The sequence below is a fragment of the Streptomyces sp. NPDC058646 genome (assembly GCF_042716875.1).
In the GTDB taxonomy this organism is placed as follows: domain Bacteria; phylum Actinomycetota; class Actinomycetes; order Streptomycetales; family Streptomycetaceae; genus Streptomyces.
On record NZ_JBHXRK010000002.1, the window covers coordinates 1 to 55015 of the forward strand.

54 protein-coding genes and 2 pseudogenes (1 of these 56 cut by a window edge) are annotated in these 55015 nt (G+C 73.2%); 28 read left to right on the plus strand and 28 right to left on the minus strand.

Annotated elements, in window-relative coordinates:
* Positions 1-143: 143 nt before the first annotated feature.
* Together ACFWUZ_RS03485 and ACFWUZ_RS03490 are read right to left on the minus strand one after the other, a co-directional pair.
* Complete coding sequence (locus ACFWUZ_RS03485) at positions 144-401, minus strand: hypothetical protein (RefSeq protein ID WP_384366362.1); 258 nt, start codon at positions 399-401, stop codon at positions 144-146.
* A gap of 43 nt (positions 402-444) precedes the next feature.
* Positions 445-1461 carry a DMT family transporter gene (locus ACFWUZ_RS03490; RefSeq protein ID WP_384366365.1) on the minus strand — a complete coding sequence of 339 codons (1017 nt, stop codon included), beginning with the start codon at positions 1459-1461 and terminating at the stop codon, positions 445-447.
* Positions 1462-1535: 74 nt separating this feature from the next.
* Between ACFWUZ_RS03490 and ACFWUZ_RS03495 the strand changes: the two genes are divergently transcribed.
* From ACFWUZ_RS03495 to ACFWUZ_RS03505, 3 genes and pseudogenes are all read left to right on the plus strand, one after another.
* Positions 1536-2435, plus strand: coding sequence for a LysR substrate-binding domain-containing protein (locus ACFWUZ_RS03495; protein ID WP_384366368.1), 900 nt, complete (start codon positions 1536-1538; stop codon positions 2433-2435).
* A 417-nt stretch (positions 2436-2852) separates the two neighbouring features.
* A pseudogene (locus ACFWUZ_RS03500) lies at positions 2853-3291 on the plus strand (transposase); the annotation flags it as partial.
* 281 nt (positions 3292-3572) lie between these two features.
* Positions 3573-4778, plus strand: a complete 1206-nt coding sequence (locus ACFWUZ_RS03505) for an IS110 family transposase (protein ID WP_384366371.1) — start codon at positions 3573-3575, stop codon at positions 4776-4778.
* Positions 4779-4822: 44 nt separating this feature from the next.
* Here the strand turns inward: ACFWUZ_RS03505 and ACFWUZ_RS03510 are convergent, their stop codons facing one another.
* The 3 genes from ACFWUZ_RS03510 to ACFWUZ_RS03520 form a co-directional block, all read right to left on the minus strand.
* Positions 4823-5347 carry a hypothetical protein gene (locus ACFWUZ_RS03510; protein WP_384366373.1) on the minus strand — a complete coding sequence of 175 codons (525 nt, stop codon included), beginning with the start codon at positions 5345-5347 and terminating at the stop codon, positions 4823-4825.
* A 136-nt stretch (positions 5348-5483) separates the two neighbouring features.
* Positions 5484-6431: an RNA-binding protein gene (locus ACFWUZ_RS03515; protein ID WP_384366376.1), complete on the minus strand. Its 948-nt coding sequence runs from the start codon at positions 6429-6431 to the stop codon at positions 5484-5486.
* A gap of 342 nt (positions 6432-6773) precedes the next feature.
* Complete coding sequence (locus tag ACFWUZ_RS03520; RefSeq protein WP_384367232.1) at positions 6774-7199, minus strand: pyridoxamine 5'-phosphate oxidase family protein; 426 nt, start codon at positions 7197-7199, stop codon at positions 6774-6776.
* Positions 7200-7359: 160 nt separating this feature from the next.
* On the opposite strand from ACFWUZ_RS03520, the gene ACFWUZ_RS03525 reads away from it, so the two are divergent.
* From ACFWUZ_RS03525 to ACFWUZ_RS03560, 8 genes are all read left to right on the plus strand, one after another.
* A complete protein-coding gene (locus ACFWUZ_RS03525) occupies positions 7360-7974 on the plus strand; it encodes a cysteine hydrolase (protein ID WP_384366378.1) in 615 nt (204 codons plus the stop codon).
* Positions 7975-8040: 66 nt separating this feature from the next.
* The gene (locus ACFWUZ_RS03530; RefSeq protein WP_384366381.1) at positions 8041-8880 is read left to right on the plus strand and encodes a HipA family kinase; all 840 of its coding nucleotides are present in this window, start codon (positions 8041-8043) and stop codon (positions 8878-8880) included.
* Positions 8877-9260 carry a DUF3037 domain-containing protein gene (locus ACFWUZ_RS03535; protein WP_384366384.1) on the plus strand — a complete coding sequence of 128 codons (384 nt, stop codon included), beginning with the start codon at positions 8877-8879 and terminating at the stop codon, positions 9258-9260. Before ACFWUZ_RS03530 ends, ACFWUZ_RS03535 begins: the two co-directional genes overlap by 4 nt.
* A gap of 129 nt (positions 9261-9389) precedes the next feature.
* On the plus strand, positions 9390-10151 hold the full coding sequence (fabG, locus tag ACFWUZ_RS03540) for a 3-oxoacyl-ACP reductase FabG (RefSeq protein ID WP_384366387.1): 762 nt from the start codon (positions 9390-9392) through the stop codon (positions 10149-10151).
* 28 nt (positions 10152-10179) lie between these two features.
* Complete coding sequence (locus tag ACFWUZ_RS03545) at positions 10180-10941, plus strand: SDR family oxidoreductase (RefSeq protein ID WP_384366390.1); 762 nt, start codon at positions 10180-10182, stop codon at positions 10939-10941.
* A 152-nt stretch (positions 10942-11093) separates the two neighbouring features.
* Positions 11094-12677 carry an ABC transporter substrate-binding protein gene (locus tag ACFWUZ_RS03550; protein WP_384366393.1) on the plus strand — a complete coding sequence of 528 codons (1584 nt, stop codon included), beginning with the start codon at positions 11094-11096 and terminating at the stop codon, positions 12675-12677.
* 114 nt (positions 12678-12791) lie between these two features.
* Positions 12792-13460 carry a uracil-DNA glycosylase gene (locus tag ACFWUZ_RS03555; protein WP_384367235.1) on the plus strand — a complete coding sequence of 223 codons (669 nt, stop codon included), beginning with the start codon at positions 12792-12794 and terminating at the stop codon, positions 13458-13460.
* 95 nt (positions 13461-13555) lie between these two features.
* Complete coding sequence (locus ACFWUZ_RS03560) at positions 13556-14065, plus strand: hypothetical protein (protein WP_384367238.1); 510 nt, start codon at positions 13556-13558, stop codon at positions 14063-14065.
* A 48-nt stretch (positions 14066-14113) separates the two neighbouring features.
* Here ACFWUZ_RS03560 and ACFWUZ_RS03565 read toward each other — a convergent pair whose 3' ends face one another.
* The gene (locus tag ACFWUZ_RS03565) at positions 14114-14488 is read right to left on the minus strand and encodes a hypothetical protein (protein ID WP_384366396.1); all 375 of its coding nucleotides are present in this window, start codon (positions 14486-14488) and stop codon (positions 14114-14116) included.
* Between the two features lie 297 nt (positions 14489-14785).
* Positions 14786-15307, minus strand: a complete 522-nt coding sequence (locus ACFWUZ_RS03570; protein ID WP_384366399.1) for a DinB family protein — start codon at positions 15305-15307, stop codon at positions 14786-14788.
* 96 nt (positions 15308-15403) lie between these two features.
* Here ACFWUZ_RS03570 and ACFWUZ_RS03575 point away from each other — a divergent pair, with 96 nt between their 5' ends.
* Complete coding sequence (locus ACFWUZ_RS03575; RefSeq protein ID WP_384366402.1) at positions 15404-16309, plus strand: Gfo/Idh/MocA family protein; 906 nt, start codon at positions 15404-15406, stop codon at positions 16307-16309.
* Here ACFWUZ_RS03575 and lnt read toward each other — a convergent pair.
* From lnt to ACFWUZ_RS03600, 5 genes are all read right to left on the minus strand, one after another.
* A complete protein-coding gene (gene lnt / locus ACFWUZ_RS03580; protein WP_384366405.1) occupies positions 16233-17807 on the minus strand; it encodes an apolipoprotein N-acyltransferase in 1575 nt (524 codons plus the stop codon). The genes ACFWUZ_RS03575 and lnt overlap by 77 nt on opposite strands.
* Before the next feature lie 48 nt (positions 17808-17855).
* A complete protein-coding gene (locus ACFWUZ_RS03585) occupies positions 17856-18380 on the minus strand; it encodes a nuclear transport factor 2 family protein (RefSeq protein WP_384366408.1) in 525 nt (174 codons plus the stop codon).
* A gap of 81 nt (positions 18381-18461) precedes the next feature.
* Positions 18462-18638 carry a hypothetical protein gene (locus ACFWUZ_RS03590; protein WP_384366411.1) on the minus strand — a complete coding sequence of 59 codons (177 nt, stop codon included), beginning with the start codon at positions 18636-18638 and terminating at the stop codon, positions 18462-18464.
* Between the two features lie 115 nt (positions 18639-18753).
* Positions 18754-19632 (minus strand): undecaprenyl-diphosphate phosphatase, encoded by an 879-nt coding sequence (locus tag ACFWUZ_RS03595; RefSeq protein ID WP_384366414.1) that lies wholly within the window; start codon positions 19630-19632, stop codon positions 18754-18756.
* 48 nt (positions 19633-19680) lie between these two features.
* Complete coding sequence (locus ACFWUZ_RS03600) at positions 19681-20409, minus strand: TVP38/TMEM64 family protein (protein ID WP_384366417.1); 729 nt, start codon at positions 20407-20409, stop codon at positions 19681-19683.
* Between the two features lie 410 nt (positions 20410-20819).
* Between ACFWUZ_RS03600 and tuf the strand changes: the two genes are divergently transcribed.
* From tuf to ACFWUZ_RS03615, 3 genes are all read left to right on the plus strand, one after another.
* Complete coding sequence (gene tuf, locus ACFWUZ_RS03605) at positions 20820-22004, plus strand: elongation factor Tu (RefSeq protein ID WP_384366420.1); 1185 nt, start codon at positions 20820-20822, stop codon at positions 22002-22004.
* 90 nt (positions 22005-22094) lie between these two features.
* On the plus strand, positions 22095-22940 hold the full coding sequence (locus tag ACFWUZ_RS03610; RefSeq protein WP_384366423.1) for a patatin-like phospholipase family protein: 846 nt from the start codon (positions 22095-22097) through the stop codon (positions 22938-22940).
* Positions 22941-23055: 115 nt separating this feature from the next.
* The gene (locus ACFWUZ_RS03615; RefSeq protein WP_384367241.1) at positions 23056-23847 is read left to right on the plus strand and encodes a spermidine synthase; all 792 of its coding nucleotides are present in this window, start codon (positions 23056-23058) and stop codon (positions 23845-23847) included.
* A 42-nt stretch (positions 23848-23889) separates the two neighbouring features.
* On the opposite strand, the gene ACFWUZ_RS03620 is transcribed toward ACFWUZ_RS03615, so the two are convergent.
* Positions 23890-25302, minus strand: a complete 1413-nt coding sequence (locus tag ACFWUZ_RS03620) for an MFS transporter (RefSeq protein ID WP_384366426.1) — start codon at positions 25300-25302, stop codon at positions 23890-23892.
* A gap of 72 nt (positions 25303-25374) precedes the next feature.
* Positions 25375-26418: a hypothetical protein gene (locus ACFWUZ_RS03625; protein WP_384366429.1), complete on the minus strand. Its 1044-nt coding sequence runs from the start codon at positions 26416-26418 to the stop codon at positions 25375-25377.
* Between the two features lie 96 nt (positions 26419-26514).
* Between ACFWUZ_RS03625 and ACFWUZ_RS03630 the strand changes: the two genes are divergently transcribed.
* The 4 genes from ACFWUZ_RS03630 to ACFWUZ_RS03645 all read left to right on the plus strand — a co-directional run bounded on the left by ACFWUZ_RS03630 (position 26515) and on the right by ACFWUZ_RS03645 (position 30762).
* The gene (locus ACFWUZ_RS03630) at positions 26515-26967 is read left to right on the plus strand and encodes a DUF4442 domain-containing protein (RefSeq protein ID WP_360870016.1); all 453 of its coding nucleotides are present in this window, start codon (positions 26515-26517) and stop codon (positions 26965-26967) included.
* 224 nt (positions 26968-27191) lie between these two features.
* Complete coding sequence (locus tag ACFWUZ_RS03635) at positions 27192-27392, plus strand: DUF2191 domain-containing protein (RefSeq protein WP_384366432.1); 201 nt, start codon at positions 27192-27194, stop codon at positions 27390-27392.
* Positions 27393-27506: 114 nt separating this feature from the next.
* The gene (locus ACFWUZ_RS03640) at positions 27507-30029 is read left to right on the plus strand and encodes a beta-glucosidase (RefSeq protein ID WP_384366435.1); all 2523 of its coding nucleotides are present in this window, start codon (positions 27507-27509) and stop codon (positions 30027-30029) included.
* Between the two features lie 58 nt (positions 30030-30087).
* Positions 30088-30762: a DedA family protein gene (locus tag ACFWUZ_RS03645; protein ID WP_384366438.1), complete on the plus strand. Its 675-nt coding sequence runs from the start codon at positions 30088-30090 to the stop codon at positions 30760-30762.
* Positions 30763-30840: 78 nt separating this feature from the next.
* On the opposite strand, the gene ACFWUZ_RS03650 is transcribed toward ACFWUZ_RS03645, so the two are convergent.
* Positions 30841-31386, minus strand: a complete 546-nt coding sequence (locus ACFWUZ_RS03650; RefSeq protein ID WP_384366441.1) for a gamma carbonic anhydrase family protein — start codon at positions 31384-31386, stop codon at positions 30841-30843.
* A 151-nt stretch (positions 31387-31537) separates the two neighbouring features.
* On the opposite strand from ACFWUZ_RS03650, the gene ACFWUZ_RS03655 reads away from it, so the two are divergent.
* A complete protein-coding gene (locus ACFWUZ_RS03655; protein ID WP_384366444.1) occupies positions 31538-32293 on the plus strand; it encodes an acyltransferase in 756 nt (251 codons plus the stop codon).
* On the opposite strand, the pseudogene ACFWUZ_RS03660 reads toward ACFWUZ_RS03655, so the two are convergent.
* Both ACFWUZ_RS03660 and ACFWUZ_RS03665 read right to left on the minus strand, forming a co-directional pair.
* Positions 32290-32888: pseudogene (locus ACFWUZ_RS03660) on the minus strand (EamA family transporter); the annotation flags it as partial. The gene ACFWUZ_RS03655 and the pseudogene ACFWUZ_RS03660 overlap by 4 nt on opposite strands.
* Positions 32889-32921: 33 nt before the next feature.
* Positions 32922-33377, minus strand: coding sequence for a CoA-binding protein (locus ACFWUZ_RS03665; protein WP_384366447.1), 456 nt, complete (start codon positions 33375-33377; stop codon positions 32922-32924).
* A 108-nt stretch (positions 33378-33485) separates the two neighbouring features.
* Between ACFWUZ_RS03665 and ACFWUZ_RS03670 the strand changes: the two genes are divergently transcribed.
* The 3 genes from ACFWUZ_RS03670 to ACFWUZ_RS03680 all read left to right on the plus strand — a co-directional run bounded on the left by ACFWUZ_RS03670 (position 33486) and on the right by ACFWUZ_RS03680 (position 38377).
* Positions 33486-34112: a YigZ family protein gene (locus ACFWUZ_RS03670; RefSeq protein WP_384366450.1), complete on the plus strand. Its 627-nt coding sequence runs from the start codon at positions 33486-33488 to the stop codon at positions 34110-34112.
* Between the two features lie 84 nt (positions 34113-34196).
* Positions 34197-35369, plus strand: a complete 1173-nt coding sequence (locus ACFWUZ_RS03675) for an exonuclease SbcCD subunit D (RefSeq protein ID WP_384366453.1) — start codon at positions 34197-34199, stop codon at positions 35367-35369.
* Positions 35366-38377, plus strand: a complete 3012-nt coding sequence (locus ACFWUZ_RS03680; protein ID WP_384366456.1) for an AAA family ATPase — start codon at positions 35366-35368, stop codon at positions 38375-38377. The genes ACFWUZ_RS03675 and ACFWUZ_RS03680 overlap by 4 nt, the downstream gene beginning before the upstream one ends.
* Here ACFWUZ_RS03680 and ACFWUZ_RS03685 read toward each other — a convergent pair.
* Positions 38367-38813, minus strand: coding sequence for an Lrp/AsnC family transcriptional regulator (locus ACFWUZ_RS03685; protein ID WP_384366459.1), 447 nt, complete (start codon positions 38811-38813; stop codon positions 38367-38369). The genes ACFWUZ_RS03680 and ACFWUZ_RS03685 overlap by 11 nt on opposite strands.
* A gap of 94 nt (positions 38814-38907) precedes the next feature.
* On the opposite strand from ACFWUZ_RS03685, the gene ACFWUZ_RS03690 reads away from it, so the two are divergent.
* Entirely contained in the window at positions 38908-39450 is a 543-nt protein-coding gene (locus tag ACFWUZ_RS03690; protein ID WP_384366462.1) for a rhodanese-like domain-containing protein, read from the plus strand.
* Positions 39451-39560: 110 nt separating this feature from the next.
* Here the strand turns inward: ACFWUZ_RS03690 and ACFWUZ_RS03695 are convergent, their stop codons facing one another.
* From ACFWUZ_RS03695 to ACFWUZ_RS03710, 4 genes are all read right to left on the minus strand, one after another.
* Entirely contained in the window at positions 39561-41267 is a 1707-nt protein-coding gene (locus ACFWUZ_RS03695; protein WP_384366465.1) for a DUF885 domain-containing protein, read from the minus strand.
* A gap of 150 nt (positions 41268-41417) precedes the next feature.
* Positions 41418-42875: a GNAT family N-acetyltransferase gene (locus tag ACFWUZ_RS03700; RefSeq protein WP_384366468.1), complete on the minus strand. Its 1458-nt coding sequence runs from the start codon at positions 42873-42875 to the stop codon at positions 41418-41420.
* Between the two features lie 210 nt (positions 42876-43085).
* Complete coding sequence (locus ACFWUZ_RS03705) at positions 43086-44654, minus strand: alkaline phosphatase D family protein (protein ID WP_384366471.1); 1569 nt, start codon at positions 44652-44654, stop codon at positions 43086-43088.
* Positions 44655-44820: 166 nt separating this feature from the next.
* Entirely contained in the window at positions 44821-45672 is an 852-nt protein-coding gene (locus ACFWUZ_RS03710; protein ID WP_384366474.1) for an alpha/beta fold hydrolase, read from the minus strand.
* 288 nt (positions 45673-45960) lie between these two features.
* On the opposite strand from ACFWUZ_RS03710, the gene ACFWUZ_RS03715 reads away from it, so the two are divergent.
* On the plus strand, positions 45961-46731 hold the full coding sequence (locus tag ACFWUZ_RS03715) for a GntR family transcriptional regulator (RefSeq protein ID WP_384366477.1): 771 nt from the start codon (positions 45961-45963) through the stop codon (positions 46729-46731).
* 121 nt (positions 46732-46852) lie between these two features.
* On the opposite strand, the gene ACFWUZ_RS03720 is transcribed toward ACFWUZ_RS03715, so the two are convergent.
* The 3 genes from ACFWUZ_RS03720 to ACFWUZ_RS03730 all read right to left on the minus strand — a co-directional run bounded on the left by ACFWUZ_RS03720 (position 46853) and on the right by ACFWUZ_RS03730 (position 49943).
* Entirely contained in the window at positions 46853-48010 is a 1158-nt protein-coding gene (locus ACFWUZ_RS03720) for an ROK family transcriptional regulator (protein WP_384366479.1), read from the minus strand.
* A gap of 99 nt (positions 48011-48109) precedes the next feature.
* Positions 48110-48760 carry a response regulator gene (locus ACFWUZ_RS03725; RefSeq protein ID WP_384366482.1) on the minus strand — a complete coding sequence of 217 codons (651 nt, stop codon included), beginning with the start codon at positions 48758-48760 and terminating at the stop codon, positions 48110-48112.
* Positions 48761-48764: 4 nt separating this feature from the next.
* Positions 48765-49943: a sensor histidine kinase gene (locus tag ACFWUZ_RS03730; RefSeq protein WP_384366485.1), complete on the minus strand. Its 1179-nt coding sequence runs from the start codon at positions 49941-49943 to the stop codon at positions 48765-48767.
* Between the two features lie 108 nt (positions 49944-50051).
* On the opposite strand from ACFWUZ_RS03730, the gene ACFWUZ_RS03735 reads away from it, so the two are divergent.
* The 3 genes from ACFWUZ_RS03735 to ACFWUZ_RS03745 are packed head-to-tail and all read left to right on the plus strand — an operon-like array spanning position 50052 to position 52224.
* The gene (locus ACFWUZ_RS03735) at positions 50052-50966 is read left to right on the plus strand and encodes an ABC transporter ATP-binding protein (RefSeq protein WP_384366488.1); all 915 of its coding nucleotides are present in this window, start codon (positions 50052-50054) and stop codon (positions 50964-50966) included.
* Positions 50967-50996: 30 nt separating this feature from the next.
* Positions 50997-51746 carry an ABC transporter permease gene (locus ACFWUZ_RS03740; RefSeq protein ID WP_384366491.1) on the plus strand — a complete coding sequence of 250 codons (750 nt, stop codon included), beginning with the start codon at positions 50997-50999 and terminating at the stop codon, positions 51744-51746.
* Positions 51747-51786: 40 nt separating this feature from the next.
* The gene (locus tag ACFWUZ_RS03745; RefSeq protein ID WP_384366494.1) at positions 51787-52224 is read left to right on the plus strand and encodes a hypothetical protein; all 438 of its coding nucleotides are present in this window, start codon (positions 51787-51789) and stop codon (positions 52222-52224) included.
* Positions 52225-52309: 85 nt separating this feature from the next.
* Here ACFWUZ_RS03745 and mug read toward each other — a convergent pair whose 3' ends face one another.
* The 3 genes from mug to ACFWUZ_RS03760 all read right to left on the minus strand — a co-directional run.
* Positions 52310-52858: a G/U mismatch-specific DNA glycosylase gene (gene mug, locus ACFWUZ_RS03750; RefSeq protein WP_384367244.1), complete on the minus strand. Its 549-nt coding sequence runs from the start codon at positions 52856-52858 to the stop codon at positions 52310-52312.
* Positions 52855-54288 (minus strand): adenylosuccinate lyase, encoded by a 1434-nt coding sequence (gene purB, locus ACFWUZ_RS03755; RefSeq protein ID WP_384366497.1) that lies wholly within the window; start codon positions 54286-54288, stop codon positions 52855-52857. The genes mug and purB overlap by 4 nt, the downstream gene beginning before the upstream one ends.
* A gap of 71 nt (positions 54289-54359) precedes the next feature.
* A protein-coding gene (locus ACFWUZ_RS03760; RefSeq protein WP_384366500.1) for an SGNH/GDSL hydrolase family protein crosses the window boundary here: on the minus strand, positions 54360-55015 show its 3' portion. Its footprint extends 136 nt past the window's final position; only the last 656 of its 792 coding nucleotides appear in the window; its start codon lies off the right edge, out of view — the gene reads right to left on this strand; it ends in the stop codon at positions 54360-54362.

Consider the following 55015-nt stretch of genomic DNA (forward strand, 5'->3'; position numbering starts at 1 on the left):
GTCTGCGGGTTCGGGGGGGGGGCGGGGGGCGGGGGGGGGGGGGGGGCCGGGGGGGGGGGGGGGGGGGGGGGGGGGGGGGGCCCCCGGTTCGGGGGGGGGGGGGGGGGGGGGGGCCGCGGGTGCCCCGCAGCCCCGCCCCGCCGTCAGGTGAGTGCTGCCAGGCCCGCCAGGGCGAGGACGGAACCGGCCAGGGCCATCGCCGTGCCGAGGAACCGGTACAGGCCGGCCGAGAGCTGCCGCTGCGGCGGGCCGAGTTCGCCGCGGGCCTGCATCCGCATCTCCGCGTTGCGGTTGCCCCAGCGGGCCAGTGAGGCGGCCGAGCCCCGCACGTTCAGAGCGAGCCAGCCGCCGGGTACGGCGCCGGCCAGGCCCAGAGTCAGCAAGAAGATGCCGATGTCCATGTGATGCCCCCCAAGTGGATGATCGCCCGGAAGATAGCAGGCGTCAGGCGGGGCTGCGTCGGCCGGTACGGGTCCGGCCGGTGCGGGTCCGGGTGAGGCGGGTCTGGGTGAGCGCGGCGCCCGCCAGGATGACGGCCGCGCCGACCGGCGTGTTCCAGTGCAGCTGTTCGCCGAGGACCAGGACGCCCGCCGCGGTGGCGATGACCGGGATGAAGTAGGTGACCATCTGTGCGGTGGTCGGCCCGACCTCCGTCACCAGGCCGTACTGCATCTGCAGGGCCATGCCCGTGCCGAGGGCGCCCAGCGCGACGACCGACAGCGTGGGCCAGAGCGGGAACGAGGCCGGGGCCGAGGTGAACAGGGCGCTGACGAGGGCGAGCTGGAGCGTGGAGACCAGGAGCTGGGCCCCGGTCAGCGCCACCGGCGAGCCGGGCGTGGCCGCCAGCGTGCGGCGGACGTAGATCCAGCCGATGGGGTAGCAGAGGGCGGCCAGCAGGGCGAGCGCCGTGCCCTTGGGGTCGACCCCGGAGAAGCCCTGCCAGGCACCGAGGACGATCAGTACGCCGAGGAAGCCCAGACCCAGTCCCGCGAACCGGCGGCGCGTCGGGCGGTCCTCCGAGAGGGCGACCATCGACAGGACCATGCCCCACAGCGGGGAGGTGGCGTTGCAGATGCCGGCCAGGCTCGAGGGGATGCTCAGCTCCGCGTAGGCGAAGAGGGAGAAGGGCAGGGAGTTCAGCAGGAGCGCCGCCACCGTGAGGTGGCCCCAGGTGCGCAGCCCCCGGGGGAGCGGTTCGCGGCGTACCAGCAGCACGCCGAGCAGGGCGAGCGCCCCGAACAGGACCCGGCCCAGCGCCACCTGGAAGGGAGCGTACGCCTCCGTACCCACTTTGATCAGCAGGAAGCTGAAGCCCCAGATCACCGAGAGGACCGCGAAGCGGACGCGCCAGTCCAGGCAGCGGCCCCGGCGGAGGGACGGCCGGCCCGTCGTGCGGGAGGCCGGGCCGGAGGGTGCGGTGCTGGTCGGGAGGGTCGGCCGGGGCGTGCTGGGTGCGCTCATGCCTCCTACAGTGATCGACTCCACTTCGTAGGGCAAGTGAGACTTCGTAGGGGTGACGGCGTAGCATCGCTTACATGTTGAACCTGGAGCGCCTGCGTACCCTGGACGCCCTCGCCCGCCACGGCTCCGTCAGCGGCGCGGCCGACGGGCTCCACGTCACCACCTCCGCGGTGTCCCAGCAGATGGCCAAGCTGGAACGCGAGGTCGGCCAGCCGCTCGTCGCCCGGCACGGGCGCGGGATCCGGCTGACGGACGCGGGCCGCCTGCTCGCCGACCACGCGGCCCGCATCATCTCCCAGGTCGAACTCGCCCAGGCCGACGTCGAGGCCCAGCGGGGGTGCGCCGTCGGCGAGCTGCGGATCGGCGCCTTCCCGACCGCCATGCGCGGACTGCTGCCGAAGGCCCTGGCCGCCCTGCGCGCCGACCATCCGGAGCTGCGGGCCCTGGTGCGGGAGCAGGAGCCGCAGGTGAGCATGGCCGCCGTCGTGCGCGGGGACCTCGACCTGGCCCTGGCGATCGACTGGCACAACAAGCGGATGCCGGTGCCGGCCGAACTCACCCGTACGCACCTCCTGGACGACTCCGTCGACATCGCGGTCCCGGCCGGCCACCGGCTGGCCGGCCGCAGCGAGATCTCCCTCGCCGAGTTCGGCGGCGACGACTGGATCTCCTGGAACGAGGGCCAGTTCTGCCACGAGTGGCTCGTCTACACCCTGCGCGGCACGGGGATCGAGCCGCGGATCGCCCACATCGCCGAGGAGCACCACACCCAGCTGGCCTTCGTGGAGGCCGGGCTCGGGGTGTGCGTGACGCCGAGGCTGGGGCGCGGGCCGGTGCCGGACGGGGTCCGGCTCCTGCCCGTCTGCGAATCCGTACGCCGCCACGTGTACGCCGTCTGGCGGGCGGACGCCGACCGGCGGCCCTCCGTCCGGGCCGCCGTCGAGGCCCTGCAGCGGGCGGCCTTCACCGCCTGAGAGGGCGTTTTCTCCCAATGTTTCATCCCAAGGTGGGGGGTGCCGGATTAATCGGCGGTGTGCCCACGCAGGTGCAGATCAACGTGCCCAGCTGGTGGGCTGCGGTAGGTGCAGATGTGGTTCGTGCGACGCTGTTCGCATGTTTCGATGGCGACTACTGGGAGCGCTGGATAGCACCGATGCTGGCCTTCCTGGCTGCTGACGCTTCGGATCAGCTGGTCTGGGCCCGCGAGCACGGGGTGAAGACCGTAGCCGTCGCCAGGGAGGTCGAGTTCGGCCTCCACCTGGCTAAGGGCATGGCTGACCGGGGATGGCTCGAACCGGAAGCCCTGCAGGACCTCCAGGCTATCGGTCGGCTCGTCGGCGAGGCGGAAGGCCGTGGTCACGTCGGCCTGTGGCCCGACGCACTGGCAGCAGATGCCACCTGGGGCGAGGCGCGGACTTTGGCTCGCCGGATCCTCGTCGCCGGACGAGTTGTGGGTGCTGTTTCGGCGGGTGGTACCGCCGACGGAGGTCGTACGTCCACAGGGTGGCGGCCGGCGGCAGACCGTCCACCGACGATTCGCCGGTGGAGCCGGGCCCGGGTCCGGGCCCGGCTCCACCGCGTCGTCCTCGATGAACTCGGCGCCTGTGGGGAACTGGACCGGTCGCGGTGCGCGATCGATGCGGTCAGCCTGCGGGCTGCAAAGGGGGGCCTCTGACGGGACCGGATCCGACCGGCCGTGGCAAGCCGGGATCGAAAATCCACTTGATCACCGACCGGAACGGACTGCCGCTCCCGCTCGGCATCTCGGGCGCGAACACGCACGACAGCCTCGGTCCGGAACCGCTCGTGCGGGGCATCCCGCCGACCCGGGGCCACCTACGGCGCTCCTTACCGTGTTGGCGGGTTCATTCCGGTCCTTCCTTACCGTGTTGGCGGGTTCATTCCGGTCCTTCGTACGATCGGGAGACCCAGGGGCCTGGGTGTGGCTTTACAGCGCTCATGCCGTGGTTGTGGCTTTGACTGATTGGCCGCCCAGTGCCCCGCGACGACACGGCCACTCATTGGGATAAGCGAACAGAGATCGCTTCGTAAGGACACGTCGGCGTGGTCGTCTGCAGGGACCAGTCAACCGGACGACGAGGGAGGCTCGGGTGCCCGAGCTCTGGGCGGGGACAGATGCCGGCAAGGCCGCGCATCACTGCACGGTGATCGACACGGACGGGACGAAGGTGCTCTCGCGCCGGGTGCCCAACAACGAGCCCGAGCTCCTGGAGCTGATAGGCGATGTCCTCGCACTCGCCGAGGGCAGCCCGGTGACCTGGGCCGTCGACCTGAACGCCGGCGGCGGGGCTCTGCTCATCGCTCTCCTGGCCAACCACGACCAGCGGCTCCTCTATATCCCTGGCCGAACCGTCCACCACGCCTCCCGTGGCTACCGAGGCGACGGCAAGACCGATGCGAAGGACGCCTACGTCATCGCCGACCAGGCACGGATGCGCCGGGACCTGCAGCCCTTGCAGGAGTGGGACGAGATCGCGGTGGACTTGAAAATCCTCACCGCCCGCCGCTACGACCTCGCCGCCGACCGCACCCGCGCCATCAACCGGCTGCGAGCCCAGCTCCTGGAGTACTTCCCGGCGCTGGAGCGGTCCTTCGACTACGCCGCCTCCAAAGCCGCACTCATCCTCCTGACCGGCTACCAGACCCCGGCCGGCCTGCGCCGGATCGGCCCGAGCCGGCTCGCGACCTGGCTGAAGAACCGCAAAGTCCGTGCCGCCCAGGCGATGGCCGAGGCGGCAGTCGCTGCGGCACAGGCCCAGCACACCTCCGTGGCCGGGGAGAACACAGCCGCAACCGTGGTGAACACCCTGGCCAGGGCGGTGCTGGCTCTGGACGACGAGATCGCTGACATCGACGCGAAGATCGCGGCTCGTTTCGGAGAGCACCGTCACGCGGAAGTTGTCCTCAGCATGCCGGGCATGGGCCCGTTGCTCGGGGCCGAGTTCATCGCCTGCACCGGCGGTGACATGGACGCCTTCGGCAGTGCGGGCCGGCTTGCCGGGGTCGCCGGCCTCGCACCGGTCCCACGGGACTCCGGTCGCATCAGCGGCAACATGCGCCGACCCCACCGCTACCACCGCCGACTCCTACGCGTCTTCTACCTCTCCGCCCAGATCGCTGCCCGCTTCTGCCCCACCTCGAGGACTTTCTACGACCGCAAACGAGCCGAGGGCAAGAACCACAAGCAGGCGATCCTCGCCCTCGCCCGCCGCCGCCTCGACGTTCTCTGGGCCCTCATCCGCGACCAGCGAACCTTCGACGTCCTACCACCTCAGCGCGGTCTCGCCGTGGGCTGATCCCTGTTGCCTGGGACGGTGGCTACTTGCTGTTGCGGTGCGTCTCAGTTTCTGATGAGAGGCTCGTAGGGGTGGCCCTCCGGCGTGAAGATGAGGACGAAATCCTCTCCCATCCGAACAGCTACCTCCCGCAACCGGGCCAAGACATCTGCCTGGGCCGGCAGGTCGAGGCCCAGAGCTGCCGCGGCACGGTCTCTCCGGGCCACGAGATCCGGCATGTCATCCAGGTACTCGGCCGCGAGCTCGCGACTCTCCTCGTCCGTGAACGCCTCGCAGTCGCGCCACCACGGGGCGACCAGCAGCAGCCGCAGGAGCTCGGGCAGGCCGATCGCAACCAGAGCCGCACCTCCTTCGGAGTCGGCATAGAGGATGGGACGATCCTCGCCCCCTTCACCGCAGAAGAAGTACGTGCCCCCGGCGCCGTCGCCGGCGAAACCCTCGAGCGCGGCGCCCGAGGCAAGGTGGACTTCTTCGACATGGTCACCTCGGTCGAGGTCGAAGTCACCCGGCCAAGCGAGAAAACGGGCAGCTTCGCCCTGCTCACGGACGGCAGCGATCAACGATTCCATGGGCCGCACCTTACGGCTCGCGGGGTTGACAAGAATCATTGGGAATCAGTCACATTCCTGTGACTGAGCCCGACACCTGGCCCGATAGGACAACTTCAATGCACAGCAGCAGCTGGCCACCCGGTGTGGAACCGGGTCACCACCGGGCTCGCAGCACGCCGTCGCTGTCGGGCAGGGCGGCGCGGAGCAGCGGGTGGCGTTCGTCGAGGTACCGGGGCAGGGCGCAGGCCGCGCGCGCGTCGGCCACCAGGGCGGCGAGCTGCTGGTACTCGGTGTCGTCGAGGATCGCGTGTCTGATCATCCCGTCCTGCGCCTCCCAGACGAACTCCACGGAGTCCTCCTCGGGCAGCGCGGCGAGGACCGCGCCGACGTCTGGGGTCAGGTCGGGCCAGACGGTCAGCAGAGCTCGTGGCCCGAGACCGGCGCGCACCGCGTCGAGGTTCTCCGGCGTGAGGCGGTGCCAGCGTGCGGCGTTGCCGACGTAGGTCTCCTCCAAGAGCACCGTCGGCCGTGAGGCCAGCTGCATGTGGACGCGCGCCCAGAAGTCCTCGCCGGCGGCCTCCGTCACTTCCCGTTCCTCAAGTTCCGCCGCGTAGGGCGAGGCTGCCAGCGGTTCCGGGAAGAGGCCGAGCTTCCGTGTACGGGCCACGGCTTCCGTGCAGGGCCGGTCGCTGCCCACGTACACGTACTGGTCCCATCCGACGTGCACGGTGAACACGTCCCCCGCCCCCAGCCGACACCCGGCGCCCTGTTCTCGGAGCATCGCCCGGACCAGTTCCAGAGCCACGGGAAGGGAGACCTCGGCCCCGTCGTGAAAGCCGGTGAGGTCGGGAGGGAAGAGCCCGCTCAGGCCGTGTCCCACGGGCGGCTCCACGCCGAGGTGGACGAAGCCGGTCACCGAGGGCTCACGGATCTCCAGCCGGTCGATGCCCGAGGCCTCCGCGAAGGCTGCGATCGCCGCCAGGTACGCCGCTTCCACCGGACCGTGATCGCTGTCCGTGTCCTCGGCACCGGTGTAGTGCCCACGCTCGTCGCGGTCGGCAGGGTCGTACTTGGTGATGCGGTGGACAAAGGACGGCGGCACGATACTCCCTCGGCGGTCAGAAGGGGTGCCAGCGTAGTTCCCCGGTCCCCAAAGCCTGATCGCAGTGACCGAGAAGCTACCCAGCGGGCCATCCATCGTCCTCGGAGGCCAAGTAACACGCTCAAGGGCCAACTGGCGCGCTCAGTCACACGGGTGTGACTGAGCACCTTCGCCGGCCTCACGTTCCTGGGACGGGATGGTCGAGCCCTTCGTAGGGTTGGGCCGCCCGGGGGCGCCGGGGGTGGCTTTTCCAACGACGTCCGGGCCACTGTCCTCGCCATCTGTGCCACCTCCTCCCCGACACCTGGGCAGCGCCCCTGAACGGACCAAAGGCCCTGCCGGTCAGAGCTTGCGGAAGTCCCAGGAGACGATCGCATCCGGCGTGAGACGGATCCAGGCGTGCCGTCCGTCGTGCGGCATCTCCGCGATGCCGAAGTTCTTGACGGGGAAGAGCCGTTCGGGCTCCGCCAGTTCCGGGCAGGGCTCGCCGGTGCGGGGGGCCTCGCCGACGAAGACGGCGGTGCCGGACAGTTCCACCCCGCGCAGCTCGTCGTAGGACTCGCCCGAGTCCACGACCACCGAGATCCGCGGGTCCCTGCACAGGTCGGACCAGCGGCGGCTGCGCGTGATCGAGTACAGCCACAGCGAGACGCCGTCCCAGGCGAACCAGAGCGCGCCCACGTGCGGCCGCCCGTCCGGTGAGACGGTCGCCACCCGGCAGGTCCTCTGTTCGCGCAGGAAGACGTCGACCTCGGCGCGGGTCATCATGATCCGCCGACCGCGCCGCTGCCCCCGAACCGCCGGTGTCCCCCCGTCCGCCGGCCCCGTACGGTCCACGCGTGTGTCGTCCATCGGCCCTGCACCCCTTCACATCTGACTGTGTGTCAGGAATCATGGGGGCTCTTCCGTCGCCACGCCAGGGGGAGCCATGCCGGATCTCGATCCCGCCACCACCGCGCTGCTCACCGTCGAGTGCCAGAACGGCGTCGTCGGCGAGGAGAGCGCGCTCCCGGAGCTCGCCAGGGAGGCGCGGGACTCCGGGACCCTCGGCCGGATCGCCGCCCTGGCCGACGCCGCTCGCGGGGCCGGCGTACAGGTGCTGCACGCGGTCGCGGAGCGGCGGCCGGACGGGCTCGGGGCCAGCACCAACGCCCGCCTGTTCCGGGCAGCGGGCAGGCTGCCCGTGCGGCAGCTGACCGGGAGCCGGGCGGTGGAGGTCGCCGCCCCCATCACGGTGGCGGAGACGGACCTGGTCGTCCGCAGGCTGCACGGCCTGTCCCCGATGGCCGGCACCGACCTGGACGCCCTGCTGCGCAACCTCGGCGTCCGCACCCTCGTCGTCACCGGGGTCTCCTCCAACATCGCCGTCCCGAACACCGTCTTCGACGCCGTGAACCTCGGCTACCAGGTCGTCGTCCCGGCCGACGCCATCGCCGGGGTGCCCGCCGCCTGCACCGCCGAGGTGATCCGCAACTCCCTGGCCCTGGTGGCCACCATCACGACGGCCGGAGCCCTCCTCGAACAGTGGACCGCCGCGCGCTGACCGTATGGCAGGGGGCTCCGGGAAAACCTTGGATCGTGGAGCGGGTTTGCCGGATAGCCTGGGAAAATGCTCACAGAAGTGATCGCGACCCGCTACGTCACGCCCCTGCGTGAGGGCGGCTCGCTCCCGGGGATCGTCGAGGCCGACGACCTCGGTACCTACGTCATGAAGTTCACCGGAGCCGGCCAGGGCCGCAAGACCCTCGTCGCCGAGGTCATCTGCGGCCGCCTGGCCCAGCGGCTGGGCCTGCGGGTGCCGCGGCTGGTGCAGATGCAGCTCGACCCCGTCATCGGGCTCGGCGAGCCCGACCAGGAGGTCCAGGAGCTGCTGAAGGCCAGCGGCGGGCTCAATCTCGGCATGGACTACCTGCCCGGCTCGATCGGCTTCGACCCGCTCGCGTACCGGGTGGACCCCGTCGAGGCGGGGCGCGTCGTCTGGTTCGACGCCCTGATCAACAATGTCGACCGGTCGTGGCGCAACCCCAACATGCTGGTCTGGCACGGGGACGTCTGGCTGATCGACCACGGCGCCACCATGATCTGGCACCACAACTGGCCCACCGCCGCGGCCGCGGCCGCCAAGCCGTACAACGCCTCCGACCACGTCCTCGCCCCCGTGGGGCCGGACGTCGAAGCCGCGGCCGCCGCGCTCGCGCCGCTGGTCACCGAGGAGCTGCTCACCGAGGTGACGGCCGACGTCCCCGACGAATGGCTCGTCGACGAACCCGGCTTCGACTCCACCGACGCGCTGCGCCGGGCCTACGTGGACGTGCTGCTGCCGCGCGCGGCCACGATCCACGAGAGGATCTCGACGGAGGCCGAGGTGAGGCCGAACTCCGGACCGCCCGGCTGGCTCGCCGACCGCCTCGCCCCCCAGCCCCACCGGAAGAAGAGCGACAGCGAGTGATCAAGCGGGACGTGTTCGAGTACGCGCTGGTGCGCGTGGTGCCCCGGATGGAACGCGGGGAGTGTTTCAACGCGGGCGTGATCGTCTACTGCCGGGCGCATTCCTACGTCGCCGCCCGCATCCACCTCGACGAGGCCAAGCTCCTCGCCCTGGACCCCGGGGCCGACGTGGCCGGGGTACGGGCCGCCCTGCGCGGGGTCGAGGGCGTGTGCGGCGGCGGAGAGCAGGCGGGCCAGGCGGCGGGCGACGACGCGGGCCGCCGGTTCCGCTGGCTGATCGCCCCGCGCAGCACGGTGGTCCAGCCGGGCCCCGTGCACACCGGCCTGACCGCCGACCCGGCGGCGGAGGTCGAACGGCTGCTGGACCTGCTCGTCCGCTGACAGGGCGGTGCGGCGCCGGACGGTCACCGTTGACACCGGGTGCCAGGGCTCCTAGCGTCTCCTCAGCTGAAGCTACTAAGCGGTTGCTCACCTTTGGGCGACCGTCTCTCAAGGGCGAGGAGATCCAGCATGTCCACCACCGAGCAGCGCGTCGCGATCGTGACCGGGGCGGCCCGGGGCATCGGCGCGGCCACCGCCGTGCGCCTGGCCGCCGAGGGCCGCGCGGTCGCCGTACTCGACCTCGACGAGGCCGCCTGCAAGGACACCGTGGAGGCGATCACGGCGGCCGGCGGCAAGGCCCTGGCGGTCGGCTGCGACGTCTCCGACGGGGCGCAGGTGGAGGCGGCCGTCGCACGCGTCGCGAGCGAGCTGGGCGCTCCGACCATCCTGGTCAACAACGCGGGCGTGCTCCGCGACAACCTGCTGTTCAAGATGAGCGAGACCGACTGGGACACGGTCATGAACGTGCACCTGCGCGGCGCCTTCCTGATGGCGAAGGCCTGTCAGAAGTACATGGTGGAGGCCTCGTTCGGCCGCATCGTGAACCTCTCCAGCAGCTCGGCGCTCGGCAACCGCGGCCAGGCCAACTACTCCGCCGCCAAGGCGGGACTGCAGGGCTTCACCAAGACCCTGGCCATCGAGCTCGGCAAGTTCGGCGTCACCGCCAACGCCGTCGCCCCCGGCTTCATCGCCACCGAGATGACCGCCCAGACGGCCGCCCGCGTCGGCATGGGCTTCGAGGACTTCCAGGCAGCCGCCGCCACCCAGATCCCCGTCCAGCGCGTCGGCCGCCCGGACGACATCGCCAACGCCATCGCCTTCTTCACGGGCGATGCCGCGGGCTTCGTCTCCGGCCAGGTCATGTACGTGGCCGGCGGCCCCCTCAACTGACCGGCTCACGAGAGACAGGGCGTACGGCATGACGTACAACGGCATCGACAGCGGCAAGGTCGCACTGATCACCGGGGCGAGCCGGGGCATCGGCTACGGGATCGCCGAGGCGCTGGTCGCCCGCGGCGACCGGGTCTGCATCACCGGGCGCAACGAGGAGACCCTCAAGGAGGCCGTCGAGAGCCTCGGCGCGGACCGGGTGATCGGGGTGGCCGGGAAGGCGCACGACGAGGCCCACCAGGCCGTCGCCGTGGAACGCGCGATGGAGGCCTTCGGCCGGGTCGACTTCCTCGTGAACAACGCGGGCACCAACCCGGTCTTCGGCCCGATTGCGGACCTGGACCTGAATGTGGCGCGCAAGGTCTTCGAGACGAACGTGGTCTCCGCACTCGGATTCGCCCAGCGGACCTGGCACGCCTGGCAGAAGGAGAACGGCGGCGCGATCGTGAACATCGCGTCCATCGCCGGGGTCTCCGCCTCTCCGTTCATCGGCGCGTACGGGATCAGCAAGGCCGCCATGGTCAACCTGACCCTGCAGCTCGCCCACGAGATGGCCCCCGGGGTCCGGGTCAACGCCATCGCCCCGGCCGTGGTCAAGACGAAGTTCGCGCAGGCGCTCTACGAGGGCCGGGAGGAGGAGGCCGCGGCCGCCTATCCGCTCGGCCGGCTCGGGGTCCCGGAGGACATCGGCGGAGCCGCCGCGTTCCTCACCTCCGCGCAAGCGGAATGGATCACCGGGCAAACTCTCGTCGTCGACGGGGGAATGTTCCTCAATGCCGGAGTGCACTGACCGATAATCGGACGCATTTCCTTGCAAAACTGAGGCAAATGCATCACGAATATGCACGGAACCGGTCAAGTGCCCCACGAAACCATCGCATTGGATTCGTGGGGCACTGCGGTAGGGTCTGCCGCACCCCTGGCTGATCGAGGAGCGTGCACGTGTTCAACCGGACCAGATGCCTGCAGATCACTGCGGCCCTTGCGTCCATATCCCTGCTCGCCGGATGCGGCCTGCTCTCGGGGGACGGCGACGACGACACCAAGCGGATCGTCGTGGGCACCACGAGCGCGCCGAGCACCCTCGATCCGGCGGCGGCGTGGGACGGCTCCTGGGAGCTGTACCGGAACGTCTACCAGACCCTGCTGGCCTTCCCCACGGGCTCCACCAAGCCCCAGCCGGACGCCGCCCAGAGCTGCGAATTCACGGACGCCGCGAACCAGGCGTACCGGTGCACCCTCCGCAAGGGCCTGAAGTTCTCCAACGGGGAGCCGCTCGACTCCAAGGCCGTGAAGCACTCCCTGGACCGGATCAGGACCATCGGCTCCAAGGTCGGCCCGAAGGACCTCTTCGGCAGCCTGGACAAGATCGAGGCGCCGGACGCGCAGACGGTCGTCTTCCACCTGAAGACCCCCGACGCCACCTTCCCCTACGTCCTCGGATCGCCCGCCGCCTCCCTGGTCGCACCCAAGGACTACCCCGCGGACAAGGTGCGCGAGGACAGCAAGGTCACCGGCTCCGGCCCGTACGTCCTCGACTCGTACAAGGAAGGGGCCGAGTCGGTCCTCAGCCGGAACGACGGCTACACGGGCTTCGCCAACCCCCGCAACAACGGCGTGACGATCCGCTACTTCACCGAATCCACGAAGATGGTCTCCGCGCTCAAGGCCAAGGAGATCGACGCCACCTACCGAGGCCTCTCCGCCCCGGAGATCAGGGACCTCCAGAGCCCCGAGTCGCACACGCAGGGCGTCCAGGTCGTCGAGAACGTCGGCGCCGAGATCCGCTACCTGGTCTTCAACCCGAAGGACCCGGCGGTCAACAAGCTCCCGGTCCGCCAGGCGATCGCCCAGATCGTCGACCGCGGTGCGCTCGTCTCCAAGGTCTACCAGGGCACCGCCGAGCCGCTCTACTCCATGGTCCCCAAGGGGGTCGTCGGCCACAAGACGCCGTACTACGACCAGTACGGCCACGCCGACGTCAAGAAGGCCGCCAAGATCCTCAAGGACGCCGGGATCAACCAGCCGGTGGAGCTGACCTTCTGGTACACCACCGACCGCTACGGCTCCTCCACCGCCGACGAGTTCACCGAGCTGAAGCGCCAGCTGGACGAGAGCGGCCTGTTCAAGATCACCCTGCGCAGCCAGCCCTGGAAGGCCTTCCAGGAGGGCTACAAGAGCGGCGAGTACCCGGTCTTCGGCCGCGGCTGGTTCCCCGACTTCCCGGACCCGGACAACTTCATCGCACCGTTCGTCGGCAAGGAGAACGCGGTCGGCACCCCGTACGAGCCCACCAACATCCTCAACGAACTGCTGCCCAAGACCCGTCGCGAGAGCGACCGGTCGGCCGGTGTCCGGGAGTTCGAGCAGGCCCAGCAGACCTTCGCCCAGGACGTCCGCCTGCTGCCGCTGTGGCAGGGCAAGCTGTACGTCGCCGCGCGCGAGGACATCGCCGGCGCCGAGCGGGCGCTGGACCCGCAGACCGCCATGCAGATGTGGGAGCTGTACCGCAAGACCAGCTGGTAGCCGTCGCCCGCCGGGCGCCCCGCGGAGCGGCCCGGCCCGCGCCCCTGTCAGTGGTCCCCGGTAGGTTCGGAGCAGTTGCACGAACTTGTACCGGAGGTTGTCGCCGTGACCCAGATGCTGCCCGAGTCCTGGCTCCCCGTCCTCGGCGGGGAGCTGGACCAGCCCTACTTCAGGGAACTCACCGAGTTCGTCGAGAAGGAACGGGCGAACGGGCCGGTCTACCCGCCCCGCGAGGAGGTCTTCGCGGCCCTCGACGCCACGCCCTTCGACCGGGTGAAGGTGCTGGTCCTCGGCCAGGACCCCTACCACGGCGCCGGCCAGGGGCACGGCCTGTGCTTCTCGGTGCGGCCCGGGGTGAAGACCCCGCCCTCCTTGCGCAACATCTACAAGGAGATGAAGGAGGAGCTCGGCCTCCCCGTCCCGGACAACGGGTACCTGATGCCGTGGGCCCGCCAGGGCGTCCTCCTGCTCAACGCGGTCCTCACCGTCCGCGAGGCCGAGCCCAACTCGCACAAGGGCAAGGGCTGGGAGAAGTTCACCGACGCGGTGATCCGCGCGGTGTCCGACCGCCCCGACCCGGCCGTCTTCGTCCTCTGGGGCGCCTACGCCCAGAAGAAGCTGCCGCTGATCGACGAGGAGCGGCACGTCGTCGTCAAGGGCGCCCACCCCTCCCCGCTGTCGGCCAAGAAGTTCTTCGGGTCCCGGCCCTTCACCCAGATCAACGAGGCCGTCGCAGCGCAGGGGCATGAGCCGATCGACTGGCGGATCCCCGACCTCGGCTGACGCCCCACCGCGCCTCGGCGCCATTGCCGGTGCCTCCGGCTAACTTCTTGATGATCGGACCGGAGCAGGTCCGGCAGAGCCAGCCGGAGGCCGCCTTGACGGAGCAGGAGGCGTCGGAGGACGCCCTCATGACCAGGATCGGCCAGGCGGTCATCCTGCTGCACGCCGGGGACCGCGAGGAGGCCCGCAACCGGCTCGGCGAGATCTGGTCCGAGATCGGCGAGGAGGGCGACGCCCTGCACCGGTGCACGCTCGCGCACTACATGGCCGACGCCCAGGACGATCCCGCCGACGAACTGGCCTGGGACCTGCGGGCCCTGACCGCCGCCGACGGGATCCGGGACACCCCCTGCGCGGAGCCCGCGCCGCACCTGGCGATGCGGGTGTTCTACCCGTCCCTGCACCTCAGCCTGGCCGCGGACTACGCCAAACTCCGGCGGCCCGAGGCCGCCCGGGTGCACCTGGCGCGCGCCCGGGCCGCCGCCGGAGCCCTCTCCGACGACGGGTACGGGAACGGCGTGCGGGCCGCCATCGCCCGGCTGGAGCGGCGCCTCGCCACGGAGCCGGGGGAAGGGCCCCGGCCGTTCCCCGAGCAGTCCCCGTAAGGCCGACAGCTCCCCGGGCCGGGCGGAGTGCGCAGCCCGGGAGCCGGATCAGCCGTCGCGGACGCCCGCGCAGATCCGCGCCTCCGGGCTGTCCGGGTGCCACCGGCCGTGCCGCCGGCCCAGCGCGCACACGTCGGAGGGGCGTACGGGCAGCTCCCGGATCAGTTCGCGCGGCACCTCCGCGTCCCCCCGGGGGCGGCGGGGCCGGCCGTCCGAATGCCCCGCCGCCTCACGGCCCGCGGACCGCGCCGGCTCGGCCGCGGGCCGGGGAGGCGGCGGCGGGGCGGGCTCGGCGGACCGGGCGGCCCCGCGCGGGGTGTGCCCGGAGATCCGGGCGGCGGGGGCCGGGGCGGAGGGCGCCGGCCGGGCGGCCCGCTCCGGCGCCGCCTCCAGCGCCTCCAGGGCGGGCGCCTGCACGACCACCGGGAGGCTCCCCGGTCCGCCGCGCGGCTCGTACCGCGGGGGCGTGCCGGAGGAGGGGACGGCCGCCGGGTGCCTGGGGCCGGGGCTCACATTCACACAACCGGAGACGGCCGAGACGGCACAGGCGACTCCGAGCAGCAGCGTTGTCGTGGTTCGGGTTGGATGCACCCGCGCAACTCTGCTGTGCGAGCACCCCGTTGGGAAAACCCGCAGTCGATATTCACCCCGCACGGGTGACGTGCAGGAGGGTGTCCGGCGGATCGCCGCGGACACCCGGCCGCCCTCCGCCGGGACCCCTTACTCGCCCGTCGCGCCGTCGATCTGCTCACGCAGCAGGTCCGCGTGGCCGTTGTGGCGCGCGTACTCCTCGATCATGTGGTGGTACACCCAGCGCAGACTGAACACTTCGCCGCGGTGGTGGCTCGCTGAGTCCGACAGGAGGTCCGGCGAGTGGCCCTTGACGGCCTGCCGGGCCAGCTCGATCTCGGTCTGCCACACCTGCTCGGCCCGGGCCCAGCCGGCCGTATCACTGAAGTGGAAGTCGCCGTCCGGGTCCTCGCTCGTGCAGTACAGCTCGGGGAGGTCCTCGCCCGCCATGATCTCCCGGAACCAGTACCGTTCCACCTCCGCCATGTGCCGTACGAGGCCCAGCAGGCTGAGTTCGGAGGGGGCGATGGGGGCGCGGCGCAGCTGTTCGTCGTCGAGCCCCTCGCACTTCCAGGCGAGGGTGGCACGGTGGTAGTCGAGCCAGCCCTCCAGCATCTCCTGCTCGCCGGCGGTGGTGGAGGGTTCGGTGCGATGTGATCCAGAACTGGTCATGGGTCCCATCCTCGGCGAACCGGGCCCGCTCCCACCAGGGATTAAGCTGCTGGCGTCCCACAAGGAACGTACGAGCAACGCACCAGGAGGCTCCCGGTGAAGGTCGGCTGCATCGGACTCGGCGACATCGCGCAGAAGGCGTACCTGCCCGTCCTCACCACCCGCCCGGAAATCGAGCTGCACCTGCAGACCCGGACCCCCGCCACACTGGAGCGCGTCGGCGCGTTCCACCACATCCCGGCCGCGCGCCGCCACACCGAACTCGACGCGCTGCTCGCCGAAGGCCTGGACGCCGCCTTCGTGCACGCACCGACCACCGCCCACCCCGAGATCGTCACGCGGCTGCTGGAGGCCGGCGTACCGACGTACGTGGACAAGCCGCTCGCCTACGAGTTGGCGGCCTCCCGGCGGCTGGTGAAACTGGCCGAGGAGCGCGGGGTGTCGCTGGCCGTCGGCTTCAACCGCCGCCACGCGCCCGGCTACGCGCAGTGCGCCGACCACCCGCGCGAACTGATCGTCATGCAGAAGAACCGGGTCGGCCTGCCGGAGGACCCGCGCACGCTGGTGCTCGACGACTTCATCCACGTCGTCGACACCCTGCGGTTCCTGCTGCCGGGGGAGGCCGACCACATCGACGTCCGCGCCGTGGTGCGCGAGGGGCTGATGCACCAGGTGGTGCTCCAGATGTCCGGCGCGGGCTTCACCGCGCTCGGCATCATGAACCGGCTGTCCGGTTCCACCGAGGAGATCCTGGAGGTCTCCGGCCAGGACACCAAACGGCAGGTGGTCAACCTCGCGGAGGTCATCGACCACAAGGGCCAGCCGACCGTGCGCCGGCGCGGGGACTGGGTGCCCGTCGCCCGCCAGCGCGGCATCGAGCAGGTCGTGGACGTCTTCCTGGAGGCCGTCGGGACCGGGAAGACCCTCAGCGCCCGGGACGCCCTGCTGACCCACGAACTGTGCGAGCGGGTGGTGCGCTCCGCGCTGGACCAGGCCTCCTGAGCGTGCGGGTGCCTTCCACCGCGCAGTAGACGGCCAGGGCCGCCAGGGCCGCGGCCACCGCCCAGTCGCCGAGGCGGACGTACGGGGTCGTGCCGCGGGCGAGCGGAACCTCGTACACGGCCGCGGTGCTCGCCGACGTGGGCAGGGCGGGGCCGATCCGATCGCCGGAGGCGCCGTGCACCGCAGTGATGCCCGTGAGGGTGGCGTGCACCATCGGGCGGCCGCTCTCGGCGGCCCGGAGGGCGGCCAGCGAGGCGTGCTGCGCGGGTGCCCAGCTGTCCTGGAAGGTGGAGGTCGCCGACTGGGTGACGAGCAGCCCGGCCCCCCGGAGGGCCAGGTTCCGGCTCATGTCGGGGAAGGCCGACTCGAAGCACACCAGCGGGCCGACGCGGACACCCCCGGGCAGGCCCATGACCACGGGCGCGGCGCCGCGCATCCGGTCCTCGCCGGCCGCCTTGCCGACGGAGGTGGCCCAGCCGAGCAGGCCGCGGGCCGGCACGTACTCCCCGAAGGGGACGAGCCGCATCTTGTCGTAGCGCTCGCCCACCGGACCCAGCGGTCCGACGAGCACCGCGCTCTTGTAGATCCCCGGCCGGTCCGACCGGCGCGCGTCGACGTTCACCAGCAGCGGGGCCCCCACCTCCGCCGAGAGCGCGGCCAGCCGCCGCGCCAGATCGGGCCGCGCGGCCAGGTCCGCGCCGACGCTGCTCTCACCCCACACCACCAGGTCCACCGTCCCGGTCCCGGAGGCCGCGAGGGTCCGCGTCAGCCGTTCCCCGGCATCGAACCGGCGCTCCACGCTGTCCTCGCCGGCCACCGGACCCGGCTGTACGACGGCCACGCGCAGCCCGCCCGCCTGCTCCGGCCGCGGCACCCACAGCCACACGACCGCGGTCAGCACCGCACAGCCCGTCACCCCGGCCACGGCGGGCACCCGTGCCCGCGGCACCGCGAGCAGCAGCACCAGCGCGCAGTTCACCGCGACCACCATCAGGCTCACGAGCCACACGCCTCCCAGCGAGGCCAGCCGCAGCGCGGGCGGCACCTGCCACTGGCTGGCGCCCAGCAGCCCCCAGGGCCCGCCCAGCCCCTGCCAGGACCTGACCAGCTCCGTCAGCAGCCAGCCCGCCGGCACGAGGAGCAGCGCGGCCCCCGCCCGCCCCGCCGCCGGGACCCCGCCGAGCAACTCCCGTACCAACAGGGCCCAGGGGATCCAGAGCAGGCCGAGCAGCGCGGCCACCGGCACCAGGAACACGTGCAGACTGGGCAGCAGCCAGTGGTGGACGGCCACGATGAACGCGGCGCCGCCGAGCCAGCCCTCCAGGGCTGCGCCCCGCCCCGTGACGGCCGACCTCAGCAGCAGCATCCAGGGGACGAGGGCCACGTAGGCGAACCACCAGAGGGCGGGCGCGGGGAAGGCGAGGGCGGGCAGCGCCCCGCAGACGAGGGCGGCCGCCGGACGCCCCCGCGGGGACCATCCGTTGCGAACCGGGACCATGGCGCGCCTCCGCATCCAGTGTGGCAGTGTCGGCCCGGGCGGGCCCGGTCACACCGAGACGTGGCGCCACTTCTCGTGGACGGTGACCCGGGTGAGCCGCCAGCCCTCGGCGGTGCGCGCGAGGAGGAAGGCGTAACGTCCGGCGGCGACGAAGTTCGGCGCGGTGGGCGCCCCCGCGAGGGCGGCCCCGGCCGCGGCGGCGGCGCCGGCGGCCCCCGCTTCCTGCGGTCGGGTCTCCACCGGTCCGGCCAGCCGCATCGGATTGAGGAAGTCCGCCTGCACCTCGGCGCGGTCGCCGGGGGAACCGCCCAGGTCCTCCAGCCGGATCAGCCGGTTGACGACGAGGTGCTGGCGCACGGGGAACAGCTTCATGGTCTCCTCGAGCCAGTCGGCCACCTCCGCGGCCGGCCCCTCGATCCCGCCCGCCGAGCTGTAGTCGGCCCGGCCCCCGGCGGTGAACAGGGCCCGGTAGGCCGCCCAGTCCCCGTCGTCCACGGCCACCGCGTACCCCGTGACCACCTCGTCGACGGCCAGCCGGTCCATTACGGTCGCGAGATCCACACGCTGCGTCATCGGGTCAGTGTGGGGCTGCGCGGGGCAGACGCCAAGGGGCCGGACCCGGGGGCTCGCCGAAAACAGCCGCGGCGGGGCCCGTCAGCGGCCGGAGCGCGCCTCCCGCTGCCGGACCACGACGAGGAACGCGTCGCTGTCCAGGTCCATCACCACCTCGGCCGGCACACCCTCCCGCAACCGCTGTGCCGCGTACTCCTCCGCGGGCCAGCTCCCCCTCGGACTTCCGGCCGGAAAACGCTCCAGCACCACTCGACGCATCGGGACACCCCCTGCTGCTCTCTTTCAGGTCTCTCCGGGCACAACGACGCACAGGCCGGTCGGGAACGTTCCCGAACGGCCTGTGGTTCACGCGAAGTGGTGGTGCGGGGTTCCGCTAGGAGCCGGACTCGCCCGCGTGCGGGCTCAGCACGTCCGTGCCGATCAGCACGAACAGCACGATGCCCAGGACGATCCGGTAGATCACGAACGGCATGAAGCTCTTCGTGGAGATGAACTTCATGAACCACGCGATCACGGCGTAGCCCACGAAGAAGGCGATGACCGTCGCGAAGATCGTCGGGCCCCAGGAGATGTGGCCCGGGTTCTCGGTCACGTCCTTGATCTCGAACGCGCCCGAGGCCAGCACGGCCGGGATGGCGAGGAGGAAGGAGTAGCGCGCCGCCGCCTCGCGGGTGAAGCCCAGCAGCAGACCGCCGGAGATCGTCGCGCCGGACCGGGAGACGCCCGGGATCAGCGCCATCGCCTGGCACAGACCGAAGATGAGGCCGTCCTTGACCCCCAGCTGGCCCAGCGTCTTGCGCTTGCGGATCACCCGGTGGCGGCCGCCCTCCTCGTCGCGCGCGGCCAGCCGGTCGGCGATGCCGAGCACGATGCCCATCACGATGAGGGTCGTGGCCGTCAGCCGCAGGTCACGGGCCGGGCCGACGATCGCGTCCTTGAAGACGAGGCCGAGGACACCGATCGGGATCGACCCGACGATCACCAGCCAGCCCATCTTCGCGTCCTGTTCGGAGCGCAGCGACCTGGTGTACAGCGAGCGGAACCAGGTGGAGACGATCCGCGCGATGTCCTTGCGGAAGTAGATCAGCACGGCCGCCTCGGTGCCGATCTGCGTGATGGCGGTGAAGGCCGCTCCGGGATCGTGCCAGCCGGCGAACGCCGCGGTCAGCCGCAGGTGGGCGCTGGAGGAAATCGGGAGGAACTCCGTAAGCCCCTGGACGAGACCGAGGATTAGGGATTCGAACCAGCTCATGTCGGGGTGCGCTCGTCCTTGTGATCGTCGGGCAGTTCGCGTCCGATGCTAGGGCCCGTGCGAGGTGCCGCTGACCACAGGGGGGTGCTGGGGCGCCAGTTCGTACGTCGCTACGGGTGTTCGGGACGGCGTCAGGCGGTGCCGCTTGCGCCAGGCGACGGCTCCACCGGCCAGCATGGAGACCGCGATGAAGCCGAAGGAGATCAGGAAGGCGGGCGACCCGGGGGTGGAGGCGCTGGCTCCGGCGATCACGTAGGCGGTGGTGTTCGGGACCACGCCCAGCCCGGTGGCGACGAGGAAAGGGGCCCAGCCGCAGCGCGACACCGCCGCGCAGTAGTTGCCCACCACGAAGGGCACGCCGGGGAAGAGCCGCAGCGCGAGGATCGACCGGAAGCCGTGCCGGCTGAGCTGGCCGTCGGCCGCCTCCAGCCAGCGGCCCCGCAGCAGCGGACGCAGAGCCTCCTGGCCCATGACCCGGCCCAGGCCGAAGGTGATGCCCGCACCCAGCACCGAGCCGCCCACCGCGGCCACCAGCCCGAACGGCACCCCGAAGACGGCGCCCGCCGCCAGGTTCAGCAGGGGGCGCGGGACGAAGGCCGCCGCGCACACCCCGTACGCGACCGCGAACAGCAGAACCGCCGCACCGACCGGCAGGCCCACGGGCCAGCCCTCCGACAGGTAGCGCTGGGGCTCGAACAGCAGCACGGCCACCCCCGCGACCGCGAGCAGCACCACGAGCAGCGACAGCCGGACGCGCGGCGCGAGGAGGAGGGGCATTCCGGGAGACTAACCGACCGGTGCGGAGCGGCGCCGTAATCCAGGCCTCACCCGGGAGAACCCCCGGCGACGCCCAGGTCCGCCGTGGGTGACCTGCGTCACTTCCCGCCCGCAGGCCCCACCGCCCGCGGCTGCGGCCTCAAGAAGCGCCGCGCGAACGGAAATTCGGTCGACGGGTCAGGGACGGTCCGGCAGGATCGGGGACATGTCCCGGTACGCCTTCCCCGCAGCGCCGTCCGCAGTCGCGGACGCGCCGAAGGCTGCCGCAACGGCATTCGCAGGCGCACCCGCCTTCGCCGCAGCCGACGGCGCACGAAGCTGACCCTTCCCGGATCGTCCGGCGGACCCCGCAGGGGGAGGGTCGGTCGGTTCAGGGGTCCCGTTCCGGCTTCGAGCTACGGGAAATCATCATGGCCAAGACGGCCTTCGTGCGGACCAAGCCGCACCTCAACATCGGCACCATGGGTCACGTCGACCACGGCAAGACCACCCTCACCGCCGCCATCACCAAGGTCCTCGCCCAGCGCGGCGGCGCCTCCTTCGTGCCCTTCGACCGCATCGACCGGGCCCCCGAGGAGGCCCGGCGCGGGATCACCATCAACCTCACGCACGTCGAGTACGAGACCGACACCCGGCACTACGCCCACGTGGACATGCCCGGTCACGCGGACTACGTCAAGAACATGGTCACCGGCGCCGCGCAGCTCGACGGGGCGATCCTCGTCGTCTCCGCACTCGACGGCGTCATGCCGCAGACGGCCGAGCACGTGCTCCTCGCCCGCCAGGTGGGGGTCGACCACGTCGTGGTCGCCCTCAACAAGGCCGACGCCGCCGACCCCGAGCTGGCCGACCTCGTCGAGCTGGAGGTCCGCGAGCTGCTCACCGCCCACGGCTACGGCGGGGACGCCGCACCCGTCGTACGGGTCTCCGGGCTCGGGGCGCTGGAGGGCGACCCCCGGTGGACCGGGGCGGTCGAGGCGCTGCTGGACGCGGTGGACACCTACGTGCCGATGCCGGTGCGCTACACCGACGCGCCGTTCCTGCTGCCGGTGGAGAACGTGCTGACCATCACCGGGCGCGGGACCGTCGTGACCGGCGCCGTCGAGCGGGGCAGCGTACGCCTCGGCGACCGCGTGACCCTGCACGGCGGCGCCGAGGGCTCCGACGTGACGGCGGTCGTCACCGGACTGGAGACCTTCGGCAAGCCGATGGAGTCCGCCGAGGCCGGGGACAACGTGGCGCTCCTGCTGCGCGGTGTCCAGCGCCACCAGGTGCGCCGCGGGGACGTGGCCGCCGCGCCCGGGAGCGTCACGCCCAAGCGGCGCTTCACCGCCCAGGTGTACGTGCTCTCCGGGCGCGAGGGCGGCCGTACGACACCAGTCGCAAGCGGGTACCGCCCGCAGTTCTACATCCGGACCGCCGACGTGGTCGCGGAGGTGGACCTGGGGGAGGCCGGGGTGGCCCGGCCGGGGGAGACGGTCACCATGACCGTCGAGCTGGGCCGGGACGTCCCCCTGGAGGCCGGCCTCGGCTTCGCGATCCGTGAGGGCGGCCGGACCGTCGGCGCGGGCACGGTGACCACCGTGCTCGGCTGATCCGGCTCCGATCCGGGACCCCCTGTGGTGGCGGCGGCCGGGCTGCGTCAGACTGCCGTCACCACGGACGAGCGCGGAGGGCGGGCCGGGATGAGCGGCGAGACGGCACTGGTGCTGGGCGGCGGAGGGCTGACCGGCATCGGCTGGGAGTGCGGGATCCTGTACGGACTCGCGCGGGCGGGCGTCGACCTCGCCGCCGCCGACCTCGTCGTCGGCACCTCGGCCGGATCGGTGGTCGGCGCCCAGCTGACCTCCGGACTGCTCACCCCGCAGGAGCTCTACGAGCGTCAGCTCGGCGACGCGGCCGGGGAGAGCGCGGCCAGGCTGGGGGCCGGCCTGCTCGCCCGTTACGCCCTCGCCATGGCCCGCTCGCGGGACCCGAAGGCCTACCGGCAGCGGGTCGGTGCCATGGCCCTGACCGCCCGCACCGCCGAGGAGGCGGAGCGGCGCGAGGTGCTGGCGGCCCGGCTCGTCTCGCACCAGTGGCCCGCGCGGCGGCTCGTCGTCACCGCGGTCGACGCGCACACCGGCGAGCCCGCGGACTTCGACCGGGAGAGCGGGGCCGGGCTGGTCGACGCGGTGTCGGCGAGCTGCGCCGTCCCCGGGGTGTGGCCGCCCGTGACGGTCGGCGGGCGCCGCTTCATCGACGGCGGCGTCCGCTCCGCCACCAACGCCGACCTGGCCGCCGGCTACGCCCGCGTGGTCGTCCTGGCGCCGCTCTCGCTCGGCTCCGGGCTCGTCCCCTCACCCGCCGCGCAGGCCGCACGGCTGCGCGCGGCGGGGGCGCGGGTGCTGGTGATCACGCCGTCGGCGGAGGCCCGCAGGGCCTTCGGCCGCAACGTCCTGGATCCGGCCCGCCGGGATCCGGCCGCGCGGGCGGGCCTGGCGCAGGCCGCCGCGCACGCCGCCGAGGCGGCCGCGGTCTGGTCCGGCTGACAGGGGCCCGGCAGCCGCCGCCGTCCGGTCCGGCCGGGAACGGCCCGACAATGGTGCGGTGAGCGACGAACAGATCCCGGTGATCCGGGACGTGGGCCAGGGCACCGCCAAGCTGATGCCGGACGTGGACCGGGAGCGCGCCTGGCTGCTGACCGTGGACGGCGCTCCGCAGTCGTACGTGGACCTCGACGAGCCGGAGCACCTGGAGTTCGAGTACGTCCGCCGCCTCGGTCACGTCCTGGACTGCGCGGCCGGGCCGGGGCGCGCGCTGGACCTGCTGCACCTGGGCGGCGGCGCGCTGACCCTGCCGCGCTACGCGGCGGCGACCCGGCCCGGCTCCCGTCAGACGGTCGTCGAGTTCGACGCCGCCCTGGTGGAACTCGTCGAGGAGTGCCTGCCGCTGCCCGCAGATTCCGGGATCACGGTCCACGCCGCCGAGGCCCGGGCCTGGCTGGAGGCGGCGCCCGCGCGGAGCGCGGACGTGGTGGTGGCCGACGTGTTCGGCGGCTCACGGGTCCCCGCTCAGCTGACCTCGGTGGAGTACGCGCGCCAGGCGGCGCGGGTCCTGCGGCCCGGCGGGCTGTACGCGGCGAACCTGGCCGACGGGGCGCCCTTCGGCTTCCTCCGTTCCCAACTGGCCAACTTCGCCGAGGTGTTCGCAGAGCTCGCGCTGATCGCGGAGCCTTCGGTGCTGCGCGGGCGCCGCTTCGGTAACGCGGTCCTGCTGGCCTCCGACGCCCCGCTGGAGCAGGCCGCGCTGGCCCGGCGGTGCGCCGCCGACGCCTTCGCCGCCCGGGTGGAGCACGGGGAGCCGCTGGCCCGGTTCATGCGGGGCGCGCTGCCCGTGGCCGACGCGGACGCCGCGCCCTCCCCGGCGCCGCCGCAGGGTGCGTTCAGCCTGGGGTGAGGGGGCGGGGCTCGGCCGTCGGCCGGCCCCCGGGGGACGGCCTCATACGGCCGCGGGGCGGGGTCCGGGCGCGTCGGTTCCGGCGGCGTCGGTTCCGGTGGGTCCGGCCGGGGTGGGGTCGGCTCCGGCGGGCCCGGCTGCGGCGGGCTCTGCTCCGGTGGGTCCGGTCGCGGTGAGGAGGGCCTCCTCGGGGTCCGTCTTGGCCGGGGGTGCCTTGCGCGTCATCCGGCGGACGTCGGGGACCAGCAGGACCAGAGCGGTGACCACGACGACCAGGGCCGCGCAGCCCCACAGGGCCGGTCCGCGGCCGAAGGCGGATTCGGCCGGGCCCGCCAGGGCGGTGGCCAGCGGGAGCATGGACACCGAGCCGAACCAGTCGTAGGCGGAGACCCGGGAGAACTTGTCCTCGGGGATCTCCTGGTGCATGGTCGTCATCCAGTTCACGCCGAACACCTCGATCGCGGCGCCGCTGACGAACATCACCGCGCACAGCCCCCACACGGGCAGCGGCACCGCCAGGCCCGCGGAGGGCAGTGCCAGCGGGAACACGCACAGGGTGCCGGCCAGCAGCAGCCGCCTGGGCTTCCACACCATCGTCAGGACGGCCCCGGCGATGGTGCCGGCCCCGAAGAAGGCCAGGGCGATGCCCCAGGGCGCGGGCCCGCCCAGCCGGTCGCGGGCGACGAGGGGACCGTAGACCGCCTCGGCGGCGCCGACGACGGCGACCACGACGGAGAACTGGAGCACGATGCTCCACAGCCACGGGCGGGTGCGGAACTCCACCCAGCCCTCGCGCAGATCGGCCAGCAGCCCGCCGCCCGCACTCCGCTCGCCGATGTGACCGACGTCGAGGAAGGCGCGCAGGGCTCCCGCGACCGCGAAGGCCGCCGCGTCCACGGCGAGCACCCAGCCCGGGCCCATCGCGGCGATCATCGCCCCGCCGAGGGCCGCGCCGCCGATGCCCGCGCCGTGCATCGCCATGCGGAACAGGGCGAAGGCGCGGTTGGCGTGCTCGCCGGAGACGGTGGACAGCAGCATGCCCTCGGCCGCCGGGTTGAAGAAGGCGGTACCGGTACCGCACAGCGCCGTCAGCAGCATCATCTGCCACAGCTGCGGGTCGCCGGTGAGGACGAGCAGGGCGAAGGCCGCCTGCGAGACGCAGTTCAGGGCATTGGCCGCCACCATCACGCGGTGGCGCGGCAGCCGGTCGGCGACGGCCCCGCCGATGAGGAGGAAGACGACGAGCGGGAGCGTACGGGCGGCGGCGACCAGGCCGACGTCGCCGCCCGACCCGCCGGACTCCAGGACGGCGAAGGCTGCCGCGATGAGGGCGCCGTGGCTGCCGAGGTTCGTGACGACCGCCGCGCCCGTCAGCAGACCGTAGTTGCGGCCGGCCCATTCCGGCCGGCGGCGGGGTGCGGGCGGACGGGGCAGGGCGGCGGGGAGAGGAGTCACTCCCGGACTATCTCCGGCCCGGGCCGGAGATCCAAACGGGTTTTCCGGCCCGGGGAGGAGGCTGCGTGGAGGTCAGCCGGTGGTGAGGCGGACCGAGCTGACGATCTTGTCGTAGGTCTCCTGGGTGACTTCGCCCTGGACACCCGTGCGGCTGTGGAGGATCCAGCTGGAGAAGTCACCGTTGGTGGTCTTGAAGCTGAAGGCCATGGACCTGCCGTCGGAGGAGCACTTGTTCTCCTTGGGCAGCCCGGTGGCGGTGGCGGTGGCCACGTGCCCCGTCAGGCCCGAGGAAGAGGTGAACTCCTTGGCCTCGGAGACCTTGACGGACTCCTTCGGGGCCTTCTGCGCGTATGCGCCGACGACCCAGCTGGCGGCCGCGTTGCGCGAGGCCTCACCCGTGTCCTTCGCGCCCTGGGCGCCCTTGGTGCCGGTGCCGGCCAGGCCGTAGGTCTCCTCGCTGCCGTTCTTGTCGGAGTCGAACTTGCACCAGTCCTCCTTGAAGTAGGCCGGTGCGGACATGCTGACGAGCGCGCTGCCGTCGTTCTTCGTCTCGTCATGGAAGCCGGTGATGACGCCCGAACCGGCGACGTTCCACTCCGGCGGCACGTCGAAGGCGGTGCCGTACTTGGGGTTGATGACCACCTTCCAGCCCGGGATCACGGGCTTGACGTCCTCACCGGCACGCGGGTTCGCGGCGCTGCCCGCCGGGGCGGGAGCCGCGGAGGAGGGAGGCGCGGAGGAGGCGGCGGGCTTGTCGTTCGCCTCGACGTTCTTCTTGTCGTCCCGGGTCAGCACGAAAGCGCCGGTGGCGGCGGCCGTCACGACGACCGCCGAGGCCGCCACGATGGCCACGGTCCGGGTCGCGAAGGGGCTCCCGCCGCCGCCCTGGGGCGGCTGGGGCGCCTGGGGCTGGCTCCAGGACTGGACGGGAACGGTCGGGGGCTGCTGGTACCCCGGCTGCTGCGGGTACCCGTAACCGGGCTGCTGCTCGCCGAATCCCGGCTGCTGCTGGTACGGGTTCGGCTGCCCCGGCTGTCCCGCCTGCTGCTGGTACGGGTTCTGTTGCGCGTCCTGGGGGTTGTCGCCCCCGGGCGGCTGCTGCTGTCCTGGCCACATGGCCGGTAACGATAGTGGGCGAGGGACCGGGGAGCCACGGCCGCCCCCGGTCTGGCTCTGGCCAAGGCTGCGTACTCGCGGGTAACATCGCGCGGCATGAGCGCAGACCAGATGAACGTGGGCGAACTGCTCGCCGCGACCGTGCCGATGGCCCGGACCCTGAACCTCCAGTTCCTGGAGACCACCCCCGAGCGTGCGGTCGTCCGGCTCCCGGACCAGCCCGACTACCACAACCACGTCGGCGGCCCGCACGCCGGCGCCATGTTCACCCTCGCCGAGTCCGCCAGCGGCGCGATCGTCCTGGCCGCCTTCGGTGACCAGCTCTCGCGCGCCGTGCCGCTCGCCGTGAAGGCCGAGATCGGCTACAAGAAGCTGGCCAAGGGCGTCGTGACCGCCACCGCCACGCTCGGCCGGCCGGCGGCGGAGGTCGTGGCCGAACTCGACGCGGGCGGCCGCCCCGAGTTCCCCGTCACCGTCGCCATCCAGCGCGAGGACGAGGCCGTGACGGGCGAGATGACCGTCGTCTGGACCCTGCGCCCCAACGCGTAGCCGCCGTCCGCGGCGAGCGCGGAGACGCAGGGGCCGGGGGCCCCGCCCCTCACGGGCGGGCCCCGGCCCTTTCGCGCACCGTCCGGCAGGCCGGTGCGTGCCCCTCGCACGCGCCGGGCGACGCCGGCGAGCGGCTGCCGGGGTCCGGGCCGGGGATGCCGCCGGGCGGTTCGCCGGGGCCGCCGGGCCGGTAGAGTCCCCGCACGACGATGGAGGGGGTACCCGTGGCCAAGGTCAGCATCAGCCTCGACGCAGAACTCGTGGTGGAGGTGATGGTCCTCGCCGGCGTCGGCTCGCCGCAGGACGCGGTGGAAGCCGTCGTACGGGACTACATCGCGCGCGGGCACCGCACGGAGGCGCGCGTCCAGCGTCAGGACGAGGCCCGGCGCGACGCCGACAGCGTGCCGCCCCCGCCGCAGGGCTGAACCTCGGCGCTCCGGTGGCGCGTCTGAACGGGCCTCGCGGGCCCGCGGCGCACAGTGGGCGGGGGAGCGGCCGGCGCGGGCCGCTCCCGCCGACCCACGCCCCAGGGAGCGCCCATGAGCGAGGCCGTGTCCAGACGTACGGCCCTGCGGCTGCTCGGAGCGGCGGGTGCGGCCCTCGGCACCGGCGGCTGCGTCGCCACCGTGCCCCCGGACGCGGTGCGCAGCCGGGCCTCGCCCGCGCCCCCGACCGCCCCCGCGGACGCCGCCGGACCCGGAAGGGACGCCCGGGTCGACGCCCTGCTGGAGCGGCTCACGCCGGACGAGAAGACGGCCCTGCTCCACGGCGCCCAGGACCCCGCCCCCCTGGGCCAGGCCGGTTACCTCCCCGGCGTACCGCGCCTCGGCATCCCGGCGCTCCGCCTCGCCGACGGCCCGGCCGGGGTACGGGTCACCGCAGCCGCCACCGCCCTGCCCGCGCCGGTCCTGCTCGCCTCCGCGTTCGACCCGGCGCTGGCCCGCGAGTACGGCAGGGTCATCGGCCGCGAGGCCCGCGCCCTGCGCCAGGACATCCTGCTGGCGCCCATGGCCAACCTCATCCGCACCCCGTACGCCGGGCGGAACTTCGAGACCTTCGCCGAGGACCCGCGCCTCACCGCGGACCTGGTCGCCGAGGTGGTCCGCGGCATCCAGGACGAAGGGGTCGTCGCCGCCGTCAAGCACTTCGCCCTCGGCAACCAGGAGCAGGGGCGCGACACCGTCGACGTCGTCGTCGCCGAACAGACCCTGCACGAGACCGAACTGCGGGGCTTCGAAGCCGCCGTGGCCGCCGGAGCGGGAGCGGTGACGGCCGCGTACAACAAGGTCAACGGCGTCCACGCCTGCGAGAGCGCCCCGCTGCTCGGCGAAGTCCTGCGGGAGGACTGGGGGTTCGACGGCTGGGTGATGTCCGACCGGGACACCGCGCACAGCACGGTCGCCGCCATCACCGCCGGCCTCGACATGGAGATGCCCGGAGGCACCCGGTTCGGACGCCCGCTGCGCGAGGCGGTGCGCGCCGGCACCGTATCCGAGGCGAGCGTCGACCTCGCGGTGCGCCGGGTCCTCACCACCCTCCACCGGTTCGGGCTGCTGGACGCGCGCCCCGCGCGGCGGCCCCCGAGCGACGCCGCCGCAGGAGCCCGGACCGCCCGCACGGTGGCCACCTCGGGGGCCGTGCTGCTGCGCAACGAGCAGGAGACGCTGCCGCTGGCCGGCGCGGCCGCCCGCTCCATCGCGGTGATCGGGCCCACCGGGCAGCTGCCCTTCGTCAGCGGCGGCGGCAGCGCGCACGTGGTCCCCGAGGACGCGGACGCCCCGCTCACCGCCATCCGCCGCCGCGCCGGAAACGGCTCCACCGTGCGCTCCGCGCTCGGCGAGGACCTGTACGGCAAGCCCCTCCCGCCACGGCTGCTGACCCCGGCGGCCGCCCTCGACGACCGCCGGGTGGACGCGGGGCGCGGCTGGACCCACGAGGGGGAGTTCCGGCTCGCCGCGGACGACGAGTGGACCCTGATCGTCCACTACACCGGGCAGCGGCCGGGCGTGCGCCTCGACGGGGAGGACCTGTTCCCCGTCCGGGAAGGCATGGCCGAGCACTACGCCGGCGGCCTGCTCGGTACCGCGCCCGACGGGATGACGGTCCGCCGCCGCAGCCTCGCGCTCAAGGCAGGCACCCACCGGCTCACCGTCAACGCCCAGGGCGGAGCCGGGGGCCAGCGCTTCCGCCTGCGGCACACCACCGGCGCGACCCGCGCCGCGGACCTCGCCGAGGCCGTGCGGGCCGCCAAGGAGGCGCGCAGCGTGGTGCTGTTCGCCTACGAGGACGCCACGGAGGGCCGCGACCGCACCTCCCTCGCCCTGCCGGGCGGGCAGGAACGGCTGATCGACGCGGTCACCGCCGCGAACCCCCGCACCACGGTCGTGCTCAACACCTCCTCCGCCACGACCATGCCCTGGCTCGCCCGGACCGGCGCCGTCCTGCAGATGTACTACCCGGGCCAGGAGGGTGCGGCCGCTACCGCCGCCGTCCTCTTCGGCGACGCGGAGCCGGGCGGCCGGCTCACCCAGACCTTCCCGGCCGACGAACGGGCCACCCCGGTGGGCGGGCAGCCGCTGCGCTACCCGGGCGTGGGCGGCCGGCAGGAGTACGGCGAAGGCGTCCACGTCGGCCACCGCTGGTACGACGCGCAGCAGGTCACCCCGCTGTTCCCCTTCGGGCACGGGCTCTCGTACACGACCTGGCAGTACGAGAAGCTGAGCCTGCGGCCCGGCGGAGCCCGTGCGGGCGGGCTGCGCGTGGAGTTCACGGTCCGCAACACCGGCCGCCGCAAGGGCACGGAGGTGGCCCAGGTGTACGTCGGCCCCTCCCCGCAGCTGAAGCTCGACCAGCCCGTGCGCGCGCTGGCCGGCTACCGCAGGCTCACCCTGGCACCCGGAGAGGCCCGGCGGGTCACCGTGGACGTGGACGCCAGGGCCCTGTCGTCCTGGGACCCGGAACGCCACGCCTGGGTGCTGGGCGCCGGGCGCCGGGAGGTGTTCGTGGGCCGTTCCTCGCGCGAACTGCCGCTGAGGTCAAAGACGGTGGTCACGAGCCGGTAGGCTGCCCGCTCGGCGTGCCACTGGGGGCGCGCCGGGGACGACTCGGAAGGACGTACCGGTGCACATCCAGGAATGGCTGGAGACGATTCCGGCGGTCGCCGTCTACGTCCTGGTGGGGCTGGTGATCGGGCTGGAGAGCCTGGGCATCCCGCTGCCGGGCGAGATCATCCTGGTGAGTTCGGCGCTGCTGGCCTCGCAGCACGGGGAGATCGACCCCGTGGTCCTCGGGATCTGCGCGATCACCGGGGCGATCGTGGGCGACTCGATCGGCTACGCGATCGGGCGCAGGGGCGGCAAACCGATGCTGGAGCGGCTCGGCCGGCGCTTCCCCAAGCACTTCGGGCCGGACCAGGTCGCCATGGCGGAGCGCTCCTTCGACAAGTGGGGCATGTGGGCGGTCTTCTTCGGCCGCTTCGTGGCGCTGCTGCGGATCTTCGCCGGGCCGCTGGCGGGCGTCCTGCACATGCCGTACTGGCGGTTCCTCGTCGCCAATGTCTTCGGCGGCATCCTCTGGGCGGGCGGCACCACGGCCGTCATCTACTCGGTCGGCGTCGTCGCCGAGCCGTGGCTGAAGCGGTTCTCCTGGATGGCGCTCCTGGTGGCCGTCCTGACCGGCCTCACGGTGACGCTGGTGCTGCGCAGCCGGATGAAGAAGGCGGCGGCCGCGGCGCGCACCGCCGGGCCCCGGCCCGATCCCGAGCCCGCGCAGGTCCCGGTGACCGTCGGCGACTGACGCCCGCGGCCGTCCCCGCGGGGCCGGCCGCACCCGGGAGCCGGCCGCCCGGCGACCGGCTCCGGGAACGCGGACGGCTCAGGCCTGCGGGGTCACCGAGGCCCTGTGCTGCCGGGCCAGGTCCACGTACATCGCGGCGTTCACCTTGATGCCCTCGCGCTCCTCGTCCGTCAGGGGCCGGCGGACCTTCGCCGGGACCCCCGCGACCAGCGAGCCGGGCGGGACCACCATGCCCTGCGGGACCAGCGCCTGCGCGGCCACCAGCGAACCGGCGCCGATCACCGCGCCGTTCAGCACGGTCGCGCCCATGCCGATCAGGCAGTCGTCCTCGACCGTGCAGCCGTGCACGACGGCGTTGTGGCCGATCGAGACGCGCTCGCCGACGGAGACGGGGTAGCCGGGGTCCACGTGCAGCGTGCAGTTGTCCTGCACGTTGCTGTCCGCGCCGAGGGTGATCGAGCCGCAGTCGGCGCGCAGCACCGCCGAGTACCAGATGCTCGATCCGGCAGCCAGGGTGACGTCACCGACCACGACGGAGGTGGGCGCGGTGAAGGCCGTGGGGTCGATGGCCGGGCTCTTCCCGCCCACTCCTGCCACGAGTGCCGGGGCCGCCTGTTGCGTCATGTGTGTCTTCCTCTGTGCTTCGTCTGTGTTCGTCGTCCGGATGCCGCGCCTACCGGCACCGTAGGGCACGCGGTCCCGGGCCCAGGGCGATGGGGCGAACATCACAGGATCATGGCCGGACGTCCGCCGCACGGCGCACTACCGTGGCCGGGTGCCGAAGAAGCAGAACACGTTCTCATCTCTGACGGTCCTGCGCCGCAGGCTCGCCAACCGCGCCGTCCACGCCGGCTGGCGCTGGATGCAGCAGGCCGGAGCGGTCACCGCGCAGGCCCCGGGGAGGCTGCGCTTCGGCGCGATCGGGCACGGCACCCGGCTCGCCTTCCCCCAGGGCACGGTCTTCGGCGAGCCCTGGATCCGCCTCGGCGACTACTGCATCATCGGCGAGCAGGTCACCCTCACCGCCGGCATGATGCCGGACCTCGACCTCGGTACGGAGCCGATGCTGGTCCTCGGCAACGGGGTGGTCATCGGCCGCGACAGCCACGTCATCGCGGACGCCCGGATCACCATCGGGGACGACACCTTCTGCGGCCCCGGCGTGTACATCACCTCCACGAACCACAGCTACGACGACCCGCACCAGCCCGTCGGCAAGCAGTGGCCGCGCAGCGAGCCGGTCGAGATCGGCCCGGGCTGCTGGGTGGGCACCGGCGCGGTGATCCTGCCCGGGGCCCGGCTGGGCCGCAACGTCGTGGTGGCCGCGGGGGCCGTCGTACGGGGCGAGGTGCCGGACCACGCCGTGGTGGCGGGGGCGCCGGCGCGGATCGTGCGGCGCTGGGAGCCGGAGACGGGCTGGCAGCCGCCGCTGCGCACCCCGGCGCCGGTGCCCATCCCGGACGGGGTGACCCCGGAGCAGCTGCGCGGCCTGGCGCAGCTCGCGGAGGCCGAGGGCGCGCAGACCCTTTAGGGGCGTCCAGCCGCTCGGGCCGGGCTCGCGGCGTGCCGCCGGGGAACCCCCTGCCCGGCCGCCAGCAGGGCCGTGCCCGCGAGGGCCGGGCCCCCGCCCGCCGCCTGGACGGGGCGCAGGCGTTCCTTCAGTACGGCGAAGGCCGCGAGCGCGGTGACCACCGGGTGGAGCGAGGACACCACGGCGGCCAGGGTGACCGGGCCGTTCTGGGCGGCGACGGAGCAGGTGCCGTTCGCCGCGACGGCCGCGGCCCACGAAGGCCAGGGCGGGCAGCAGGGTCCACAGGAGGCGCGGACCCGTCCCCGCCGGCAGGGCCGGGGTGCCGCGAACGGTCCGGATCCCGAGGGCACCGCCGCCCACCGCGACGTGGGTGACGCACTGTACGAACAGCGCCGGGAACAGCCCGGTCACGGTGGTGGAGGCCTCCGCGATCAGGGCCATCACGGCGCCGACGCCGAAGGGCGGCGCCCAGGGTGAGGACGACGGCCCGGCGCCGCAGGGGAGCGCCGCGCAGCTCCGGTCCGCCCGCCAGGACGATGCCCACGACGGCCACCGCGATCCCCGCGAACTGCCCGGGGCCGGGCCGCTCGCCCAGCATCGGTCGCCGGCGCCGTCGAGATGCTGCACGTCACCGCGGGCGAGCTGACCCTGGCGGTGTCGGTCCTCCCCGTGCCGCCCGCTGGAGCGCCGGGATCTCGATCGCAGGGCACCGGTCCATGACCATGTCCAGGCCCGCCCCGCGCGTCCGCTCGAAGGCCGCCTCGTCGATCACGCCGAGCTGGAACCAGACGGCCTGCGCGCCGATGGCCGCCGCCTGGTCGGCGACCGGCCCCGCGAGAGCGCTGTTCACGAAGACGTCCACCACGTCCACCTGGAACGGGATCTCCGCGAGCGAGGCGTACCCGGGCTCCCCGTGCACCGTCTCGGCCTTCGGATGCACGGGGACCACGCGCTTGCCGAACTCCTGGAGGACGCGCGCCACCCCGTAGGCCGCCCGGTCCCGGTTGCCGGACAGCCCCACCACGGCCCAGGTGTCGCCCGACTCGGTGAGGATCCTGCGGATGGTTGCCTGATCGCCGTACACGTGCGCCGCCTCCTGCTGTTCCCGGTGTGCTCTCCCCGCCGTCAACCGCACGGATGCACGTCCGATTCCCCGGCCGGCCCGTCCGTGACCACGGCATAGGGTGGAGCGGTGAAGGCAGACCAGTACGTGACGGTGGCCCGCGAGGGCGTGCACGAGTCCGAGATCAACCGCTCGCGCTTCCTCTGCGCGCTCGCGCCCGCCGCGACCGAGCAGGAGGCGCAGGACTTCGTCGCCCGCGTCCGCAAGGAGCACCCCACCGCCTCGCACAACTGCTTCGCGTACGTCATCGGCGCCGACGCCTCGGTCCAGAAGGCCGCCGACGACGGCGAGCCCGGCGGCACCGCCGGCGTGCCGATGCTGCAGATGCTCATGCGGCGCGACATCCGCTACGCCGTCGCCGTGGTCACCCGCTACTACGGCGGAGTGAAGCTCGGGGCGGGCGGTCTGATCCGCGCCTACGGAGGCGTCGTCGGCGAAGCCCTCGACGCGCTCGGCACCGTCACCCGGCGCCGCTACCGGCTCGCCACCGTCACCGTCGACCACCAGCGCGCCGGGAAGACCCAGAACGACCTGCGCTCCACCGGGCGGACCGTGGTGGACCTGCGCTACGGCACCGCCGTCGAGATCGAGGTCGCCCTCCCGGAGTCGGAGCTGCCCGCCTTCGAGGCCTGGCTCGCCGACACCACCGCGGGCAGCGCCACCCTCACCCTCGGCGGGGAGACGTACGCGCCCTGAGCGCCCTGGGGACGGGTTAGCGTAGAGGGGTTCGGCGAGCGGGAGACGACCAGGGGGAGACGGCATGTGCGGCGGGGCCGGCGAGTGAAGTTCCTGCACACCTCCGACTGGCACCTCGGCCGGTCCTTCCACCGCGTGAACCTGCTCGGTGCCCAGTCCGACTTCATCGACCACCTCGTCGCGACCGCCCGCGCCCACGAGGTCGACGCCGTCCTCGTCGCCGGGGACGTCTACGACCGGGCCGTGCCGCCGCTGGCCGCCGTCGAGCTGTACGACCGGGCCCTGCACCAGTTGGCCGCACTCGGCGTGCCCACCGTGATGATCTCCGGCAACCACGACTCGGCCCGCCGCCTCGGCGTCGGGGCCGGGCTGATCGACCGGGCCGGGATACACCTGCGGACCGACCCCGCCGGCTGCGCCGACCCCGTGGTGCTGGCCGACGCACACGGCGAGGTGGCGCTGTACGGGCTGCCCTACCTGGAACCGGCCCTGGTCAAGGACGAGTTCCACGCCACCAGGGTGAGCCACGAGGCCGTCCTGGGCGCGGCCATGGACCGGGTCCGGGCCGACCTGGCCACCCGCGCGCCGGGCACCCGCTCGATCGTGCTGGCCCACGCCTTCGTCACCGGCGGGCAGGCCAGCGACAGCGAGCGCGACATCGCCGTCGGCGGGGTCGAAGCCGTGCCCGCCTCCGTCTTCGACGGGGTGGACTACGCGGCCCTCGGCCACCTCCACGGCTGCCAGACGATCAACGAACGGGTCCGCTACTCCGGTTCCCCGCTCGCCTACTCCTTCTCCGAGGACCGTCACCGCAAGACCATGTGGCTGGTCGAACTGGGCGCCGACGGGGCGGTCACCACCGCCGAGCGCATCGACACCCCCGTCCCGCGCGCCCTCGCACGGCTGCGCGGCCCGCTCGACGCCCTGCTGTCGGACCCGGCGTACGAGGCCCACGAGGACGCGTGGGTCGAGGCCACGCTGACCGACCCGGTCCGCCCCGAGGACCCCATGGCCCGGCTCGCCACCCGCTTCCCCCACACCCTCAGCCTCGCCTTCGACCCCGAGGGCCGCGAGGAGGAGACCGGCGGCTCCTACGCGCAGCGCCTCAAGGGCCGCAGCGACCAGGAGATCGCCGAGGACTTCGTCGCCCACGTACGCGGCGGCTCCGGCCACGCGGACGAAGCCGAACGGGCCGTCCTCCAGGGCGCCTTCGACGACGTGCGCGCCCAGGACAGCCGGCAGGAGACCCACCGATGAGGCTGCACCGGCTGGGCATCACCGCCTTCGGGCCGTTCGCCGAACCCCAGGAGATCGATTTCGACGCGCTGTCCGGCGCCGGGATCTTCCTGCTCCACGGACCCACGGGAGCGGGGAAGACCTCCGTCCTGGACGCCGTCTGCTACGCCCTCTACGGTTCGGTCCCCGGCCCGCGCCAGGCCCCCGGCACCAGCCTGCGCAGCGACCACGCGGCCGCCGCCACCCCGACCGAGGTCACCCTGGAGCTCACCGCGGGCGGCCGCCGGCTGGAGATCACCCGCCGCCCCGAACAGGACCGGCCCAAGAAGCGCGGCACCGGCACCACCAAGGACAAGGCCCAGAGCTCGCTGCGCGAGCACACCGGCGAAGGCTGGGTGGCGCTCAGCCGCTCGCACCAGGAGATCGGCGAGGAGGTCGAGCAGCTGCTCGGCATGAGCCGCGAGCAGTTCTGCCAGGTCGTACTCCTGCCCCAGGGCGAGTTCGCACGGTTCCTGCGGGCCGACGAGGCGGCCCGCGGCCGGCTCCTCGGCCGGCTCTTCGACACGCGCCGCTTCGCCGCCGTCGAAGCCCTGCTCGGTGAACGCCGGCGGGCCGCCGAGGCCAAGGTGCGGGCGGGCGACGAGAAGGTGCTGCACACCGCCCAGCGGCTCGCCCAGGCCTGCGGCGACAGCGCCGACCTGCGGGCCTGGCCGCTGCCGGGACACCAGCCCGGCGATCCCGGGCTCGCCGGGGCCGTCCGGGCCTGGGCGGCCGTCGCGCGCTGCTCCGCCCGCGAGCGGCTGGCGGTCGCCGAGTACGCCCTGGCAGCCGTCGAGGGCCGGCACGCCGCAGCCCGCCGCGCCGCCGAGGACGCGCGCGAACTGGACCGGCTCCAGCGACGGCACGCGGAGACCGCCGCGCGGGCCGCCGTCCTCGCCGCGGCGGGCCCCGAGCGGGAGCGGGTGCGCGCCCTGCTCGACCGGGCCCGGCGCGGCGCCCTCGTGGCACCGGCCCTGGAACTGCGCGGCGCCGCCTCCGCCGCCCACCTGGCCGCCGCCCACGCGGAGGCGGCCGCCCGCGCCGAACTCCCGCCCGCCCTCGCCGAGGCGGGCACCGAGCAGCTGGCCGCCGTCGAGCAGCGGCTGCGCGAGGACCTGGGCGCCCTGGGCGCCGCCCAGCGGGCCGAGCAGCGCAGCGCCGAGATCGGCCGCGAACGGGCCAACCTGGAACGGGAGTCCCGGGCGGCCGAGGAGCAGCATCAGGAGTCCGCGCAGTGGCTGGAGCGCTGGGAGGGCACCCGGGCCGCCCTCCAGGAGCGCGCCGACGCCGCCCAGCAGGCCGCGACCCTCGCCGAGCAGCTCGCCGGGCGGCTGGAGCCGGCCCGGATGCACCTGAACGCCGCCCGGCGGCGGGACGAGCTGGCCGCCACCGCGGAACGCACCGCGGGCGAACTCCTCTCCGTGCGCGAGGAGTCGGCCGCCGCCCGCGAACGCTGGCTGGAGCTCAAGGAAGCCCGGCTGCGCGGGATCGCCGCCGAGCTCGCCGAGGCGCTGGTGGCGGGGGAGGCCTGCGCCGTCTGCGGGTCGGCCGAACACCCCGCTCCGGCCCGCCCGGCCCCCGGCCACGTGGACCGCGCCGCCGAGGACGCCGCCCACGCCCTCTTCGAGCGGGCCGAGGAGGCCCGGGCCGCCGTGGAGCGCCGCCTCGCAGCCGTCGAGGAGGCCCGCAGCGAGGCCGCGGCCGCCGCCGGGGACGCCACCACCGCCGAACTCCTCGCCCTCACCTCGGACCTCAGCTCCCGGCATGCCGCCGCCCACGCCGCGGCCGCCGGACTGCACGCCGCCCGCGAACGGCTGGCCCGCGCCGACCGCGAGCACGCCGCACGCAGCGCCGACCGGCTCGACTCCGAGCGCCGGGCCGCCGCCAGGGCCTCCCGGCGCGAGGCCCTGGACCAGGAACAGGCCTCGCTGGAGACCGAGCTGGCCCGCGTACGGGGCGACGCGCCCACCGTCGCGGCCCGCGCCCGCACCCTGGAGGACCGGGTCCGCATGGTTTCGGGAGCCGCCGCCTCGCTGCGCCGCGCCGAAGCCACCGCCGCCCGGCTGAAGGAGGCGGACGACCAGCTCGCCGACGCGGCCTTCAAGGCCGGCTTCGACACCGTCGAGGCCGCCTCCGACGCCGTCCTCCCGGAGTACGAGCGCACCGCGCTGCAGCGCCGGCTCGACGCCTGGCAGGCGGAGGAGGCCACCCTGGCGGACCGCCGAGCCGAGGCCGGTACCGCCGAGGCCGCAGCCCTGCCCCCGGCCGAACCGGAACGGGCCGAGGCCTACGCGGTCCAGGCCGCGGCGAAGCTCCGTACGGCCGGTTCCGCCTTCGACGCCGCCCGGGTGCGGTGCGCCGAGCTGGACCGGCTCTCCCGCCAGGCCGAGCAGGAACTGCGCGCCCTGGGCCCGCTGCGGGAGGCCTACGACCGGGTGGCGCGGCTCGCCGGGCTCACCGCCGGCACCTCCGCCGACAACGAGCGCAAGATGCGGCTGGAGGCGTACGTACTGGCGGCCCGCCTGGAGCAGGTCGCCGCGGCGGCGACCGTACGGCTGCTGCGCATGTCCGGCGGCCGGTACACCCTCGTCCACTCCGACGCGCGCGCGAGCGGACGGGGCCGCTCCGGCCTCGGGCTGCACGTGGTCGACGCCTGGACCGGGAGCGAGCGGGACACCGCGACCCTGTCGGGCGGCGAGACGTTCTTCGCCTCCCTCGCCCTCGCCCTCGGCCTGGCCGACGTGGTCACCGACGAGGCGGGCGGCATGCGGCTCGACACCCTGTTCATCGACGAGGGCTTCGGCAGTCTCGACGACCAGGCCCTGGACGAGGTGCTGGACGTACTGGACTCGCTGCGCGAACGCGACCGCAGCGTCGGCATCGTGAGCCACGTCGCCGACCTGCGGTCCCGGGTCCAGGCCCAGCTGGAGATCGTCAAACAGCGCGGGGGATCGGTGGTGCGCCACCGCACGGCCGGGCTCACGGACTGAGCGGGCGCCGTCCGAGCGGGGACGAGTAGACGATGCTGGTGGTCACCGGGCCGAGGCCGGCGATGCGTCCGCTGACCTCCTCCAGGTGCGCCATCGACCGGGCGGCGACCTTGAGGACGAAGCAGTCGTCGCCCGTGACGTGGTGGGCCTCCAGGATCTCGGAGGTGGCGTCCAGGAAGTCGTGGAACGGCTTGTAGTTGCCGTGCGGATAGCGCAGGCGCACCAGGGCGAGGATCGACTTGCCCAGCTTCTCGTGGTCGACCACCGCCGTGTAGCCGGTGATCACCCCGACCTCTTCGAGGCGGCGCACCCGCTCGGTGACGGCACTGGCGGACATCGACACGGCGCGGGCGAGCTCGGTGAAACTGGCGCGGCCGTCCTGCTGGAGGACCTCGAGGATCCGCCAGTCGGTGGCATCAGGGGAGTATCCGGTCATGCCGCGTGTCTAGCAGGGGAATCCTCGGAAGAACAAGGATAAGGCCGGGGAAACTCACTTTCGCTGGTGATCAACAAATCGTAGATTCTGAGGCATGACGACGACACGGAACACCGCCGCCCCTGCCTCCTCCTCCGCTGCCGCGGCCCCCGCCACCGCTGCCAACCCCGTGCTCCGGGTGCCCCCGGCCTCGCCGGCCGCGGCCGCCGCCTACTTCGCCGCGAGCCTGGCCTTCCACGCGGACGTGTCCGATGTCGCCGCCGCCTTCAAGGCTCACCGCGAGGAGGGCGCCGAGCTGGGTTTCCAGCTGATCGACTCCCGCTCCACCCCGTCCTGGGACCAGGCCCACGTGCCCGGCGCCGTCCACCTGCCCACCGCCCTCATCCCCGAGCAGGCGGAGCGGATCCTGGACAAGAACGTCCCCGTGGTGACGTACTGCTGGGGCCCCGGCTGCAACGGCGGCACCCGTTCCGCACTGGCCCTGGCCGAACTCGGCTTCCAGGTCAAGGAGATGCTCGGCGGCATCGAGTACTGGATCCGCGAAGGCTTCGAGGTCGAGACCTGGCAGGGCACGGAGCAGCGCGCGGAGGCCGACCCGCTGACCGCCCCCACCGACTCGGACGATTGCGGCTGCTGAACCGCCGCCCCGCACGCGTACGGGCCGCCCGTCTCCCCAGGGGAGCGGGCGGCCCGTACGCGTGACCCGTGTCGGGTGACGCGTCACCTGACACGGCGGGGAGGATCGGGTCAGAGCTTGGAGAGCTCCTCCACCAGGTCGTCCAGGCCCAGCGAACCCTGCGACAGAGCCGCCATGTGCCAGGCCTTCAGGTCGAAGGAGTCCCCGTGCGCGGCACGGGCGTTGTCCCGGCCCAGCAGCCAGGCGCGCTCACCCAGCTTGTAGCCGATGGCCTGCCCCGGCATCGACAGGTACCGCGTCACCTCGCTCTCGATGAAGTCCGCCGGACGCCCGCTGTGCAGTCCGAAGAACTCCTGGGCCAGGTCCACCGTCCAGCGCTCGCCCGGGTGGAACGGCGAGTCCGCCGGGATCTCCAGGCCCAGGTGCATGCCGATGTCCACGATCACCCGCGCGGCCCGCATCATCTGGCAGTCCAGGTACCCCAGGCGCTGCTCCGCGTCCTTGAGGTAGCCCAGTTCGTCCATCAGGCGCTCCGCGTACAGGGCCCAGCCCTCGCAGTTGGCGCTGACCCAGCCGACGGTGGACTGGTAGCGGGAGAGCTGGTCCGCCACGTGGGTCCACTGCGCCAGCTGGAGGTGGTGGCCCGGCACGCCCTCGTGGTACCAGGTGGAGACCAGGTCGTACACGGGGAAGCGGGTCAGGCCCATGGTCGGCAGCCAGGTGCGGCCCGGACGGGAGAAGTCCTCCGAGGGGCTGGTGTAGTACGGCGCCGCCGCACCGCCCGGCGGGGCGATCATGGACTCGACCTTCTTGACCCGCTCGGCGAGTTCGAAGTGGGTGCCGTCGAGGTTCTCGATGGCCTCGTCCATCAGGCCCTGCAGCCACGCCCGGACCTCGTCGACCCCCTCGATGTGGGTGCCGTGCTCGTCGAGGTGGCGCAGCGCGTCCCAGGGGCCGGCGCCCGGCAGGATCTTGGCCGCCTCCGCCTTCATCTCGGCCAGCAGCCGGTGGTACTCCGACCAGCCGTAGGCGTACGCCTCGTCCAGGTCCAGGTCGGTGCCGTTGAAGTAGCGAGACCAGCGGGCGTAGCGCTCGCGCCCCACCGTGTCCGGGGCGCCCGCCACGGCCGGGGCGTACACGTCGCGGATCCAGTCGCGGAGTCCGACGACGGCGGCCGTGGCCGCGGCCGCCGCCCCGTCCAGTTCCGCGCGCAGCGCGTCGGGGCCGGCCGCGGCGAACTCCCCGAAGAAGTCCTGGGAGTCGTCGTCGTCCTCGCCGGCCCAGGTGGTGAGCTGCTCGACGAAGGTCGCGGTCGCGCGCGGACCGCCGTACAGGCCGCGCTCCAGGCCGAGTGCGAGGCTCTCGCGGTAGCCGGCGTACGCGGCCGGTACGGCCCGCAGCCGTTCGGCGATCGCGGCCCATTCCTCGTCGGTGCCGGCGGGGGTCAGCGGGAAGACCTCGCGGACGGAGTGGGCGGGGGAATGGATGTTGCTGACGGCGCAGAGGCTCTCCCCGGCCTCGTGCACCGCGAGCTCGGCGGTCAGCCGTTCGCGCAGCAGGCGGGCGCAGCGGCGCTCGGCGTCGCTGTCCGCGCCCGGCAGGCGCTCGGCGGCGTCGAGGCGGGCGAGGGTGGCCCGGGACAGCTCGGCCGCGGCCGCTGAGCCCGCGGGCGAGAAGTCCGGGAGCTTGCCGGAGCTCGCGGCGACACCGAGGTAGGTGCCCGTGATGGGATCGAGGGCGATGAGGTCGTCGACGTATGCGTCGGCCACCTGGCGGGGCAGCCGGGCGGCGCTGCCGCTGTGGAGGATCTCTGACATGGGGCCATCTTCGTACGGCAGGCGTGGTCCCGTCATCACCGAATGCTGTCAAACTGCTGACCTGATCGGCGCCGGCCGGCCCCGCCGGGCCCCCTCCGGTACGGGCCGGCGAGGCCGGGCGGGCCGGGCGAACCCGGCGGGCCGGGCGGCTCAGCGGTGGTGGCGCGGGCTCCGCTGCTCGTCCTGACGGTCGTGCGCTTGCGCGCGCGGGACCTCGTGGGGAAGCCGCGAGCCGACCGGGGTCGCGTCCAGCCGGGCCGTGATCACCAGGGTGCCCTCCTCGATCTGGTAGTCGAGGGGAAGGCCGAGGCCGCGCATGGCCGCGACCATGCCGGTGTTGGAGGCCCGGGTGACGGCGTACACGCTGTCGCAGCCGGCCTCGGCCGCCATCGCGATGAGCCGGCGCAGGAGTTCGGAGCCGATGCCGCGGCGCTGCCAGTCGTCCTCGATGAGCAGCGCGACCTCGGTCTCGTCGCCGTCCCACAGCAGGTGGCCGAGGGCGACCAGCTTGCCGGAGGCGGTGGTGGCGGCGAGGGTGCGGCCGAAGCGGGGGCTCAGCAGGTGGCCGAGGTAGCGGTCTGCGTCGGCGACGGGCCCGTGGTAGCGCAGCGACAGGGTGCGCTCGGAGCACCGGTCGTGCATCGCGCGGGCGGCGGCCTGGTCGGAGCCGTCGGCACGGCGCACGGTGATCTCGTTGCCCTCGGGCAGGGTCAGCACGTCCTGGCTGCGCGGGACGCGCGGCCCCAGCCGGGCGTCGAGTTCCACCAGGGCGCGGGCCCGGGCGAATTCGGTCGGGGTGAAGGGCAGGTAGGGCCGCTCCACGGTGATCGCGCCGCCCGAAGGATCGCGCAGCCGCATGACCGTGGCCTCCAGCACCCCTTCGACGGGCGCGTCGGCGCCCGCGTTGGGGCGGCCCGAGAGGGTGGTGGCCGGGACGGAGTGGATGGTGCAGCGGCCGAGGAGCTGGCGCAGCGCGAGGGGGAGTTCGGCGGCGTCCAGGGCCGTGCGGGTGGCCAGGCCCAGGACGCGCGTCGGGGTGTCGACGAGGTCGTGGGCGTCGGCGCGCTCGATCCAGGTGCTGTGGCCGCCGGCCCGGGCGACGGCGCGGGCGAGGTCGGCGGAGGGCAGCTCCAGCGGTGAGCGCAGCAGGAACTCGTCGACCGTGCCGCCCTCGGGGAGCGGGTGCGTCTGGAGGATCAGGATGTCGACGCCCTTGTGGGCGAGGGCCGTGCAGAGCGCCGCAAGGGATCCGGGCTCGTCCCGTACGGTCGTCCGCATCCGCCACAGCGCGGCGCTCGTCCCCGCCGCCAGGGGCGCGGCCGCGGGGGAGGGCGCCGGATCCGTGGGCGCCGTACTGCCGGGCGGCGGCGCATGGCTGTGCCGCCGCGCCCACCAGGTGTGGAACGCGGCGGTCACCAGGAGCGCGACGGCCGAGGCGACCAGCAGCACCGGGCCCCTCGGGCCGTGCACGACGAGGTTCGCGATGGCGTCGGCAACCGCCACGGCGCAGAACAGGGCGGCCAGTTCGACGAGGTCACGGCGCCAGTGGTGGCGGTGGGGACGGTGGGCGGGGGCGGTGGACGCAGAGGCGTGGAGACGGTCAGTCATGCACATCACTGTGACGCAGGGGTGTTGCGTGGTCACGAACGATCTGTGACCGGCTGGTTAAGTATCCATCTGGTCGATTTCATCCGGTTTTCGGGGTGATTCCCGGAATCGGGACCCGCTGTCCTCGCCTGGTGCGGCCGGCCCCTCCTGTGCGCCGGTGCGCCAACGGCCCTTGGGGGTGCGCCCGCCCGTGTCCGTCCGGTCCGGCGCCTACTGGCCCACGCGGCCGGGGCGGAGCGTCTTGGTGAAGAGCACACCGCCGCCCTGCCGCCGCAGGCGGACGGTCAGCTCACCGCCGGCCCCGTCGATGTCCACCTCCCCGTAGTACGGGGGGTTCTCGGACGGGGACAGGTTGGCGACGGGAGCCGACTGGACGTACGCCGTCTGCGGGCCGAAGGTGGCGTCGAGCCGCCCGGCCGGGAATCCGCCCGCGCCGATCGGGCCGGAGACGAACTCCCAGAAGGGCGCGAAGTCGGTGAAGGCGGCACGCTCGGGCGCGTAGTGGTTGGCGGCGGTGTAGTGGACGTCGGCCGTGAGCCAGACGGTGCCGGTGATCCGCTGGTGCTTGATGTGGCGCAGGAGTTCGGCGATCTGGAGTTCCCGGCCCAGCGGGACGCCGGGGTCTCCCTGCGCGACGGCCTCGAAGTCCGTGGCCCCGTCGGCCACCACGATGCCCAGCGGCATGTCGGAGGCGATGACCTTCCAGGTCGCCCGGGAGCGGGAGAGTTCGCGGCGCAGCCACGCCAGCTGCTCGCTGCCCAGGATGCCGATCGGGTCCTCGGCCTGCGTCCCGGGGGAGTTGGCGTTGCGGTAGGTGCGCATGTCGAGCACGAAGACGTCGAGCAGCGGGCCGTACCGCATCACCCGGTACATCCGGCCCTCGGTGCGCCCACCGCGCAGGTCGGTGACGGGGAAGTACTCCCCGAAGGCCTGGCGGGCGCGGGCGGCTAGGGTGTCCGCGTCCCGGACGGTGTACCGGGGGTCTTCGATCACCTGGCCCGGGTACCAGTTGTTGCGCACCTCGTGGTCGTCCCACTGGGCGAGGACCGGGACCTGGGCGTTGAAGCCGCGCAGGTTCCCGTCGAGCAGGTTGTAGCGGAAGTTGCCGCGGAACTCCGCGAGGGTTTCGGCGACCTTCGCCTTCTCCTCCGTGGTGATGTTGCGCCAGAGGCTGCCGTCACGGAGGGGGACCGAGGGACGGATCGGGCCGTCGGCGTAGATCGTGTCCCCGCTGAAGAGGAAGAAGTCGGGGTCGCGCAGCCGCATCTCCTCGAAGACGCGGTAGCCGCCGAGATCGGGGTTGATGCCCCAGCCCTGGCCGGCGAGGTCCCCGGACCACAGGAAGCGCACGTCGTGGCGGCGGGACACCGGGGTGGTGCGGAAGGTCCCGTGGACCGGCTCGCCGGTGCGCCGCGGGTCCTCGGGGTCGGCCAGGAACACCCGGTAGTGGATCTGCTGTCCGGGCGGCAGGTCGCGCAGGACGGCGGTCCCGGTGAAGTCGGTGGCGGGGCCGAGCAGCGGGCCGCGGTGGTGGCGTACGCCGTACCGGAACGATTCGCTCGGCGACGTCTCCACGTGCATCCGGGCGAGGCGGTCGGAGCGGGTCCAGACGGTGGCCGAATGGGCGGTGATCTCACCGGACTGGACGCCCCAGGGCGCGCTCGGGCGGCCGGAACGGGCGAAGGCGGGGGCTCCGAGCACCGGCGTGGCGAGCAGCGCGGAGGACAGGGCGAGGGATCCCCCGATGAGGGTCCGTCGGGTATGCGGCAGCGGTGCCATCGGTGTGTCTCCAGGGGCCGGCGGGGACGGGTCGCTCCAGCGTGCCGTCGCCCCCCGGCCCGTCCGCGTCCGCCACGCGAACCCCGGATGAACAGCCGCCGGCCGCCGGGCCGCTGCCGTGCCGGCCTTCACGGGCTGAGGCTCAGCTGCTCCGTCGCCCGGCGGCTCAGGCGGCCACGCGGCTCGCGCTGCGGGCGGTGTCCAGGATCACCCGGGCGACGAGCGCGGGATCGTCGTTCATCGGGACGTGGCCGCAGCCCGGCAGCCGGACCAGCCTGGCGCCGGGGACGGTGTGCTTGGCGCGCACACCCTGGCGGCGCAGCAGCAGCCGGTCCCGGCTGCCCCAGGCGATGGTGACGGGCAGACCGGGCACGTCCTCGGTGAACCGTACGGAGCCGCCGGCGGCCAGGGTCTGCGTGAAACCGGTGGCGTCGCGCAGGGCGAGGGTCTCCGCGACCACCGCACCGGGCGAACGCCGCGCCGGGCGGGCGTAGATGCTGCCGGTGAGCGCGGCCCGGCCCGCGGCGCTGCGCGCGAGCCGCTCCACCACGGGGACGGGCAGGGCCCTCGCACCGGCGCGCATCGCGAGGAGCGTGGCGACGGCGTAACGGCGCTCGCCCTGCGTCCAGAACCCGGCGGGGGAAAGGGCGGTGACCGAACGGACGAGGTCGCTCCGGCCCATTTCGAGCGCGAGCAGCCCGCCGAGGGAGTTGCCCGCGACGTGCGGGCGTTCGACGCCGAGGGCCGCGCACATCGCTCCCAGTGCCGGCGCGACGGTCCCCAGGTCGTACGGAACCCCGTCGGGCAGCGGATCCGAGGCGCCGAAGCCGGGCAGGTCGACGGCGATGACATCGTGCTCCGCGGCCAGGATGTCGGTCACCGGGTGCCAGGCCTGGAGGTGATGGCCTATGCCGTGCAGCAGGAGAAGCGGTTCACCCGCGCCCTTGCGCTCGTAGGCGGCGGTGGTGGTGCGGGCGCCGAGCGGCGAATCGATCGTGAAGGAGACCGTGGCGGTCATGCTGCTGCTCCTCGTCGGGTGGACGCATGTGAGACAGGCCGTCAGTAGTGGTACCGCCATCACTACCGTCCGGTAGCCCTTGACTACAAGCCTTCGGAGCGCACGAGAACATCCCATGAACGGCTTGATACGTATGCCCGATCTGCCCGGCAAAGGGATGAGCATTGGTCTTGACCAAGGGGGTGCGCCGTCCTATCGTCGCAGGGATAGTGCAAGAACCTTTAATAAACAAGGGCGCGGAACTGCCGCTGGAACACGGCGAGTGCAGCGATGGCAGGAGGAGTCAGGGTGGGGACCACGCAGCTCGAAACGGTGCCGGAGCCGAAGTACTGGCACCTGAAGACCGTCCTCAGCGAGGCGCTCGACCAGGACTTCGCCGTGGGCGAGGTCCTGCCGAACGAGCGTGAGCTCGCCGCCCGCTTCGGAGTTGCCCGCGCGACCCTGCGCCAGGCCCTGGAGCAGCTGGAGCTCGAAGGCCGTCTGCAGCGCCGCAGGGGCGTCGGCACCACCGTCGCCCCGCCGCGCGTCGGCGTCGCCGTGGGGACCGCGCAGCACAGCTGGCCCGGCGAGGGCGTCGACGGCTGGGAGCCGGTGGACGCGGTCGAGGGACTCGCGCCCGCCGCGGCCCTGCGGCTCCTCGGCAACGGCGGGGACTTCCCCGCCGACGAACCCGTCCACACGGTGCGCCGGACCCGCGTGGCGCACGGCCAGGCCGTCGCCGCCGAGATGCTGTACGTGCCGGCCGCCTCCGTGCCCGGACTGCCCGCCATCGAGGCCCCGGCAGGACCCGCCCGCGCCCGTACCGTCCTGCGCGAACTGCAGCGGCTCGTCCTCGAAGGCCAGGACCGCTCCGTGGAGCTCGGCTCCGCCCGCGCCGACGACGCCAAGGAACTGGACCGCCTGCCCGGCGCCCCGGTGCTCCTGGTCACCACCCGCTTCTTCACCGCCGCGGGCACGGCCGCCGTCTCGGTCGCCACCTACCGTGCCGACACGTGCCGCCTCACCTTCGGGGACACGGGCGCTGTCGAGATCACCCACGAACCGCGCGTCGCCTCCTGACCCAGGCGGATACGACTGCGGGCGCCGGTACGTCCCGGCACCCGCAGTCGTACCGGTGCCGCTGCGCAGGCCGGTGCCGGGGCCGTCGCCCGGATCACCGGGCGGCGCCGCGCCGTGGCGGTCAGCGGCGGCGGGCCGTGACCGTCCTCTCCACGGCGAAGAGTTCCTCCTCGACGTGTTCCATCGCCAGCCGCAGCGCACCCGTGGCCACGGCCGCCTCGCCCAGCAGGGACAGCGTCACCCGGGGCGGGCGCAGGCAGTAGCGCTCCAGTTCCTGTCGCAGGGGTCCCAGGACGCCGTCCAGCCCGGCGGCCCAGCCACCGACCACGACCACCTCCGGATCCATGGCCAGGACCAGCGCCGCCACGTCGTGGACCAGGCGCTGGAGGAAGCGCTCCACCGCCGCCACAGCCCGCTCGTCGCCCCGCTTGGCCATCGCGAAGACCTCGGCGACCGCGGGCTCGTCCAGCGGGTGCAAGGGTTCCCCGGTGGTCGACAGCAGCCTCTCCGGCGTGACCTCGCGGCCCAGCAGGTGCAGCGCGCCGATCTCGCCGGCCGCCCCGCCGAAGCCCCGGTGCAGCCGTCCGCCGATCAGCGAACCGGCGCCCGGGCTGAGGCCCGCCATCACGAACACGATGTCGTCGGTGTCCCGAGCGGCCCCCTTCCAGTGCTCGGCGACCGCCGCCGCGTTGGCGTCGTTCTCCACCTGCACCGGGCAGCGGAAGGACCGCCGCAGCCGTTCCCCGAGGGGCAGTCCGGTCCAGCCCGGCAGGGCCGTACCGAGGCGGACCGTGCCGTCCGCCTCCACGATCCCGGGGCTGCCGACCCCGACCGCCCGCAGGGAGTCACGGGGCACACCGGCCCGGCGCAGGAGATCGGCGACCGCCGCCCGCACCCGCTCCAGGCGCTCGTCGGCCGAAGCCGTCTCGGCGACGTCCTTGGTGCCGGCGCCGATGACGCGCCCGTCCAGCCCGGACAGCAGCACCGCGATCCGGTGCGAGCCGATCTCGATGCCCAGCAGGTGCCCGGCTTCGGCGCGGAACCGGAAGCGCCTGGCCGGTCGCCCCTGCCGCCGCGCACCTTCCTCCGCGTCCGCCTCGACGACGAGCCCGGTGCCGATCAGTCCCTCCACGACCCCCTCCACGGTGGGCCGGGAGAGCCCGGTCACCCGGGTGAGGTCGGTGAGGGTCGGCGCTTCGGCCGCGCGCAGTGCTCTCAGCACCACGGCGGAATTGATTCGCCTGAGCAGAGAGGGGTCCCCGCCGGTCAGCTGCCCCAACGTGTGTCCTCCCAGCTGGCGAGCGTGTCAAGCCGGATCGTACTGCCCACCGGGTGCGGCGGCGAGAAGCAGCCCCCCATCGGCCGCCACCGGCCGTCCTCAGGCGGGGGCGACGAAGCCCGACTCGTAGGCCGTGATCACCGCCTGGGTCCGGTCCCGGGCCCCCAGCTTCGCCAGAATTGCGCTGACGTGCGACTTCACGGTCTCCGCGCCGATGATCAGCTGGGCGGCGATCTCCACATTGGTCAGGCCCCGCGCCATGAGACGCAGGACGGCCTCCTCCCGCTCGGTCAGGGCGGCCCGCTCCAGAACCGTCCGGGCCTGCCGGTTGCCGTACTCCGCGGCGAGGGCCCGCACGGCCGCGGGGAAGAGCAGCGTCTCGCCCTCCGCGACGAGCCGTACCGCGTGCACGATCTCCGAGGGCCGGGCACGCTTCAGCAGGAACCCGTCGGCGCCGGCCCGCAGGGCCTGGTACACGTACTCGTCGTTCTCGAACGTGGTCACCACGAGGATCTTCGGAGGCGAGTCCACCGACCGCAGGACCGCCCGGGTCGCCTCGATGCCGTCGAGCAGCGGCATCCGCACGTCCATCGCCACGACGTCCGGGCGGAGTTGCCGTACGAGCGGCACGACCGAGGCGCCGTCGGCGGCCTCGCCCACCACGGCGATGTCGGGCTGGGCATCCAGGACGGCACGCAGACCCGCGCGCACCAGGGGTTCGTCGTCGACGATCAGTACAGTAACCGGCATCCGGTCAGCGTATTCGCTCCAGCGGAAGCCGTGCGCGGACCCTCCAACTGCCCTCGTGCGGTCCGGTCTCAGCCTCCCCGCCCAGGAGAGCGGCCCGCTCCCGCATGCCGCGGAGACCGGAGCCGCTGCCCGTCATCAGCGCAGGGCCCGCCGGCAGCGGATTGGTCACCTCCAGGTCCAGTCTTCCCACGGCCGCTTCGACCCGGACCCGGACCGGAACCGGCCCGCTGTGCCGGAGCACGTTGGTCAGCGCCTCCTGGAGGATCCTGTACCCCTCCCGGCTGACGGGCCCCGGCAACTGCTCCAGCGGACCAGACAGTTCGGCGTCCACCGAGGATCCGGAAGCGCGGGCCGACTCCAGCAGCCGGTCCGCGTCGGCCAGGGTGGGCCGCTGCGAAGGCGGCTGCGCGGACTCGCGGAGCACCATCAGAACCCGGTCCAGGTCCTCCATCGCGGCCCGGCCCGTCTCCTCGATCGCGCACAGCGCACGCTCGGTGAACTCCGGGTCGCCCGCCGCCCGGGCGGCCCCCGCCTGGACGACGGCCACGGTGAGCGCGTGGCCGATGGAATCGTGCAACTCCCGGGCGATCCGCGTCCGTTCCAGCAGCTGTTCGGTGCGGGCTTCCAGCGCGCTCATCCGCTCGGCCGCGGACGGGCCCAACAGCTTCGCTGCGATGGCCGTGACAGCTTCGCCGAGCAGGACCACGATGACCAGCAGCAGGATCAACGGCACCGGTACGAGGAGCAGGGCAGCCCAGCGCGGCGGCACGAGGGGCAGGATCTCGACGTCCGAACCGAGCGCGTGCCCGGCGCCCGCGAGGGCGAGCTCCAGAGCCGTCATCGGCAGCCACACCGTCGCCAGCATGGCCGCGCCCGCCAGCACGAGACGTATCTCCAGCCACGCGACCGTACGCCAGCGGTCCGCCCAACGGGCCGACGCCATCGTGCTGATGGACCCGTCCTGCTTGCCGCGCTCGTGCGGGGTCAGCAGGAACTGCGCCTGGAGCCCCTCGGCCAGCCGCACCCACGGCAGCAGCCCGAACGGGGCGACGATCAGGGCGGGCATCCACGGCCATTCGGGCTCTATGAACAGCCAGATGGACACGATCAGGATCGGCACCAGCAGATGCAGCCAGCGGGTGTACGTGACCCCGCGGAGGGGCGCACGGAGCAGTCGGGTCATGTCCTCATCCTGGCAGCCGCGCCCAGGGCGCCGTCTCCCCCACGTGGGGGAGACGATCCCCCCGCGTGGGGGAGGGAGGGGGGTGGGGCCGACGGCGAATCTTGAGACATGAACAGCATCGAGATCCGAGAACTGACCAGGGAATACGGCGCGACCCGTGCCGTGGACCGCCTCACCTTCGACGTGCTGCCCGGTCGGGTCACCGGCTTCCTGGGCCCCAACGGCGCCGGCAAGTCGACCACGATGCGTCTGCTGCTGGGCCTGGACCGGGCGACCTCCGGCACCGCCACCGTCGGCGGGCGGCAGTTCACCACCTTCACCGACCCGCTGCGCCAGGTGGGAGCGCTGCTGGACCCGCAGTCCATCCACGGGGGGCGCACCGCCCGCGACCACTTGCGGTTCCTCGCCGTCAGCAACCGGATACCCGTGAGCCGGGTGGAGGAGGTGCTGGAGCAGACCGGGATCGCCTCGGCCGCCGGGACCCGGGTGAAGAAGTTCTCCCTCGGCATGCGCCAGCGGCTCGGCATCGCCGCTGCGCTCCTGGGCGACCCCGGCGTCCTCCTGCTCGACGAGCCGACGAACGGGCTCGACCCCGAGGGCATCATCTGGATCCGCGAGCTGATGCGCGGACTCGCCGCCGAAGGGCGGACGGTCCTCGTCTCCAGCCACCTCATGTCCGAGACGGCAGCCCTGGCCGACCACCTCGTCGTGCTGGGCCGGGGCAGGCTGCTGGCCGACACATCGATGGAGGAGTTCATCGAAGCCCGCAGCACCCCCCGGGTGCGGCTGCGCACCACGGATCCGGTCCGCCTGAGGGCCACCCTCGCCCGGGACGGCTTCGAGCTGGTGGGCGCTGGTGCCGACCGCTGGACCGTCGACGGCATACAGGCGGAACAGCTCGGCAGGATGGCCGCCCGTGAAGGGATCCCGATGCTGGAACTCTCCGACGAGCGTGCCTCGCTGGAGCAGGCCTACCTGGATCTCACCGTTGACCACGCCGAGTTCGCCGCCGTCACCCACTGATCGCCCCACTTCTTCCCAGGAGGCTCTGCCATGAGCGCCGCTCTGCCCACCCTGCCCGTCCTGCACTCGGAATGGATCAAGATCAGGTCCCTCCGGGGTGCCTTGGGGGCCTTGATATCCGTCCTCGCCGTCACCGTGGGGATCCAGGTGCTGACGGCGGCGGCCATAGGCCGGGCCGAGGAGGGCAGCATGGGCGAAGACCCCCTCCTCGCCGCCTTCTACGGAGTCAACTTCGGCCAGACAGCAGCCATCGTCTTCGGTGCGAGCGCGTTCTCCTCCGAGTTCCTCAACGGAGCGCTCCGTACGAGCTTCACCGCGGTTCCGCACCGCACCCGCTTCTATCTGTCGAAGATATCGGTGGTGGGCGGACTGGCCCTTGTCGTGGGGCAGGTCACCGGGTTCCTGACCTTCGTGGCCGGGCAGTCCCTCATGGGCCCGTACGCCCTGGAGCTGGGGGACCCCGGCACGGTGCGGGCGATCGTCGGATGCGGCTTCTACCTGTCCGTCATCTCCCTGTTCGCGGCCGGACTGACGGCGGTCCTGCGGAGCGGGGTGGCCGTGATCAGCCTGCTCATCCCCTTCTTCCTCATCGTGTCCTTCCTCGTCGGTGAGGCCGTGGGAGGCCTCGGGCAGTACATGCCGGACCGCGCCGGTCAGATGGTGATGCGGATCGAGCCGCACGGCGACCTCGGGGCGTGGACCGGGCTCGGCGTGATGGCGCTCTGGGCGCTGGTCGCGGTGGTCGGGGGCTGGATCGCGGTGCGGCGCCGGGACGCGTGACACCGGGCCAGTTGTCAGTGGTGCTCGGGATACTGACGGCATGACCACGGCAGAGCACCTCGACACGATCGACCGGCTCCGGGTGACGGCATTCCCGCCCGAGCCGGTCTGGTCCGGCGGGCTGAGCAGCGGCCCGGGCTACCACCTGGTACAGGTCAGCTGGACCGCGGACTTCCGTGAGGACGGCGGAGCCGGCCGGACCGAGGCCACCGACCAGATCAACGCGGAGTACGGGGCCCTGACCCAGGCTTTGGGGGACCGGTGGGGGCGGGCCCAGGTGTTCAGCCTGGTGTCGGTGCGGGACCGCGGGTTCGACGGCGAGGCGATACCGGAACCCTGGGCCCGGTTGAGCGGGATGACCGGCCATGTGCACCTGTGGCGGGTGGGGGAGCGGTGGCTGGTGGTCTGTGTGGCCGAGGGGGACGGCGAGGAACCGCTCGTGCTGGTGGCGGGGGTCACCGTGATCGACCCGCCGTAGCCCCGGCCGTCACGGCGGGGGTTGGTGGAGGGCGCAGTGTCCCCCGATCCCGAGCAGCCCGGGCCCGGGCCGGGGCTGGGAGGGGTCAGGGGGTGTCGGGGGATTCGGCGGCAGCGCGGAGGCGGGCGTACTCCTGGGCCATGGATTCGGCGGTCCAGTGGGCGTTGAGGCCGCTGGGGTTGGGGAGGGCCCAGATGCGGGTGGAGCTGATGGTTCGCTCCTGGGGGCCGATCTGAGCCTTCTTCTCACCGAAGGCGGTGCGGTAGGCCGTCACCCCGACCACGGCCAGCCACTGGGGGCGCAGGAGTTCCACCTTGGCCGTCAGGATGCGGCCGCCCTCGTGGTACTCCTCGGCGCTCAGTTCGTCGGCGCGGGCCGTGGCACGGGCCACGACGTTGGTGATGCCGAGCCGGTAGGTCAGCAGCTCCTCCTGCTCCGCCGGAGCCAGGCGGCGCGGAGTGAAGCCCGACAGGTGCAGGACGGGCCAGAAGCGATTGCCGGGGCGGGCGAAGTGGTGGCCCGTCGCGGCGGAGAGGAGACCGGGATTGATTCCGCAGAACAGCACGCGCAGACCGCCCGCGACCACGTCCGGGAGGACGCGGTCGCGGGCGGCGTTCAACTCGTCGGGGGTCAGAGGATCGACCCCGGCGCGTACCCGGCGGCCTCCGGGTGCTGCTTGGAGATCGCCTCGATACGGGAGACCACCGCGGCGACCTGGTCACCGGCGGCGCCCGTGAAGGACAGCTTGTCCGCCATCAGGGCGTCGAGCTGGGCCCGGTCCAGCGGCATCCGCTCGTCGGCGGCCAGCTTGTCCAGCAGCTCGTTGCGCTCGGCGCCCTGCTCGCGCATGGCGAGCGCGGAGGCCACCGCGTGCTCCCTGATGACCTCGTGGGCGGCCTCGCGGCCCACCCCGGCCCGCACCGCGCCCATCAGGACCTTGGTGGTCGCGAGGAAGGGCAGGTAACGGTCCAGTTCACGGGCCACGACCGCCGGGAAGGCGCCGAACTCGTCCAGGACGGTCAGGAAGGTCTCCAGCAGGCCGTCGAAGGCGAAGAAGGCGTCCGGCAGGGCCACGCGGCGGACGACGGAGCAGGAGACGTCGCCCTCGTTCCACTGGTCGCCGGCCAGCTCGCCGGTCATCGAGGCGTAGCCGCGCAGGATGACCATCAGGCCGTTCACGCGCTCGCAGGAGCGGGTGTTCATCTTGTGCGGCATCGCGGAGGAGCCGACCTGACCGGGCTTGAAGCCCTCGGTGACCAGCTCGTGGCCGGCCATCAGGCGGATCGTCTTGGCGATCGACGACGGGGCGGCGGCCAGCTGCACCAGGGCGGTGACCACGTCGTAGTCGAGGGAGCGGGGGTAGACCTGACCGACGGAGGTGAAGGCCTGGGCGAAGCCGAGGTGCGCGGCGATGCGCTGTTCCAGGTCCGCCAGCTTGGCGGCGTCGCCGCCGAGGAGGTCCAGCATGTCCTGGGCCGTGCCGACGGGGCCCTTGATGCCGCGCAGCGGGTAGCGGCCCAGCAGGTCCTCGAGACGGTGGTAGGCGACCAGCAGCTCGTCCGCCGCGGTGGCGAACCGCTTGCCGAGGGTGGTCGCCTGCGCGGCCACGTTGTGGGAGCGGCCGGCCATGACCAGCTCGGCGTGCTCGCCGGCGAGCTTGCCGAGGCGGGCGAGGACGGCGACGGTACGGTCGCGGGCCAGCTCCAGGGACAGCCGGATCTGCAGCTGCTCCACGTTCTCGGTCAGGTCGCGGGAGGTCATGCCCTTGTGGACGTGCTCGTGACCGGCGAGGGCGTTGAACTCCTCGATCCGGGCCTTCACGTCGTGCCGGGTGACCTTCTCGCGCTCGGCGATGGAGGCGAGGTCGACCGTCTCCAGGACGCGCTCGTAGTCGGCGAGGGCGGCGTCCGGAACCTCGATACCGAGGTCCTTCTGGGCGCGCAGTACGGCGAGCCACAGCCGCCGCTCCAGCGTCACCTTGTACTCGGGGGACCACAGGACGGCGAGCTCCGCGGAGGCGTAGCGGCCGGCCAGGACATTGGGGATGCGGGGCTTGGCTGTCACGTGGAGGAATTCTACTTGGGCCGCAGCTGTGCGTTCACGCAGGTGGGGACCCCGGCTCCGATTGTGCCTTGCTACGAGAGGTCCTGGCGGTCGAGGACCTCGTAGGGCAGCAGCTCCGGGCGCTTGGCCGGGCGGCCGTCCCCGGAGGAGCGGCCCGTCAGGCGGCGGCCGACCCAGGGCAGGAGGTGCTGCCGGGCGAAGCTCAGGTCCTGGGAGCGGCGGAGCGCCCAGCCCGGGGGCGCCGCGGCGGGCAGTTCGGTGCGCCAGTCCTCCCCGGGCGGCAGGCCCAGGGTCTGCCAGACGGCCTCGGCCACCCTGCGGTGGCCCTCTGCCGTCAGGTGCAGCCGGTCCACGTCCCACATGCGGGGGTCCGCGAGCGCGGCGGCCCCGTACAGGTCCACGACGAGGGCGCCGTGCCGGGCGGCGAGCTCCTCGATGAGCGCGTAGAGCTCCTCCATGCGCGGACGGAAGCGTTCCATCACCGGCCCGTTGCGCCCCGGGGAGCGCATCAGCACGAGCTTCCCGCACGTGGGAGCCAGGAGCTCCACGGCCTCCTCCAGGTGCCCGCGCACCCGCCCCATGTCGACCTTGGGCCGCAGCGTGTCGTTCAGACCGCCGACCAGGGTCACCACATCGGCGCCCATGGCGGCCGCCACCGGCACCTGCTCCTCGGCGATCTGCCGGATCAGCTTCCCGCGGACGGCGAGGTTCGCGTAGCGGAAGTCCG

Excerpts from the sequence above, each read along its gene's own strand:
- ACFWUZ_RS03590 (WP_384366411.1), bottom strand. The coding sequence starts at position 18,638 with ATGCGTCGAGTGGTGCTGGAGCGTTTTCCGGCCGGAAGTCCGAGGGGG.
- ACFWUZ_RS03615 (WP_384367241.1), top strand. The coding sequence starts at position 23,056 with ATGCCGGACGTGGACCGGGAGCGCGCCTGGCTGCTGACCGTGGACGGC.
- ACFWUZ_RS03640 (WP_384366435.1), top strand. The coding sequence starts at position 27,507 with ATGAGCGAGGCCGTGTCCAGACGTACGGCCCTGCGGCTGCTCGGAGCG.
- ACFWUZ_RS03625 (WP_384366429.1), bottom strand. The coding sequence starts at position 26,418 with ATGTGGCCAGGACAGCAGCAGCCGCCCGGGGGCGACAACCCCCAGGAC.
- ACFWUZ_RS03730 (WP_384366485.1), bottom strand. The coding sequence starts at position 49,943 with ATGACCCGACTGCTCCGTGCGCCCCTCCGCGGGGTCACGTACACCCGC.
- ACFWUZ_RS03530 (WP_384366381.1), top strand. The coding sequence starts at position 8,041 with ATGCTCACAGAAGTGATCGCGACCCGCTACGTCACGCCCCTGCGTGAG.
- ACFWUZ_RS03510 (WP_384366373.1), bottom strand. The coding sequence starts at position 5,347 with ATGGAATCGTTGATCGCTGCCGTCCGTGAGCAGGGCGAAGCTGCCCGT.
- ACFWUZ_RS03485 (WP_384366362.1), bottom strand. The coding sequence starts at position 401 with ATGGACATCGGCATCTTCTTGCTGACTCTGGGCCTGGCCGGCGCCGTA.
- fabG (WP_384366387.1), top strand. The coding sequence starts at position 9,390 with ATGTCCACCACCGAGCAGCGCGTCGCGATCGTGACCGGGGCGGCCCGG.
- ACFWUZ_RS03735 (WP_384366488.1), top strand. The coding sequence starts at position 50,052 with ATGAACAGCATCGAGATCCGAGAACTGACCAGGGAATACGGCGCGACC.
- ACFWUZ_RS03495 (WP_384366368.1), top strand. The coding sequence starts at position 1,536 with ATGTTGAACCTGGAGCGCCTGCGTACCCTGGACGCCCTCGCCCGCCAC.
- ACFWUZ_RS03585 (WP_384366408.1), bottom strand. The coding sequence starts at position 18,380 with ATGACGCAGCGTGTGGATCTCGCGACCGTAATGGACCGGCTGGCCGTC.
- ACFWUZ_RS03705 (WP_384366471.1), bottom strand. The coding sequence starts at position 44,654 with ATGGCACCGCTGCCGCATACCCGACGGACCCTCATCGGGGGATCCCTC.
- ACFWUZ_RS03745 (WP_384366494.1), top strand. The coding sequence starts at position 51,787 with ATGACCACGGCAGAGCACCTCGACACGATCGACCGGCTCCGGGTGACG.
- ACFWUZ_RS03695 (WP_384366465.1), bottom strand. The coding sequence starts at position 41,267 with ATGTCAGAGATCCTCCACAGCGGCAGCGCCGCCCGGCTGCCCCGCCAG.
- lnt (WP_384366405.1), bottom strand. The coding sequence starts at position 17,807 with ATGGTCCCGGTTCGCAACGGATGGTCCCCGCGGGGGCGTCCGGCGGCC.
- ACFWUZ_RS03555 (WP_384367235.1), top strand. The coding sequence starts at position 12,792 with ATGCTGCCCGAGTCCTGGCTCCCCGTCCTCGGCGGGGAGCTGGACCAG.
- ACFWUZ_RS03740 (WP_384366491.1), top strand. The coding sequence starts at position 50,997 with ATGAGCGCCGCTCTGCCCACCCTGCCCGTCCTGCACTCGGAATGGATC.
- ACFWUZ_RS03595 (WP_384366414.1), bottom strand. The coding sequence starts at position 19,632 with ATGAGCTGGTTCGAATCCCTAATCCTCGGTCTCGTCCAGGGGCTTACG.
- ACFWUZ_RS03690 (WP_384366462.1), top strand. The coding sequence starts at position 38,908 with ATGACGACGACACGGAACACCGCCGCCCCTGCCTCCTCCTCCGCTGCC.
- ACFWUZ_RS03680 (WP_384366456.1), top strand. The coding sequence starts at position 35,366 with ATGAGGCTGCACCGGCTGGGCATCACCGCCTTCGGGCCGTTCGCCGAA.
- ACFWUZ_RS03570 (WP_384366399.1), bottom strand. The coding sequence starts at position 15,307 with ATGACCAGTTCTGGATCACATCGCACCGAACCCTCCACCACCGCCGGC.
- ACFWUZ_RS03545 (WP_384366390.1), top strand. The coding sequence starts at position 10,180 with ATGACGTACAACGGCATCGACAGCGGCAAGGTCGCACTGATCACCGGG.
- ACFWUZ_RS03725 (WP_384366482.1), bottom strand. The coding sequence starts at position 48,760 with ATGCCGGTTACTGTACTGATCGTCGACGACGAACCCCTGGTGCGCGCG.
- tuf (WP_384366420.1), top strand. The coding sequence starts at position 20,820 with ATGGCCAAGACGGCCTTCGTGCGGACCAAGCCGCACCTCAACATCGGC.
- ACFWUZ_RS03490 (WP_384366365.1), bottom strand. The coding sequence starts at position 1,461 with ATGAGCGCACCCAGCACGCCCCGGCCGACCCTCCCGACCAGCACCGCA.
- ACFWUZ_RS03610 (WP_384366423.1), top strand. The coding sequence starts at position 22,095 with ATGAGCGGCGAGACGGCACTGGTGCTGGGCGGCGGAGGGCTGACCGGC.
- ACFWUZ_RS03520 (WP_384367232.1), bottom strand. The coding sequence starts at position 7,199 with ATGATGACCCGCGCCGAGGTCGACGTCTTCCTGCGCGAACAGAGGACC.
- ACFWUZ_RS03700 (WP_384366468.1), bottom strand. The coding sequence starts at position 42,875 with ATGACTGACCGTCTCCACGCCTCTGCGTCCACCGCCCCCGCCCACCGT.
- ACFWUZ_RS03710 (WP_384366474.1), bottom strand. The coding sequence starts at position 45,672 with ATGACCGCCACGGTCTCCTTCACGATCGATTCGCCGCTCGGCGCCCGC.
- ACFWUZ_RS03630 (WP_360870016.1), top strand. The coding sequence starts at position 26,515 with ATGAGCGCAGACCAGATGAACGTGGGCGAACTGCTCGCCGCGACCGTG.
- ACFWUZ_RS03685 (WP_384366459.1), bottom strand. The coding sequence starts at position 38,813 with ATGACCGGATACTCCCCTGATGCCACCGACTGGCGGATCCTCGAGGTC.
- ACFWUZ_RS03600 (WP_384366417.1), bottom strand. The coding sequence starts at position 20,409 with ATGCCCCTCCTCCTCGCGCCGCGCGTCCGGCTGTCGCTGCTCGTGGTG.
- ACFWUZ_RS03525 (WP_384366378.1), top strand. The coding sequence starts at position 7,360 with ATGCCGGATCTCGATCCCGCCACCACCGCGCTGCTCACCGTCGAGTGC.
- ACFWUZ_RS03650 (WP_384366441.1), bottom strand. The coding sequence starts at position 31,386 with ATGACGCAACAGGCGGCCCCGGCACTCGTGGCAGGAGTGGGCGGGAAG.